The 57671-nt window shown below is 60.8% G+C and carries 49 protein-coding genes, 1 tRNA gene and 4 pseudogenes (1 of these 54 running past the window's edge); 19 read left to right on the forward strand and 35 right to left on the reverse strand.

Annotation, left to right across the window (positions count from 1 at the left end; translation table 11 throughout):
• Window positions 1-800: pseudogene (locus NKI08_RS20025) on the reverse strand (hypothetical protein); the annotation flags it as partial.
• Between the two features lie 283 nt (window positions 801-1083).
• On the opposite strand from NKI08_RS20025, the gene dnaG reads away from it, so the two are divergent.
• The 5 genes from dnaG to NKI08_RS20050 all read left to right on the forward strand — a co-directional run bounded on the left by dnaG (window position 1084) and on the right by NKI08_RS20050 (window position 7146).
• Window positions 1084-3045 (forward strand): DNA primase, encoded by a 1962-nt coding sequence (gene dnaG / locus NKI08_RS20030; protein WP_352771682.1) that lies wholly within the window; start codon window positions 1084-1086, stop codon window positions 3043-3045.
• A gap of 374 nt (window positions 3046-3419) precedes the next feature.
• Complete coding sequence (rpoD, locus tag NKI08_RS20035; RefSeq protein ID WP_023678297.1) at window positions 3420-5441, forward strand: RNA polymerase sigma factor RpoD; 2022 nt, start codon at window positions 3420-3422, stop codon at window positions 5439-5441.
• A 10-nt stretch (window positions 5442-5451) separates the two neighbouring features.
• Window positions 5452-6027 carry a hypothetical protein gene (locus NKI08_RS20040; protein WP_352491499.1) on the forward strand — a complete coding sequence of 192 codons (576 nt, stop codon included), beginning with the start codon at window positions 5452-5454 and terminating at the stop codon, window positions 6025-6027.
• A 234-nt stretch (window positions 6028-6261) separates the two neighbouring features.
• Window positions 6262-6555, forward strand: a complete 294-nt coding sequence (locus NKI08_RS20045) for a GYD domain-containing protein (protein WP_292658752.1) — start codon at window positions 6262-6264, stop codon at window positions 6553-6555.
• 210 nt (window positions 6556-6765) lie between these two features.
• Window positions 6766-7146 carry a thiol-disulfide oxidoreductase DCC family protein gene (locus NKI08_RS20050; RefSeq protein WP_352491498.1) on the forward strand — a complete coding sequence of 127 codons (381 nt, stop codon included), beginning with the start codon at window positions 6766-6768 and terminating at the stop codon, window positions 7144-7146.
• 159 nt (window positions 7147-7305) lie between these two features.
• Here the strand turns inward: NKI08_RS20050 and NKI08_RS20055 are convergent, their stop codons facing one another.
• Complete coding sequence (locus NKI08_RS20055; RefSeq protein WP_352591312.1) at window positions 7306-7458, reverse strand: DUF2798 domain-containing protein; 153 nt, start codon at window positions 7456-7458, stop codon at window positions 7306-7308.
• A gap of 270 nt (window positions 7459-7728) precedes the next feature.
• Between NKI08_RS20055 and NKI08_RS20060 the strand changes: the two genes are divergently transcribed.
• Together NKI08_RS20060 and NKI08_RS20065 are read left to right on the forward strand one after the other, a co-directional pair.
• Window positions 7729-8412: a PadR family transcriptional regulator gene (locus NKI08_RS20060; RefSeq protein WP_352491496.1), complete on the forward strand. Its 684-nt coding sequence runs from the start codon at window positions 7729-7731 to the stop codon at window positions 8410-8412.
• Between the two features lie 112 nt (window positions 8413-8524).
• Complete coding sequence (locus NKI08_RS20065; RefSeq protein ID WP_023719334.1) at window positions 8525-8815, forward strand: HlyU family transcriptional regulator; 291 nt, start codon at window positions 8525-8527, stop codon at window positions 8813-8815.
• An 8-nt stretch (window positions 8816-8823) separates the two neighbouring features.
• Here NKI08_RS20065 and NKI08_RS20070 read toward each other — a convergent pair whose 3' ends face one another.
• The 3 genes from NKI08_RS20070 to NKI08_RS20080 form a co-directional block, all read right to left on the reverse strand.
• Complete coding sequence (locus NKI08_RS20070) at window positions 8824-11400, reverse strand: polynucleotide kinase-phosphatase (protein WP_352771686.1); 2577 nt, start codon at window positions 11398-11400, stop codon at window positions 8824-8826.
• Window positions 11397-12779, reverse strand: coding sequence for a 3' terminal RNA ribose 2'-O-methyltransferase Hen1 (locus tag NKI08_RS20075; RefSeq protein WP_352771688.1), 1383 nt, complete (start codon window positions 12777-12779; stop codon window positions 11397-11399). Before NKI08_RS20075 ends, NKI08_RS20070 begins: the two co-directional genes overlap by 4 nt.
• Before the next feature lie 132 nt (window positions 12780-12911).
• Entirely contained in the window at window positions 12912-13556 is a 645-nt protein-coding gene (locus NKI08_RS20080) for an FMN-dependent NADH-azoreductase (protein ID WP_352491493.1), read from the reverse strand.
• 111 nt (window positions 13557-13667) lie between these two features.
• Between NKI08_RS20080 and NKI08_RS20085 the strand changes: the two genes are divergently transcribed.
• Window positions 13668-14624 carry a LysR family transcriptional regulator gene (locus NKI08_RS20085; protein ID WP_352771690.1) on the forward strand — a complete coding sequence of 319 codons (957 nt, stop codon included), beginning with the start codon at window positions 13668-13670 and terminating at the stop codon, window positions 14622-14624.
• Here the strand turns inward: NKI08_RS20085 and NKI08_RS20090 are convergent.
• The gene (locus tag NKI08_RS20090; protein ID WP_352771692.1) at window positions 14557-15183 is read right to left on the reverse strand and encodes a TetR/AcrR family transcriptional regulator; all 627 of its coding nucleotides are present in this window, start codon (window positions 15181-15183) and stop codon (window positions 14557-14559) included. The genes NKI08_RS20085 and NKI08_RS20090 overlap by 68 nt on opposite strands.
• A gap of 66 nt (window positions 15184-15249) precedes the next feature.
• Between NKI08_RS20090 and NKI08_RS20095 the strand changes: the two genes are divergently transcribed.
• Entirely contained in the window at window positions 15250-15675 is a 426-nt protein-coding gene (locus NKI08_RS20095) for a VOC family protein (RefSeq protein ID WP_352771694.1), read from the forward strand.
• Here the strand turns inward: NKI08_RS20095 and NKI08_RS20100 are convergent.
• Window positions 15672-16622, reverse strand: a complete 951-nt coding sequence (locus NKI08_RS20100) for a S1C family serine protease (RefSeq protein WP_023678284.1) — start codon at window positions 16620-16622, stop codon at window positions 15672-15674. The genes NKI08_RS20095 and NKI08_RS20100 overlap by 4 nt on opposite strands.
• 169 nt (window positions 16623-16791) lie before the next feature.
• On the opposite strand from NKI08_RS20100, the gene NKI08_RS20105 reads away from it, so the two are divergent.
• The 3 genes from NKI08_RS20105 to NKI08_RS20115 all read left to right on the forward strand — a co-directional run bounded on the left by NKI08_RS20105 (window position 16792) and on the right by NKI08_RS20115 (window position 19285).
• Window positions 16792-17661: a S1C family serine protease gene (locus NKI08_RS20105; protein WP_352771696.1), complete on the forward strand. Its 870-nt coding sequence runs from the start codon at window positions 16792-16794 to the stop codon at window positions 17659-17661.
• A gap of 7 nt (window positions 17662-17668) precedes the next feature.
• The gene (locus tag NKI08_RS20110; protein ID WP_352771698.1) at window positions 17669-18304 is read left to right on the forward strand and encodes a helix-turn-helix transcriptional regulator; all 636 of its coding nucleotides are present in this window, start codon (window positions 17669-17671) and stop codon (window positions 18302-18304) included.
• Window positions 18305-18418: 114 nt separating this feature from the next.
• Window positions 18419-19285, forward strand: coding sequence for an SDR family oxidoreductase (locus tag NKI08_RS20115; protein ID WP_352771700.1), 867 nt, complete (start codon window positions 18419-18421; stop codon window positions 19283-19285).
• A 54-nt stretch (window positions 19286-19339) separates the two neighbouring features.
• Here NKI08_RS20115 and NKI08_RS20120 read toward each other — a convergent pair whose 3' ends face one another.
• Window positions 19340-19855: a TIGR00645 family protein gene (locus NKI08_RS20120; protein WP_352450730.1), complete on the reverse strand. Its 516-nt coding sequence runs from the start codon at window positions 19853-19855 to the stop codon at window positions 19340-19342.
• 239 nt (window positions 19856-20094) lie between these two features.
• The gene (locus NKI08_RS34700; protein WP_502899651.1) at window positions 20095-22341 is read right to left on the reverse strand and encodes an OmpA family protein; all 2247 of its coding nucleotides are present in this window, start codon (window positions 22339-22341) and stop codon (window positions 20095-20097) included.
• Window positions 22342-22576: 235 nt separating this feature from the next.
• Between NKI08_RS34700 and NKI08_RS20135 the strand changes: the two genes are divergently transcribed.
• Entirely contained in the window at window positions 22577-23023 is a 447-nt protein-coding gene (locus NKI08_RS20135; RefSeq protein WP_023678278.1) for a YcgN family cysteine cluster protein, read from the forward strand.
• Window positions 23024-23248: 225 nt separating this feature from the next.
• Window positions 23249-23608 (forward strand): hypothetical protein, encoded by a 360-nt coding sequence (locus tag NKI08_RS20140; RefSeq protein WP_352637442.1) that lies wholly within the window; start codon window positions 23249-23251, stop codon window positions 23606-23608.
• Between the two features lie 132 nt (window positions 23609-23740).
• Here the strand turns inward: NKI08_RS20140 and NKI08_RS20145 are convergent, their stop codons facing one another.
• Window positions 23741-24451, reverse strand: coding sequence for an SIMPL domain-containing protein (locus tag NKI08_RS20145; RefSeq protein ID WP_352472400.1), 711 nt, complete (start codon window positions 24449-24451; stop codon window positions 23741-23743).
• Window positions 24452-24635: 184 nt separating this feature from the next.
• Between NKI08_RS20145 and NKI08_RS20150 the strand changes: the two genes are divergently transcribed.
• A tRNA-Ile gene (locus tag NKI08_RS20150) sits at window positions 24636-24711 on the forward strand.
• A 21-nt stretch (window positions 24712-24732) separates the two neighbouring features.
• Here the strand turns inward: NKI08_RS20150 and NKI08_RS20155 are convergent.
• The 13 genes and pseudogenes from NKI08_RS20155 to NKI08_RS20215 all read right to left on the reverse strand — a co-directional run bounded on the left by NKI08_RS20155 (window position 24733) and on the right by NKI08_RS20215 (window position 38349).
• Window positions 24733-25950 (reverse strand): tyrosine-type recombinase/integrase, encoded by a 1218-nt coding sequence (locus tag NKI08_RS20155; protein ID WP_352771707.1) that lies wholly within the window; start codon window positions 25948-25950, stop codon window positions 24733-24735.
• 670 nt (window positions 25951-26620) lie between these two features.
• Window positions 26621-27934 carry an HlyD family type I secretion periplasmic adaptor subunit gene (locus tag NKI08_RS20160; RefSeq protein ID WP_352566043.1) on the reverse strand — a complete coding sequence of 438 codons (1314 nt, stop codon included), beginning with the start codon at window positions 27932-27934 and terminating at the stop codon, window positions 26621-26623.
• Window positions 27912-29684, reverse strand: a complete 1773-nt coding sequence (locus NKI08_RS20165; RefSeq protein WP_352771818.1) for a type I secretion system permease/ATPase — start codon at window positions 29682-29684, stop codon at window positions 27912-27914. Before NKI08_RS20165 ends, NKI08_RS20160 begins: the two co-directional genes overlap by 23 nt.
• A gap of 386 nt (window positions 29685-30070) precedes the next feature.
• Window positions 30071-30862, reverse strand: coding sequence for a calcium-binding protein (locus NKI08_RS20170; protein WP_352483785.1), 792 nt, complete (start codon window positions 30860-30862; stop codon window positions 30071-30073).
• Between the two features lie 891 nt (window positions 30863-31753).
• Window positions 31754-32016: pseudogene (locus NKI08_RS20175) on the reverse strand (hypothetical protein); the annotation flags it as partial.
• An 8-nt stretch (window positions 32017-32024) separates the two neighbouring features.
• On the reverse strand, window positions 32025-32987 hold the full coding sequence (locus NKI08_RS20180; RefSeq protein ID WP_352516375.1) for a LysR family transcriptional regulator: 963 nt from the start codon (window positions 32985-32987) through the stop codon (window positions 32025-32027).
• Between the two features lie 67 nt (window positions 32988-33054).
• Window positions 33055-33843 (reverse strand): ABC transporter permease, encoded by a 789-nt coding sequence (locus NKI08_RS20185; protein WP_352483783.1) that lies wholly within the window; start codon window positions 33841-33843, stop codon window positions 33055-33057.
• 3 nt (window positions 33844-33846) lie between these two features.
• Window positions 33847-34758 carry a nodulation factor ABC transporter ATP-binding protein NodI gene (nodI, locus tag NKI08_RS20190; protein WP_023719311.1) on the reverse strand — a complete coding sequence of 304 codons (912 nt, stop codon included), beginning with the start codon at window positions 34756-34758 and terminating at the stop codon, window positions 33847-33849.
• A gap of 43 nt (window positions 34759-34801) precedes the next feature.
• Window positions 34802-35047, reverse strand: a pseudogene (locus tag NKI08_RS20195) (carbamoyltransferase N-terminal domain-containing protein); the annotation flags it as partial.
• A 35-nt stretch (window positions 35048-35082) separates the two neighbouring features.
• Entirely contained in the window at window positions 35083-35679 is a 597-nt protein-coding gene (nodS, locus tag NKI08_RS20200; RefSeq protein WP_031194123.1) for a nodulation methyltransferase NodS, read from the reverse strand.
• 80 nt (window positions 35680-35759) lie between these two features.
• A complete protein-coding gene (nodC, locus tag NKI08_RS20205; protein WP_352494955.1) occupies window positions 35760-37085 on the reverse strand; it encodes a chitooligosaccharide synthase NodC in 1326 nt (441 codons plus the stop codon).
• A gap of 14 nt (window positions 37086-37099) precedes the next feature.
• On the reverse strand, window positions 37100-37759 hold the full coding sequence (nodB, locus tag NKI08_RS20210; RefSeq protein WP_352466666.1) for a chitooligosaccharide deacetylase NodB: 660 nt from the start codon (window positions 37757-37759) through the stop codon (window positions 37100-37102).
• Window positions 37756-38349 (reverse strand): NodA family N-acyltransferase, encoded by a 594-nt coding sequence (locus NKI08_RS20215; protein WP_352483781.1) that lies wholly within the window; start codon window positions 38347-38349, stop codon window positions 37756-37758. The genes nodB and NKI08_RS20215 overlap by 4 nt, the downstream gene beginning before the upstream one ends.
• Before the next feature lie 269 nt (window positions 38350-38618).
• On the opposite strand from NKI08_RS20215, the gene NKI08_RS20220 reads away from it, so the two are divergent.
• Window positions 38619-39548 (forward strand): LysR family transcriptional regulator, encoded by a 930-nt coding sequence (locus NKI08_RS20220; protein WP_352494956.1) that lies wholly within the window; start codon window positions 38619-38621, stop codon window positions 39546-39548.
• Between the two features lie 116 nt (window positions 39549-39664).
• Here the strand turns inward: NKI08_RS20220 and NKI08_RS34705 are convergent.
• The 3 genes and pseudogenes from NKI08_RS34705 to NKI08_RS20230 all read right to left on the reverse strand — a co-directional run.
• A pseudogene (locus tag NKI08_RS34705) lies at window positions 39665-39902 on the reverse strand (IS1634 family transposase); the annotation flags it as partial.
• 445 nt (window positions 39903-40347) lie between these two features.
• Window positions 40348-41379 carry a LacI family DNA-binding transcriptional regulator gene (locus tag NKI08_RS20225; protein WP_352542066.1) on the reverse strand — a complete coding sequence of 344 codons (1032 nt, stop codon included), beginning with the start codon at window positions 41377-41379 and terminating at the stop codon, window positions 40348-40350.
• Between the two features lie 302 nt (window positions 41380-41681).
• Entirely contained in the window at window positions 41682-43010 is a 1329-nt protein-coding gene (locus tag NKI08_RS20230) for a dicarboxylate/amino acid:cation symporter (RefSeq protein WP_352494958.1), read from the reverse strand.
• A gap of 997 nt (window positions 43011-44007) precedes the next feature.
• Between NKI08_RS20230 and nifA (NKI08_RS20235) the strand changes: the two genes are divergently transcribed.
• The 3 genes from nifA (NKI08_RS20235) (at window position 44008) to NKI08_RS20245 (ending at window position 48287) form a co-directional block, all read left to right on the forward strand.
• Entirely contained in the window at window positions 44008-45780 is a 1773-nt protein-coding gene (gene nifA, locus NKI08_RS20235; protein WP_502899652.1) for a nif-specific transcriptional activator NifA, read from the forward strand.
• A gap of 235 nt (window positions 45781-46015) precedes the next feature.
• Entirely contained in the window at window positions 46016-47155 is a 1140-nt protein-coding gene (hisC, locus tag NKI08_RS20240) for a histidinol-phosphate transaminase (protein WP_023678255.1), read from the forward strand.
• Between the two features lie 91 nt (window positions 47156-47246).
• Entirely contained in the window at window positions 47247-48287 is a 1041-nt protein-coding gene (locus NKI08_RS20245; protein ID WP_352506792.1) for an LLM class flavin-dependent oxidoreductase, read from the forward strand.
• Between the two features lie 247 nt (window positions 48288-48534).
• Here the strand turns inward: NKI08_RS20245 and NKI08_RS20250 are convergent, their stop codons facing one another.
• The 9 genes from NKI08_RS20250 to nifA (NKI08_RS20290) form a co-directional block, all read right to left on the reverse strand.
• Window positions 48535-48723, reverse strand: a complete 189-nt coding sequence (locus NKI08_RS20250; RefSeq protein WP_352771713.1) for a hypothetical protein — start codon at window positions 48721-48723, stop codon at window positions 48535-48537.
• Window positions 48724-48896: 173 nt separating this feature from the next.
• Window positions 48897-50792, reverse strand: coding sequence for an ABC transporter ATP-binding protein (locus NKI08_RS20255; protein WP_352771715.1), 1896 nt, complete (start codon window positions 50790-50792; stop codon window positions 48897-48899).
• Window positions 50792-52660 carry an ABC transporter ATP-binding protein gene (locus NKI08_RS20260; RefSeq protein WP_352771717.1) on the reverse strand — a complete coding sequence of 623 codons (1869 nt, stop codon included), beginning with the start codon at window positions 52658-52660 and terminating at the stop codon, window positions 50792-50794. Before NKI08_RS20260 ends, NKI08_RS20255 begins: the two co-directional genes overlap by 1 nt.
• Before the next feature lie 73 nt (window positions 52661-52733).
• Window positions 52734-53639 (reverse strand): SIR2 family NAD-dependent protein deacylase, encoded by a 906-nt coding sequence (locus tag NKI08_RS20265; protein ID WP_352771719.1) that lies wholly within the window; start codon window positions 53637-53639, stop codon window positions 52734-52736.
• 37 nt (window positions 53640-53676) lie between these two features.
• A complete protein-coding gene (gene nifT / locus NKI08_RS20270) occupies window positions 53677-53889 on the reverse strand; it encodes a putative nitrogen fixation protein NifT (RefSeq protein WP_352542071.1) in 213 nt (70 codons plus the stop codon).
• Window positions 53886-54206, reverse strand: a complete 321-nt coding sequence (locus tag NKI08_RS20275; RefSeq protein ID WP_352542072.1) for a nitrogen fixation protein NifZ — start codon at window positions 54204-54206, stop codon at window positions 53886-53888. Before NKI08_RS20275 ends, nifT begins: the two co-directional genes overlap by 4 nt.
• 99 nt (window positions 54207-54305) lie before the next feature.
• The gene (locus tag NKI08_RS20280; RefSeq protein WP_023678248.1) at window positions 54306-54500 is read right to left on the reverse strand and encodes a 4Fe-4S dicluster domain-containing protein; all 195 of its coding nucleotides are present in this window, start codon (window positions 54498-54500) and stop codon (window positions 54306-54308) included.
• 32 nt (window positions 54501-54532) lie between these two features.
• Window positions 54533-56011, reverse strand: a complete 1479-nt coding sequence (gene nifB / locus NKI08_RS20285) for a nitrogenase cofactor biosynthesis protein NifB (RefSeq protein ID WP_352548217.1) — start codon at window positions 56009-56011, stop codon at window positions 54533-54535.
• Between the two features lie 238 nt (window positions 56012-56249).
• Window positions 56250-57671, reverse strand: partial view of a nif-specific transcriptional activator NifA gene (gene nifA, locus NKI08_RS20290; protein WP_352771722.1) — the 3' portion only. Its footprint extends 342 nt past the window's final position; only the last 1422 of its 1764 coding nucleotides appear in the window; its start codon lies off the right edge, out of view; it ends in the stop codon at window positions 56250-56252.

Genomic DNA, 57671 nt, shown 5'->3' on the forward strand with positions numbered 1-57671 from the left:
GGTGGCGGCAGATTGTAGGTGACGGTATTGTCGGTGCTGGTCGAGGGCTCGTTCGGATCGACGGCGGCGTTGGTCGCCACGCCGGCCGGTATTGTGGCCACGATGGACCCTGAACCCGTCATGCCGCTGACCGCGACGCTGAAAGTGCTGCCGGAGCCGGTGACGACAGCGATGGTGGCGCCGGCGGTGCCGGAAAGCACAACGTCGCTGCCGCTGAAGCCGGTCACCGGCTCGCTGAAGACCACGTCGAAGAGGATTGGCGACGAACCGGTCGGATCGCTCTGGCCGGCAGCCTGGTTGATGGTCACTGTCAGCGGCGGTGGCGGCAGATTGTAGGTGACGGTATTGTCGGTGCTGGTCGAGGGCTCGTTCGGATCGACGGCGGCGTTGGTCGCCACGCCGGCCGGTATTGTGGCCACGACGGACCCCGAACCCGTCATGCCGCTGACCAAAACGCTGTAGGAGCTGCCGGAGCCAGTAACGGACGCGGTGGTGGCGCCGGCGGTGCCGGAAAGATCGACGTCGCTGCCATTGAAGCCGGTCACCGGCTCGCTGAAGACCACGTCGAACCGAATTGGTGACGAACCCGCCGGATCGCTCTGGCCCGCTGCCTGGTTGATGGTCACCGTCGGCAGCGCGAACGCCGCGCTCGGCACGAGCACGAGCACGAGAATGGCGGCGAGGGCGCGCCTCAGCGTTGCGAACAAAAGCAGGAAAATCGACGACAACAGAAAGGAAAGTGCGGACAACGGCAAACGCCGCAGCCGCATGGTGACATGCGCATCCAGAGCTACGGTCACCCCGTCCCCCAAAATCCCCCGACCGGCGGGCCTGACTCTCTACGGGCGCTGAATTCCGGACGAGTCGCCTTTGCTTATGATCATCTAGATTGGCGAGTTCATGCAAAGTCAATCTTGAAGCCACGGGTCAGGTAAGCTTGAGACTATTCCCGCTGCGGTGTGGCAGCCACGCAACGTCAGGCGCCTGGACCCCTTGGCCCTGTGAAAACCGGGTATGGTTCCGCATTAGGAGTCGTCGGGCTTCGCCGGCGTGATTATATGGAGGCCAAACGAGCTGTCCCCCATGCGCTTTCCGCCTGCTTTCCTCGACGAGATCCGCGACCGCGTGCCGATTTCTTCGGTGATCGGCCAGCGCGTCGCGTGGGACAGGAAGAAGACCAACGCGCCGCGCGGCGACTATTGGGCGTGCTGTCCCTTCCATGGCGAGAAGAGCCCGTCCTTCCACTGCGAGGACAAGAAGGGCCGCTACCATTGCTTCGGCTGCTCGGTTTCGGGCGACCATTTCAAGTTCCTGACCGAACTTGACGGGATGAGCTTTCCTGAAGCGGTCGAGAAGATCGCCGACATGGCCGGCGTGCCGATGCCGGTTCGCGATGCCCAGGAGGAGCGGCGCGAAAAGGAACGCGCCAGCCTGACTGACGTCATGGAGATGGCGACGGCGTTCTTCCAGGAACGGCTGCAGGGACCGGAAGGGGCAAAGGCCCGCGCCTATCTGCGCGACCGGGGGCTGACACCGGCGACGCAGCAGTCTTTCCGCCTCGGCTATGCCCCCGACAGCCGCAATGCGCTGAAGGAGCATCTTGCCGCCAAGGGTGTCCCCAAGGCCGACATCGAGGCGTGCGGGCTGGTGCGCCATGGCGACGACGTCCCGGTTTCCTACGATTGGTTCCGCGACCGCATCATGTTCCCGATCCCGGATTCCAGGGGCAAGATCATCGCCTTCGGCGGGCGGGCACTGGCGCCGGATGCGCCGGCCAAATACATGAACTCGCCCGATACGGAGCTCTTCCACAAAGGCAACGTGCTCTACAATTTCGCCCGTGCGCGCCAAGCGCTCGGAAAGGGGGCGCTGGCCAAGGGCGGCACGGTCATTGCCGTAGAGGGCTACATGGATGTGATCGCGCTGGCGCAGGCCGGCTTCGAAAACGTGGTGGCGCCGCTCGGCACCGCGTTGACTGAAAACCAGCTCGAACTTCTATGGCGCATGGCTGGCGAGCCGGTGCTGTGCTTCGACGGCGACCAGGCCGGGCTGAAGGCAGCGTGGCGCGCCGCCGACATGGCGCTGCCGGCGGTCCAGGCAGGCCGCTCCGTGCGCTTCGCCCTGCTGCCGGAGGGCAAGGATCCCGACGATCTGGTCAAGGGTGACGGGCCGGATGCGTTCCGCGCCGTGCTTTCCGAGGCACGGCCGCTGGCCGACCTCTTGTGGATGCGCGAGACCGCCGGCGGCATCTTCGACACGCCGGAACGGCGGGCGGAGCTCGAAAAGACGCTCCGCGAACTGACCAGCCGCATCCGCGACGAGAGCCTTCGTTATCACTACCAACAGGAAATGCGCGAGCGCGTACAGAGCTTCTTCGGGACCCAGCGCGGACGCCAGGGACGTCAGGACGGACGGCCAGGTGAGCGCTTCCCGGGCAGGGTCTCAGCACCCGGCGGACAGTTTGCACGTGGCGGCAATGCCGGTGGGCGCACCGCGATCACCGAAAGCCTCGGCCGCTCGGCGCTGGTCAAACGCGGCGGCGAGGGCATGTCGGTGCGCGAGGCGACGATCATTGCGGCCCTCGTCAACCATCCCGTGCTGATCGACGAGAATTTCGCCCATGTCGAGTTCCTCGATCTCGCCAATTCCGATCTGAAGCGGCTGCATGCGGCCATCCTCGACGCTATGGCGCACGATATGGCCAACAACCGCGAGGCTGTAATCGCGACGATCGAGCGGGCCGGCTGCGGTGAGATCTGGCAGCGCGCGGTGGCGCTGATCAAACGTGCGCGGCAATGGCCGGCGCTGGAAACGGCAGCACTCGACGATGCTCGCGATGCGTTCAGCCAAGCTCTCCACTTGCAGCGCAGCGCGCGCACCTTACATAAGGAGCTGAAGCAGGCGGAAGCAGCGCTCGCCAGCGATCCCACGGACGAAAATTACCGGCACCTGGTCGAAATCCAGGCGCAATTTCGTGATGTGCAGGCAACGGAAGCGCTGATCGAAGGGTTTGGCGTATCGTCGGGCAGAGCTGGGCGCGTTTAGATCGAAGCCTCCAGAAGACTGAAATGTAAGGACGTGCTTGCGCGTTGAATCAAGCGTGCGGTGCTCTAAGTCGGGTAATTGATTCGCTTTTTTCATGCGAATCATGCGAGAGGCGCTTGACCTTCCGGCAGAATGGCGGAATCAGGTCGATTCGAAACGTTAACCCGCCCCGGCATCGACGGGAATGCAGCGATGTAAGGTACTGATCACTGGACAGGCAGTCAGCTTGCCACAGATATCAGGGTTAATCTGGACTTAACGAGAGATGCAGTTACTGGCCCGGTAAAGCGCGTTCTGGAAAGAGCGCATCCAATTTGACCGGACCGGCAGCTTACGCGGCTTTGATACTCAGCCGCTTGGAGAAAATAAAGACTATGGCGACAAAAGAAAAGGAAGAAGTCGAGACCGAACGCGAGGCCGCGACCGATGGCCCTCTGCTCGACCTTTCCGACGATGCTGTCAAGAAGATGATCAAGGCCGCCAAGAAACGCGGTTATGTCACCATGGACGAGCTGAATTCGGTGCTGCCCTCGGAGGAAGTGACCTCCGAGCAGATCGAGGACACGATGGCCATGCTTTCCGACATGGGCATCAACGTGGTCGAGGACGACGAGCAGGGCGAGGAGCCCGAAGCCGCCGATACCGCCGCTGACGCCGAGGAAGACGCCAACGAGCTGGCCGAGCAGACCGGCACCGCCGTCGCCGCCACCACGACCAAGAAAGAGCCGACCGACCGCACCGACGATCCGGTCCGCATGTATCTGCGCGAGATGGGCTCAGTCGAGCTTCTGTCGCGCGAGGGCGAAATCGCGATCGCCAAGCGCATCGAGGCCGGCCGCGAGACGATGATCGCGGGCCTCTGTGAAAGCCCGCTGACTTTCCAGGCCATCATCATCTGGCGTGACGAGCTCAACGAATCGAAGATCCTGCTGCGCGAGATCATCGACCTCGAGGCGACCTATGCCGGGCCGGAGGCCAAGCAGGCGCCGGTTGTCGAGCGTATCGAGGAAGCCAAGACCGAGGAAAAGTCGCGCCGTTCGCGCGAGGACGAGGACGACATTACCAATGTCGGCGGCGACACGCGTGGCCTGGTGGACGACGACGAGGAAGACGATGACGAGGCGAGCCTGTCGCTGGCGGCCATGGAAGCGGAACTGCGCCCGCAGGTGATGGAGACGCTCGACGTCATTGCCGACACCTACAAGAAACTGCGCAAGCTGCAGGACCAGCAGGTCGAGAACCGGCTGGCTGCCGCTGGCACGCTGTCGCCCAGCCAGGACCGCCGGCTGAAGGAATTGAAGGACCAGCTGATCAAGGCGGTGAAGTCGCTGTCCTTGAACACGGCGCGCATCGAGGCGCTGGTCGAACAGCTCTACGACATCAACAAGCGCCTGGTGCAGAACGAAGGCAAGCTGCTCAGGCTGGCCGAAAGCTATGGCGTGCGTCGCGAGGAGTTCCTCAAGGAATATCAGGGCTCGGAGCTCGATCCCAACTGGACGCGCTCGATCGGCAATCTGACCTCGCGCGGCTGGAAGGAATTCACCAAGAACGAGAAGGACGCCATCCGCGACCTGCGCGCCGAGATCCAGAACCTCGCCACCGAGACGGCGATTTCGATCCAGGAATTCCGCAAGATCGTCAACCAGGTGCAGAAGGGCGAGCGCGAAGCCGCGATCGCCAAGAAGGAAATGGTCGAGGCCAATCTGCGCCTCGTCATCTCCATCGCCAAGAAATATACCAATCGCGGCCTGCAGTTCCTCGACCTGATCCAGGAAGGCAATATCGGCCTGATGAAGGCGGTCGACAAATTCGAATACCGCCGCGGCTACAAGTTCTCGACCTACGCGACGTGGTGGATCCGGCAGGCGATCACCCGTTCGATCGCCGACCAGGCGCGCACCATCCGCATTCCGGTGCACATGATCGAAACGATCAACAAGATCGTGCGCACCTCGCGCCAGATGCTGCATGAGATCGGCCGTGAGCCGACGCCGGAAGAACTGGCGGAAAAGCTCGCCATGCCGCTGGAAAAAGTGCGCAAGGTGCTGAAGATCGCCAAGGAGCCGATCTCGCTCGAAACGCCGGTCGGCGACGAGGAGGATTCGCATCTTGGCGACTTCATCGAGGACAAGATGGCGATCCTGCCGATCGACGCGGCGATCCAGGCCAATCTGCGCGAGACGACGACGCGCGTGCTGGCCTCGCTGACGCCGCGCGAAGAGCGCGTGCTCAGAATGCGCTTCGGCATCGGCATGAACACCGACCACACGCTTGAAGAGGTCGGCCAGCAGTTCTCGGTCACCCGCGAGCGCATCCGCCAGATCGAAGCCAAGGCGCTGCGCAAGCTCAAGCACCCGAGCCGGTCGCGCAAGCTCAGAAGCTTCCTCGACAGCTGAGGATTTTTAGGTGGGCGCGACCTACGGAACCGTCAGCATAAAGGGGCCAACGCAAGAAGCGTTGGTCAACTGGCTGAGGACGAAGACCATCGACGCCTTCGTCACAACCGAACAGAATGGTTGGACCACTTTCTCCGACCGTTACACAGACCAGCTCGACCCGCGCTGGATTGAATCCTTGCTTCAGAGCCTGACCCTCGATCTGACATGCGTCGGCATCGCGATTACCGTCTATGATGAGGAACAGCTAAACCTCTGGGCGGCAAAGCACGGTGTTCTCCAATCGCGCTACAATTCCTGTCCGGGCATGGAGATGAGTGACCCTGACGATGAGGACATGCGTCCTCGGCTGGAAGACGCTCCCGCCTTGCTGGCTATGATCGGCAAGCAGGCCGCGCCTGACGATTTGCTTCAGATATTGGGAATGGATGGAGCGAAAGAGTACATGGCTCCGCTCGACCTCCATGAGGAACTCGCCGCCTATCTGGGACTTCCGGAAAATTCTGTTGGCCTTGGCCACAGATACATTCTGAAGGACAAAATCGATCTGTCAGAGCAGGGCTTGATCAGGACGGTCGATAGCTGACGTCGTGCTCGAGCATGCTCGGAACCGTCTTAGGAGCTGACACTCAAGAATGACTGAACGAGTCAGAGGGCGCCATCCGGCGCCTTTTTAATTTTATCGTCCGGCCGTTTGTTCTTGCGGTGCACCGGGTGTGGGAGGATAATTCCGCGACGGACGCATTCTCTGGGCGACAAACCCGGATGCCCGCCCCGGCGGTTGGACGCCGTGCTCCGTGGCACCGGAGGGAGGTGTGCCATGACAACTTACATCGTGCTGATCAACTGGACCGAGCAAGGCGCCAAAAATGTGCGCGAATCGCCGAAGCGGCTCGATGCCGCCAAGAAGCTGCTGGGAGACATGGGCGGGTCCTTCAAGGCATTTTATCTCACTATGGGGGATTGCGACATGGTGGCCGTGCTCGAAGCGCCCGACGATGCTGTCCTCGCTCGTTTCTCGCTGATGCTGGCGACGGGCGGAAACGTCAGGACGCGGACACTCAAGGCTTTCCCCGAGGATGCCTATCGCGAGATCATCACCTCGCTCGGCTGAGCCGCGGCGCCTGAAGCGCGTCGCGCTGAACGGCCCTTGCGACGCGCTTTAAGCTCTTCTTTTTATGCATGTCGTTATCGTAAAACCGCTGCGTACCCTTTGGGCGACCTGGATCAGCGAAGCCGGCCGTTCCGCCGGTATCGTGTCACGTTGCGGCGCAACGGCATTTCTCGGATAATCCGTGCGTGTCCTCTGGTGCCGTTTCGAAACATGGCCAAGCCTCTGCTGACAGTCTGGTACAATACGCGCTGTCCGGTCTGCGATGCCGGCATCAGCCGGCAGAAGCGGCGGCTGATCGAGGCGGTCAAGGCCGGGCGGATCGAATTTCGCGACATCAATGCCGAACCGGCGGCGCTGGCCGGGTACGGCATCGGCCTGGAGGACATCCGGCGCCGGCTGCATGCGATCGACGCCGACGGCAAATTGCTGGTCGGCGCCGATGTTGCCATTGCTGTATGGCGCACGACGCCCGGCGAAGGCTGGCTCGCAACGCTGTTCGGCAATCCCGGCGCACTGCCGTTGACGCGCTATGGCTATGATCGCTTTGCCGATCTGCTCTATGCCTGGAACCGGCGCAAAGGCCGCTGGTAACGGGTATTATTCGCTCCGCACCGAAACGTCCGGAGATTGTTTCCGGGCCTTTCGCGTGCCCTGCTATCGAGCCACGGGCTCGCAAAGCCAGCCAACGATGCGGCGCACCGCCGGCAGCACTGGCAGCAGCGTCGGCCAGCCAGGACAGGCCTCAAGCCGTCAGCCAAGTGGCCACATGTCGGGCTGGAAGCCAAGGCTTTTCAGTGTCGAGATGAACGACACGATGAACGTCGTCAACAACGACAGCACCAGCGGGTCGAGCACGGCGGCATAGCGCACAGGCAGCCTGCTGCGCGGGGTTTTCATGGTCATTTGGATTTCCCTGAAGCATCCGGTTCGTCGCCTTGCACCCATTCGCCGGTATTGTCGGCGTAACTGCCCGGAACGACCGGGGTGGATGCGTTGCTTCACGTCAGACGCTTACGGAGCGGCCTTCGGCCCTCATGCACCGTCTAGCTACCCTCGCTGGCGAACTCAATCCTGCTGGTGCCATTTTCAGATACATCGTAAGATATATCTTGACTCGGCCGTGGCGGGCACTTAGTTGAGATATATCGTAAGACATAACTCAAGGAGCAGACAATGCACAAAGACAATCATTTCAGCCATCATCGTTTCGGCGAACGCGCCGAGCGCGTCTTCATGCATATGGCCGGCAAGTTCGGCGGACGTGGCGGCGGCTTTGGCCCGTTCGGGCATGGCATGAGAGGCGGCGGACGCGGCGGGCCGGGCGACATGTTCCGCGCCGGCCGCATGCTGGCCGACGGCGATCTCAAGCTGATCACGCTGTCACTGCTGGCCGAGGCGCCGCGGCACGGCTACGACATCATCAAGGCGCTGGAGGAGCGCACCAGCGGCGTCTACAGCCCGAGCCCCGGCGTGGTCTATCCGACGCTGACCTTCCTGGAGGAGGCCGGCTACGCCGTTTCTGCGGCGGAAGGCAACAAGAAGGTGTTTTCAATCACCGAGGCTGGGCAGGCGCACCTCAACGAAAATCGCGAGATGATCGACCACGTGCTCGAACATCTCGAGCGCTTCGGCCGCAAGATGGCCAAGGCGCGCGACTGGTTCGGCTGGAACGATGACGGCGACGGTGGCCGGCGCGGCCGCGGCCGCTCGGAAAAGCGCGACGAGTTTCGCGCCGTGCGCCACCGGCTACGCGCCGCGCTCGGCGAGATCGTCGATGCGCCTGAAGCAAAGCAGGCCGAGGCAATCAGCATATTGGAAGCTGCCGCGGAAGCCCTGGAAGCACTGACGCGCGACTGACCTCTAACGGCAAGCCGCAGGCGGCCCTTGCCGGTCCAGCCAAGGACCGGTACTGAAAATCATCCTGCGTCGCGCTATGTGGTGCAGGATGATTGCCGTTGGAGGATACCCCATGTCTTTTCTGAAGCGTCTTTTCGGCGGAGGCAACGAAGCCGCCGAGCCAAAGACAGCGGCGCCTGTAAAGCAGATCGAGCACAAGGGATTTTTGATCAGCGCCACGCCCTACAAGGCGGAGGGCCAGTACCAGACCTGCGGCGTGGTTTCGAAAGAGATCGACGGCGTGATGAAGGAGCACAAATTCATCCGCGCCGACCGCTTTGCCGGGCTTGATGATGCCGTCGACATCTCGATCAAAAAGGGCATCCAGCTGGTCGACGAGCAAGGCGAAAAGATCTTCGGATAGATCGGCTACTACAGCCTTGGGTCGATTGGCTCGCTTTCCAACGCCAGCACGCCGAAGACACACTCGTGAACCCGGCGTAGCGGCTGCTTGGCGACAAATCGCGTTAGCGCTTCGTGGCCAAGCGCGAACTCCCGGAGCGCCAGGCTGCGCTTGCCGGCCAGGCCGCGTTCTCGGAGGCGGACGAGATTGTCGGGTGCATCATATTCGGGACCATAGATGATGCGCAAATATTCCGGGCCGCGGACCTTCAGCGCCGGCTGGATGAGCCCCTTCTTGCCACGGCTGACGAAGTCGCGTGGTTTGACCACCATGCCTTCGCCGCCTGAGCCGGTCAGTGCTTCCCACCAGGCGACGGCCTCGGCACACGCGCTGCCGTCGGCGAGATCAACCATACGCCATCGAGTCGGCGTGACCACGCCGCCACGGGCAGCCAGACGGTCCGCGAGCGACATGTGCCAGACATGGTCCTGGTCAAACCAAACACGTCCCTCGCTGGCCAGCAGGTGGAAAGGCGCGGCCTTAAGGTCCTCGACGCCCGAAACTGGCCATACGTAGGGCGCCCAGGCGGTGGCGTATTTGGCTGCGCGGACGGCCCGGTCTTCAAGGCGTGCGTTCAGGCCGGCTGCATCGACGCCGCGCGCCATCGCACGGGCCAGCGCCTCGTTGCTGGCCTTGAAACCGGCGGCAGAGGATATCGCCACAGGCGCATACTGGCTTTCGATCAGACTGCCGGCCTTGGCGGACCAAGGCATTATCTCGGCGTCCAGCAGCAGCCAGTCGCTGTTCAATTCCTTCCACAGATCCGCCGCGTCGACCTCGGTGCGAAGACGGGCGAGCAGGTCCTCCGTCATGGCACTGTCATTGAAAAAGGAGCGTCCGGTGCGGGTCCAGATTGCGCCGGTTTCGTCGCCAGGGACCCCGAAGCGGCTGCGTGCCGCCTGCGCGTTCCGGCAGAGCGCGATCACTGCCCGCGAACCCATGTGCTTCTCCTCGCACACGATCTGCGCAACGCCGCGCTCGCGGAAGTAAGCGAAGGCATCCTCCGGACGTTCCAGCCAGCCGTCCTGGCTGCTGGTCTCGGACGGCGACATGGTCGGCGGCAGATAGATCAGCCATTGCGGCGAGAGCGCGAAGCGGCTCATCACCTCCAGTGCTGCCGACGCGTTCTCCTCGGCCACGACAATCCGGCCCCTCAGTCCGGTCTCGATCCAACGGCGACCGGAGACATCCTGATAATCGAGCACGCCGTCGGCGTCGGCCTGTGCCGATTTACCGGGACCGGACCCGCCCAGCGGACGTATCGGCTCCGACCAGGTCTCGATTGCCGGCACCTCGACCAGTTCGCGTTCCGGCCAGCGCAAGGCCGTCAGCTTGCCGCCGAATACGCATCCGGTGTCGATGCACAGGGTGTTGTTGACCCATTCGGCCGATAGCGTGGGCGTATGTCCATAGATAATGCCCGTCTTGCCACGATAGGCCGCAGCCCAGTCGGCACGGACGGGCAGCCCGAACTCGTCGGTCTCGCCTGTGGTCTCGCCGTACAGAGCGAACTCGCGCACAGCGCCGGAACCGCGTCCGATCATCTCTTCCTTGAGGCCGGCATGGGCGACGGCGAGGCCTCCGCCATCGAGCCAGACATGGCTGCGCAGGCCGTCGAGAAAGGCCGGCAGCGCCTCGCGCAGGCCTCGGTCCTGTGCATTTAGCTGATCGACAGTCTGCTGGAGGCCGTGAGCGACAGTGACCTTGCGGCCTTCTAGCCAGCGGCTGAGTTTGCGTTCATGGTTGCCCTGGACACAGTAAGCCGTTCCAGCCGCGACCATGCCCATGGCAATGCGCAGCACGTCGGGCGAGTTGGGGCCGCGATCGACGAGGTCGCCGACAAAGACGATCTTGCGGCCCTCTGGTGGAACCACGGTGACCATTCGGTCGCCCTGATGCTCAGACCAGGCGACGCTGTAGCCCAGTCGAGCGAGCAGGATATGAAGCTCATCCGAACAGCCATGGATGTCGCCAATGATATCGAACGGGCCATGGTCGTCGCGCTTATCGGTCCACAGCGGCTGTCGCGACACCTCGGCCGCGTCGATGCTGGCCTCGCTGGTAAGCTTCCAGACTTGGCGGAAGCCCTCGCGTTGGAGGCCGCCAAGACCCTTGCGGACCTCGGTTGTCATGCGCCGGGCGACCCCGGCGCCGAACTGCCGGTCGGCTCGCACCGCATTGCGTGCGACGCACACCTCGACGCCTGGATCGAGGACCACGGCGACGGGCAAAGCGTGCCACTTGCGCGCCAGCTCAATCCAGGGCTTGCGGTCGGCGGCTCGCACATTGGTGGCATCGATGACGGCCAGCCTGCGGTGTTTGAGCCGCTTGCCGGCTATTTCGCGAACCAGATCGAAGGCATCCGCAGAGACGTCCTGGTCGGTTTCGTCGTCGGAGATCAGCGCCCGGCACTGGTCCGAGGAGATAATCTCAGTCGTCAGGAAATGCTTGGTGGCGAAAGTCGACTTGCCCGATCCGGTCGAGCCGATCAGCACGACGAGGGCGAAGTCAGGAATGGTGAGGTTGGTCTTATCAGGTTCTCTCATCGGGTGAACACTGCCATCTGGGTGGGGGCGCCGAGGGTCGGGTCCTCGGCTCCGATACCGCTGAAGGTGGCTGCATAGCCATAGATCTCGCCGATTTTGGCCGCCCAGGCTTGGAACTGAGCCCGGCTCCATTCGAAACGGTGATCGGGATGGCGAAATGCGCCAGGGACCAGTCTTGGAAACAGAGCGTTGTAGTCCGCATTCGGAGTGGTCACAATGACGGATTTGGGCGCCGTCTCACCGAAAACGATGCGTTCGACCAGGGGCAGCCTGTCCTCGTCGAGATGCTCGATGACCTCGACCAGAACGGCGACGTCGGCTGCGGCCCAACGGCTGTCGCGGTAGGTCAGCGATCCATGCAGCAGCGTGACCCGGCCCTCGGGCGGCCCGCCTAATTCGTTCAGCTTGAGACGCTTTGCGGCCCATTCCAGTTCGCGCGCCGCCGGATCCAGACCGAACAGCTTGTGAATCCATCGCTCGCGCACCAGCCTGTCGAGCAGCTTGCCTTCACCGCATCCCAGGTCCGCAACAGTGGTTCCTCCCGTCGCCCGAATGGCGTGGACAACTGCGTCCATGCGCAGATCGTTGAGCCGGATAGGCGTCTCCAGCGCTTCCTCGGGCGTAACGCGCGGCTCGGCAGGTTGTGCCTCGCCAGCCGTCTCGGGAGCCAGCCGCTCCAGGGCGATGCGGGCCAAAGCCCGGCGATTGCCCAGATAGCGGCGCACGATCAGGTCTTTGGCCGGATGGTTTTCCAGCCAGCCTTCGCCTTTGGACAGCAGCTTGTCGATCTCTGCTTCGCCGACCCAGTAATGCTTGGCATCGTCCATCACTGGGATCAGCACATAGAGGTGGTTCAACAAGGCGCTGAGCCGGCCCGTGCCGGTCAGCTTCAGATGGCCGTATCGGGGCTCGCCCGCAGCACCCCCGATTCCTTCGATTGGCGTCAGATCGACTGTCCAGCCCAAGGGTTCGAACAAACTTCGAACCAGAACCTCACCGCCGCGCGTTGGCAGTGGCGTAACCACGGCTTCCAGCGGCAGTTCGCTGTCGGCCAGTTCCTGGCGCTCCTTCGATGTACCGGTCATCGCCGTCCGCAGCATTTTGTTCAGCGCTACCGACAGGAAGGATGATGCTGCGTAAGGCCGGTCGTTCACATATTGGTCGAGCAGGCCTTCTGCCTGGCCCTTGCCCCGCACCAGTCCCACAGGATCGACATCGAGCAGGAGTGCAGCCTCGCAACGCTCTTCGGTTGCCTCGGGATAGAACAGCCACGCCTTGCCGAAAGACAGGTCGGTCTCGTGCAGGCGATCCGGATGCTTGTGCAGCAAGAAACCGAGATCGGTGGCCGGACGGTGCGTTGTGGCAACGGAAAGGAACATCCGCGACCGATAGCGCAGACAAGCGGAATAACCAATGGCGGTTGTGTGGCCCACCACAATAGGTTGTCGCCAACGACAACAAGGGCAGGCGCCGGGCGCCTGCCCTTGTACAATTCAGACGATGCTGACGCTTTACGCCGCGGTGGCGACGCGCTCGGCATTGCCGGTCGCGGCTACAATGGCGTCGACCTTGGTCGAGGCCTTGGCCAGCGCTGCTGCCACCGCATCGGCGCCCATGCCGACTCCTTCGATGCGGATGACCTCGAGATCGGTCATGCCGAGGAAGCCAAGCACGCTGCGCAGGTAGGGAATGGCGTGATCGAACTGCACGGCCGCACCTTCGGAATAGATGCCGCCCGAAGCCAGCACGATGTAGACCTTCTTGCCGGTGACGAGGCCCTTGGGGCCGTTCTCGCCATAGGCAAAGCTCTTGCCGGAACGGGCAATGTGATCGACCCAGGACTTCAGCGTCGAGGAGATGTTGAAGTTGATGAAGCCGGTGGCGAGAATCACCGAATCGGCGGCGAACAGTTCATCCAGCACGACATCGGAGACGCCAACGACTTCAGCCTGGCGCGAGGTGCGCGCTTCGGCCGGCGTGTAGATGCCGGTCGCATAATCGGCATCGATGTGCGGCAACGGATTGGCGACGAGGTCGCGCACGACAAGCGTGTTCGACGGATCGGCGGCAACAAGCTTTTCAGCGAATTCAGTAGCAATTCGGGTCGAGTGGGAGGCAGCGCCGCGCGGGCTCGATGTGACAAGAAGGATGGACATTAATGGGGTCTCCAGGGTTGGATTAAAATCTCCCGGCAGATATGTGTGCGCAGACCCATTTGAAAAACTGGTATATTTTGTATATTATCCATCTAAAATGTGGATTGAACGATGCAACCGAACCCGACGCTTGACCAACTGCAGATCCTGGTTGCGGTGGCCGAGACCGGCAGCTTCTCGGCCGCCGGGCGCAAATTGAATCGCGCGCAATCGGTGATCAGCTACGCCATCGCCAACCTCGAAGCGCAGCTTGGGCTGAAGCTGTTCGAGCGCGAGGGCACGCGTGAACCGCAACTGACCGATGTCGGCAAGGCGACGCTGGAAGATGCGCGGCGAATGGTCGGCGTGCTGCAACGCATCCGCTCGCGTGTCGACGGATACCGGCAGGGATTGGAGGCGGAAGTTACGCTGTCGGTCGACGTGACGCTACCGTCGCCGGTGCTGGTTCGGGTGCTAAAGGCATTCGAGGCGCAGTTCCCGGCCGTGACGCTGCGTCTGCATATCGGCTCGCTTGGCCTTATCCTCGATCATGTTGTCGGCGGACAGGCCGATCTCGGCATCGGGGGGCTTCTGGGTGAGACGGACGTGAATCTGCTTCGCATCGGCTTCTTCTCCCTGGTGCCAGCCGCAGCGCCTGATCACCCTCTGGCGCTGCTGCCGAGACCAGTGGCGCTAGAGGATGTCCGCGAACACATCCAACTGGTCGTCTCGGACCAGTCCGAGCGTACGCGCGGGCGTGACTATGGCGTCTTCGCCTACCGCACCTGGCGGCTGACGGATGTGCGCACCAAGCACGTGCTGATGCGCGAGGGGCTGGGCTGGGGCGGGCTGCCGCGATGGCTGATCGCCGATGATCTGGCGACCGGCCGGCTCGTCGAACTCGATCTCGATCCTTACAGCGAAGTCCGCTCGCCGCTCTATGCCATGCACCGCGCCGATCGCAGCCCGAAACCGGCGGCCGCCTGGCTGATCGACCAGTTCAAGCGCCAGCTAGGCTGTTTCAACGAGTTCGAACCGGGTGAGATACCTGAGGAGGAGCCGGAGACAGGCCGTCGATCAGCGCCATGAGAACGGCGCGATAGTCCTCGATCGATGCTCCAGTTTCGATTGCGAGCGCTGCGCGGTCGAAGGCGGCTGCGAGCAACGCGGTCAGTGCTTCCACAGGCAGTCTCGTCATGGAGTGCGAGCGCATCGCAGCAACAAGGCCTTCGCGCAGCGAACGGTTGCCATGGCGATTGTCGATCGCATCCATGGCGGCGCGGCCGAGCACGGCCGGGCCGTCAAGCAGCAAGAGCCGCGTGCGGCCGGGGGCACGCATGGCAGCCAGATAGGCATCCGAGCCGGCAATCAGCGCATCGCGGGCAAATAGCGAAGGCGGCGACGCGCGTTCGATCTCTTCCGAGACGGCTTGCGCCTCCTGTTCGACCACAGCGGCAAACAACGCCTGCTTGTCGGCAAAGTGATGATAGAGCGCGCCGCGCGTGACGCCGGCAGCGGCGACGATCTCGGGTGTACCGGTGTCGGCATAGGACTTTTCGGTGAACAGTTTGCGAGCCGCGGCGACGAGCTCGGCGCGTGTCGCCGCGGTGCGATCACGGTTGGAGCGACGAGCGGATCCTTGTTGCATACATGCAGCCTGTATGTTATTGCCATTTACATGCAGACTGTATGTTATTCGCCGGGAGAAGGAAAGATGAGGACGACGAGCTATTATCCGGTGCTGATGACGAGCGACGTTGCCGGCACGGCAGCCTTTTATGTTGCGCATTTCGGCTTCAAGCCGCTGTTTGAGGCCGACTGGTACGTGCATCTGCGCTCAGCCGAAGACCGTCGCGTCAACCTCGGCATCGTCCAGGGCGATCATGAGACGATCCCGGAGGAAGGGCGGGGCCGCACATCTGGTCTGCTGATCAATTTCGAGGTCAGGGATCCGGATGCCATCTATAAGCGGATCACCGCCGCTGGCCTGCCGATCCTGCGGACGCTGCGCGACGAACCCTTCGGCCAGCGCCATTTCATCACCAGGGATCCCAACGGCGTGCTGATCGACGTGATCAGGCAAATCCCGCCGAGCCCAGAATTTATGGCGCAATATGCGCAGGGTGCTGCGGCGCGCTAGCTTGCCCTCGCCAACGGCATCACGGTGACCTGAGTAATGCCGGAGCGGCGCACCACCGTGCATAGTGTCTCGCGGCCGATTCGCTCGGCGTCGAGCATGCGCACCAGATCGTCGACGCCGGTGACCGGACGGCCGTCGATGGCGGCAATAATGTCGCCTTCCCTGAGGCCGGCTTTGGCCGCCGGGCTGTTCTTTTCGACGGTGCGCAGGCGCACCGCCGTGCTGCTCGATACTTGCGACAAAAGGGCTGCGCGGCGCGGCAGGTTGGTGGTATCGGCGGAAACGCCGATGAAGGCACGGCGCACACGGCCGAAGCGGATGATTTCCGAGATGACGAAATTGGCGGTGTTGGAAGCAACCGCGAAGGCGATGCCTTGCGCACCGTGGATCATCGCGGTGTTAACGCCGATCACCTCGCCAGCCGAGGACACCAGCGGTCCGCCAGAATTGCCGGGGTTGAGCGCGGCGTCGGTCTGGATGACGTCGTCGATCAGCCGGCCGGTGGAGGCACGCATCGAGCGGCCGAGTGCCGAGACGACGCCAGTGGTGACGGTCCATTCGAAGCCGAGCGGATTGCCGATGGCAATTGCAATCTGGCCGCGCCTCAAACGCTTGGAATCGCCAAGCGGCGCGACGTCGGCAAAGTTGCCGTCGGCGCGCACCAGCGCAATGTCGGTGTCGGGATCGCGGCCGAGCACGCGGCCTTCCCTGGAGGCGCCGTCCGGCATTGACACGCGTACGCTGCGCGCATCGCCGACGACGTGGAAGTTGGTGACGACCAGCCCGTCCTGCGCGATGACGAAGCCGGAGCCATGGCCACCCGGGCCACCGATGCGCTCGATGCGGCAGACGGCGGGCCCGATGCGGTCGACGGCATCGGCGACCGTCGCCGAATAGGCATCGAGAAGGGCATCGTCATATTGCAATTGCTGGGCGGGCAGGGCCATCCGAGGGCTCCGTTTGGAACAAGATGAACAATGCCTATATGTGCGGAGCGGCCGGACCGGCCGCGACCTGACCAGATGGCCAGTCACATGCCCAACTAGCCGTCAGGCGAGTATCCGCCAACGCCCTGCCGGGCGATATCTGGGTCACGAAGAACCCAGGAGATAAATCATGAGCGATTTCAATCTGAGCACGTTTTCCGACGCCATTGCCGACATCGCGGCAGCCGCGGCACCAGCGACGGCCAGCTTCGCGACGCACCACCGGACGTCAACTGCTTTCCACTGGCGGGACGGCTATTTCGTCACTGCCGAGGAGGCGGTCGAGGCCGGCGAGGAGATCGAGCTGACGTTTTCTTCGGGCGAAGCCGTCAAGGCGGAACTGGTCGGCCGCGACCCGTCCACCGGCACGGCCGTTTTGAAACCGGCCGGCGCGCCGGCCGCCCCGTCACTGGTAAAGGCGGATGCGGTGCGGCCGGGCAACCTGGTGGTCGTGGCGGGCAATAGCGACGGCACCTCGCTCGCTACCTTGGGCACGGTCGGCGAGGTCGGCCCGGCCTGGCGTTCAATGCGCGGCGGCACGATCGACCGGCGCATCAACCTTGCCGTCAATGCCGGCGGCCGTTTCGAAGGTGGCCCTGTGCTCGATGCCAAGGGCGGACTGATCGGCATGCTGCTGTTCGGGCCACGCCGGCGGGCGCTGGTCATGCCTTACGAAACGATCGAGCGGGCAGTCACGACGCTGCGCGAGAAGGGTCATGTGGCGCGCGGCTATCTTGGCGCCGGCCTGCATCCGGTCCGCAATGGTGATACACAGGGTGCCATGGTGATGAGCCTCGACGATAACGGGCCGGCGAAATCAGCCGGTCTCAGTCTCGGCGACATCATCGTGTCGTGGAACGCAGAGACGGTGCATGGCCCGCGCGAGCTGATCCGCAAGCTCGGGCCGGACAGCGCCGGTGCCTTGGTGACACTCGGCGTGGTGCGCGGCGGCGAGAATCGTGAGGTTTCCCTGACCATCGGTGAAAAGCCACTGAGCTGAGGGATAGATGGTAAGCGGTGAGGTCGCTGGCAGACGGCTGACGGTGCTGATCGCGCTCGGTGACGCCGAGCGCACGCGAAGTCTGTCCGCCATTCTCGCCGCGACCGATGATCTGCGGCCGGTTCTGGCCGGCGAAGTCGACGGGCGTGAGGCGGCGGATGTCGCCATCGTCGATGATCATGGGCTACAAGGCGGGCTCGTCGACGCGACTATGCCTCGCGTGCTGCTATCGTCGCGAGCGGCCCGTGAACGGCCGGCCGATACAGTATTTGCCGTGCTGCCGGTGCAAGCGGACGAGTTGCTGATCGCCGCCGCCGCGCGGCTCGCGGCTGCGGGCTACCGGATTTCGCGTGACAGTCATGCTCTATCCGATCTGCATCACGATTTGCCCTTCCATGGCAGCGACCGGTTCGAAGAGGAACTGACCGACGAGCAGATCGTCCGGCCGACGCTTTCGCCGCGGGAAGGCGAGGTGCTGGCGCTACTGGCCGAGGGCGCCCCCAACAAGGTCATCGCGCGGCGGCTGAACATCTCCGTGCATACGGCGAAGTTCCATGTCGCAGCGATCCTGACGAAGCTCGGTGCCGCCAACCGCACCGATGCGATTGCCATCGCCATGCGGCAGGGCCTGGTGCTGGTCTAGTTCAGATTGTCTCAAGGCCGACGCAGCGTAACCCGCATGCGGTATGTTGGGCCTTGCGCGGCGGTTCTCAGCCGCGCAAGGATCGTGTCTTTCATGTTGCAGGAAGGCGCAAGGATGTCGCTCAAGGGAAAGACGCTTTTCATCTCCGGCGGGTCGCGCGGCATCGGGCTGGCGATTGCGCTGCGCGCCGCGCGCGATGGCGCCAATGTGACGATCGCGGCCAAGACCGCCGAGCCGCATCCGAAGCTGCCCGGGACGATCTACACGGCGGCGCACGAGATCGAGCAGGCCGGCGGCAAGGCGCTGCCGGTGCTGTGCGACATTCGGGATGAAGAACAGGTCGCCGAGGCGGTCGCCAAGACCGTGGAGAGGTTCGGCGGCGTCGATATCTGCGTCAACAACGCCAGTGCCATCCAGCTCACCGGCACGTTGGAGACCGATATGAAGCGCTACGATCTGATGCACCAGATCAACACGCGCGGCACTTTTCTCGTCTCCAAAATGTGCATTCCGCACTTGAGGTTGGCGGAAAATCCTCACATCTTGAATCTGGCGCCGCCGCTCGACATGAAGGCCAAGTGGTTCAAGAACCATGTCGCCTACACGATGGCAAAGTTCGGCATGTCGATGTGCACGCTGGGCATGAGCGCCGAGTTCGCCAGGGACGGCATCGCGGTCAATTCGCTATGGCCGATCTCGACCATCGACACGGCGGCGGTGCGTAACCTCCTGGGCGGGGCGACGGTGGCGGCGATGAGCCGTTCGCCCGACATCATGGCCGATGCGGCATACGCCATCCTGGTCAGGCCGTCGCGTGAGGCGACCGGCAATTTCTACATTGACGAAGAAGTGCTGCGCGCTGAGGGCGTCAGCGATTTCTCGGCCTATGCGCCGGGTGCGACAGGCCCGCTCGCCGGCGACTTTTTTGTGCCGGACGAGGTGTTCGGCCGGACGGATACCAAAATCAAAGGTATCTACTGACGGAAAGTATCTAGCTGACAGGCATATCTCTTAAAGACCGGCACAGACGTGTGCTCAGTCTTCGGCTTTCTTGGCTTTGCCAAGACCCATCAGCCGGTCGATATAGGCAAGCATCAGTGCCGACAGAACGAAGGCCAGATGAATGATGGTCAGCCACATCAGCTGGTCGGTCGTGTAGGAGACCGAGTTCAGGAACACCTGCAAGAGGTGGATCGAGGAGATCGCTACGATTGTCGAGGCGACCTTGACCTTCAGCGAGCCGACATCGATCGTGCCCAGCCAATGCACCTTGCCGTCATTTTCATCGAAGCGGCTGACGAAGTTTTCGTAACCCGAGATGATCACCATCACCACCAGTGAGGCGACCAGCGCGGCATCGATGAGGCCGAGTATTTTCAGGATGGTGTCGGTGTCATCGAGCGTGAAGGCAACGGAGACGAACTCGAACAGCTTGTTGCCGAAGGACACGGCATAGATGGCAAGTGCCGCACCCAGTCCGAGATAGAAGGCGACCAGCAGCCAGCGCGAGGCGAGAATGATCGATTCGATGGCGAGTTCGAGGCGCTTCATGCGGCGATTCGGGCTCCGTTGTCGGAGTGCCGTATTTCGGGCAGGCTGCGGCGGTTTGCAAGGTTTCAAAAAAACGAAACCCCGCCGGGGAGGGGAACCGGCGGGGCTCGTGTGTCCCGCTGGAGTCGGGACAGGGCAGGGAACGCCCTTTCCAGAATCTGGGATGGGTAACCGCGCGTTTCAAGATTGATGACCGCGCGATTCAATGGTTGATCAAATCGCGCGGTTCACATTGCGGTTTATTGGGCGCTGGCCACAGGCGCTACCAGGGGGGTAATCCGGCGGATGGCGACGCGGCGGTTCTCGCGGTTGGGTCCCGACGTGTTGACCTTGAGATACTCCTCGCCATAGCCCTGCGTCGTCAGGTTCTCCGGCGGGATGCCAAAGGCGTTGGTCAAGGCTTCGGCGACCGCCTCGGCGCGGCGGTCGGACAGAGCAAGGTTCGCTTCCGGTGTGCCGACAGCGTCGGTATGGCCCTCGATCAGGAAGCTCTCGGCCGGGTTTTTCTTCAGCAGCTTGTCCATGGCGTTGGCAACACCCTCCAGCTTCTGGACCTCGGTGTCGGAAATCGAGGCCGAACCGAATTCGAAGTTGAGCGTGTCGAGGTCGATGCGGCGGGCGATGTCGCGCACGCGGGCCGAGCGCTTGACCTCGTCGATCGAATAGAGGCGCTGGACCCTCTCGACCGGCGGCCGTTCGAGGAAGGTGTAGTAGTCGTCCGGATCCTCGACCTCTTCGGAATCCAGAATGTATTCCTCTTGCGGGATGGTAAGGCGCATCGGCGGCAGGTCGTCGCCCGGGTCGCGCCAGTCTGCATCATCGTCATAGTTCCGCTCGTCGACATAGCTCAGCACATATTCGCGGCCGTCGGGCGCGATGCGTGAACGCTGGATGACGTCGCCGTAGCGATTGCGGATGGTGACGATCCGGACACCATTGTCACGCTCGACTATTTCCCGGGTGCGATCGCCCGACAGGTCCTCATAATAGACATTCCTGGCGCCGCGGTGCATGCGCGGTGCATCGCTGCTTTCGACGAACGTCTGGTTGTTGAACTGGAGGATAACGCGGTCGCCGAATTCCCTGACGACGTTGGCACCCTGGGGGCGCGGACGACGACGAACATCCTCGATGTCCGGCGCACGCTCGACGCGCTTGCCTTTTTCCTCGGTCACCGGAACGATTTTTTCAGGCTTGATCTCCCGCTGGGCTGCCCGGTCGTCGGTGGGTGGCGGCCCCTGATCGACCGGAGCCGGCTTCGGGGCTTCCACCTGGTTCTCGCCCTGCTGGGCGGGCTGGTTGCCCTGCCGCTTACCGGCATTTTGGCCGCGCTCCTTGCCACCCTTGCGCTTGCGCAAGACATCCTTCTGGCTGTCCAGAACAGGTGCCTCGTTCGGATTGGCCTGGGCTTCACCCTGGACCGGATTTTCCCCCTGGACCGGCGCGGCCTGGCCAGTCGAAGGCTGTTCGCCGGTCGAGGGCTGTTGCTCTCCTGTCACCGGCTGTTCGCCGACAGGCCTCTTGCCACGTTTCTTGATCTTGTCCTGGGGCTGTTCGCCCGGGACGGGAGCGGCCTGCTGCTCGGTCGGAGCCGGTTGGGCCTGTGGGGTCGCTTCCTTATTGGTCGGCGCCGGCTGGCCTTCCGCCTCCGTGGCGGGTCCGGTCAATTCAGCAGGCTTCTTGCGCTTGCCCGGCTTTTGTCCGGGCTCGACAGTCGGAGCCTGTTCTGCCGGGGCAGCCTCGATCTGCTGGTTCTGTTTTTGCTTCTTCTTGCGCGGATTGACGTTGGGCTGGTTGTCGTTTGCCGGCGCTGCCTGCTCGGCCGGTTGTTCCGATGGGGCCGCTTCGATCTGCTGCTGATTGCGCCGCTTCTTGCGGGGCTGCTCGGTCTCGGCCGGAGCGATCTGCTCGGCCGGAGCGGATTCTGTTTGCTGCTGCTGATTGCGCCGCTTCTTGCGGGGTTGCTCGGTCTCGGCCGGAGCGATCTGCTCGGCCGGAGCGGATTCTGTTTGCTGCTGCTGATTGCGCCGCTTCTTGCGGGGTTGCTCGGACTCGGCTGGAGCGATCTGCTCGGCCGGAGCGGATTCTGTTTGCTGCTGCTGATTGCGCCGCTTCTTGCGGGGTTGCTCGGACTCGGCTGGAGCGATCTGCTCGGCCGGAGCGGATTCTGTTTGCTGCTGCTGATTGCGCCGCTTCTTGCGGGGTTGCTCGGACTCGGCCGGAGCCGCCTGCTCGGCCGGAGCGGATTCCGTTTGCTGCTGCTGGTCGCGCTTCTTCTTTCTGGGCTGCTCTGCCTGCTGGCTCTGCGCGCAGGCCTCCGCCGACTCGCCCTCGGCGCAACTCGATTGCACTGGGATGAGCGGCGCTGCGGTGCGTTGCACGGGGCCGAGTGCGGCATTGCCTTGCAGCGGGAACGCGCCTAGCGGCGCGGACGCCATCAACAGGCCAAGCGCCGTGCCTGCCAGAATCCGTGGTTGGCGTTTCATCATAAACACTCCTTGTGGCGTCCCATCCCTGCCCAAACTTTCAGCAACCATGTTTGGTTCCTGTTTGTAGGTTCTAGCTGTGGCACAGGGCGATTGACCGGCGTTTTGAAGGCGACTTCATGTCATTCGTATGGTCCTGGCGTATGTTCCGGCGTATGGTCCCGGCGTATCGTTCGGACGAGGGTGCACGGTTGCCGTGCTTGACCTTGAAGCGTCCGGGGGCCACATGCCGACGATGGAAAAGCCGTTCTGGAAGACCAAGACGCTCGAGGCGATGACCCCGGCCGAGTGGGAATCACTCTGCGACGGTTGTGGCAAGTGCTGCCTGTCGAAACTCGAAGACGAGGACACCGGAGAGATCTACTGGACCAGCGTCGGCTGCCGGCTGTTCGACGCTGGAAGCTGCCGCTGCTCCGACTATGCCAACCGGCTGGCGCGTGTTCCGGATTGCGTCGGGCTGACGCCGCAGAACGTGCGCACCATCAGCTGGCTGCCCAAGACCTGCGCTTACCGGCTGGTGGCCGAGGGCCGCGATCTCTATTGGTGGCACAGGCTGGTGTCGGGAAGCGACGAGACCGTGCACGAGGCCGGCATCTCGATGCGCGGCCGGGTCAGCGCCAGCGAGACCGACCTTGCCGAGCCGGACGACTATTTCGACCATATGCTCGCGGACGAGCCTTAGGATTTCCTGCGGTAACGAAGACCGGGAACCATGGCAAAAGGGTACGTTCCCCATCTGCCCTGCATAGAACGGTTCCAGAAACGGACAGACTAACGGCTGGCCCATTCTTGCCGCATGAACGGGGGATGAATGGCCGGTTCGCAAAAAATTCAGACAGGCGGGTGCATTCTCCTCGCATAGGTTTGACGAAAACGGGTGGAAACCCTCAAACAAGGAGAGAAGACAATGTTCAATACCATCAAGACGGTTGCTCTTTCGGCACTTGTCGGCCTTGGCACGCTTGCTGCCATCCCCGCTCATGCTGACAGCATCTATCTCGGCTTCGGCAACAACCAGGATCCGCGCGTCGGCGTCTATACCGGCGACGAAGATGATGGTTACTATCGCGAACACCGCCGTCATGGCGGCTGGCGCCGGTCCTGTTCGCCGGAGCGTGCCATTGACAAGGCCGAACGCATGGGCCTGCACCGCGCCCGCATCATCGACATCAACCGCCGCACGGTCAAGGTCGCCGGCCGCCAGTATGGCGACCGCGTCGTAATCGTATTCGCCAACGAGCGCGGCTGTCCGATCATCTATCGCTAAGGTCTTCGGGCTTGCGGCCGGCTGACTTGCAGCCGGTAGAGTAGCGGAGCCCTTTCCGCCAGGACGGAAAGCGCGGCTCAAAAAACCCCGGAGGATCGATCCTCCGGGGTTTTTTCATGCTGCAAGCGATGATCATTTCAATTCGAAAGTCACCGTCACCTGTGCGGTATAGGAATTCTCGCCGGCTTGCACCGGGACCGACGCGCCGGCGGCATCGAATGCCTTGGCGTTGATCGGCATCGGCGGTGGTGCGAAATTCTGGTCGGTGATTTCCAGGACCCGGCCGATGCCGACGCCGGCCGCTTCGGCCAGCGTCTTGGCCTTGGCCATGGCATTGGCGACGGCCTTCTTGCGCGCCTCGGTGACGGCTGCCGCCGGATCGTCGTTGGAGAAGGAGATGCCGCCGCCCTGGTTGACGCCGAGCGACACCGCCTTGTCGAGAATGTCGCCGGTCTTGTCGATGTCGCGGACGCGCACCGAAAGCGTGTTGGTCACCTGATAGGCGACAAGCTCGGCCTCCTGGCTGCCGTCGGGCTTGTTGGTGTAGTTATAACGCGGATTGATCTGGATGCCCGCTGTCTGCAGGTCGCGCTCCTTGATGCCGGACGATTTCATGGCAGCGATCACCGCGGCCATGGCGTCGTTATTGGCATCGAGCGCTGCACGTGCCGTCTTGGCTTCGCGCATGACGCTGAGCGTCAGCAGAGCCAGATCGGGTGCTATCGCCGCCTCGCCTTCACCGGTGACGACGATACGCGGCGGCGGTGGCGAATCGGCGGCGGCCGCGATCGCCGGAAATGCGATTGCGGCGGCAATCGCCAGGGGCAAAATACGTCTGGTCATGAAATCTCCTCGATCTGGGATCCCAAGACAGCCGAGTGTTGGCCGGCGTCCAATGGGCGACGTGCAATAGGTTATCAATATGGGCTGATTTGGGCGATCCCTGCCAGCCCCCTTGGAACGCCTGCTCGGAAAGCCCTCGGAAAGCCTTGTGCGGTTCAGGGAAAAACACTAATCCAGCGCCGTGGGGCCTGTAGCTCAATGGTTAGAGCCGGCGGCTCATAACCGCTTGGTTGGGGGTTCGAGTCCCTCCGGGCCCACCATTGGCTTTTGTGGCCGTTGATTTAATTGGATTTTTTGGCCATTTTTGTCCCACCTCTTTCAACCCCCTCAGAAAGTGGGACAATTTTGTTCTCTTTTCGATCGATAACCAGCAGGTATTTCGCCGCTCTCGCTACCTTCCGGCGACGCGCTTTCTTGATGTAGTGGTCGGGCTGCTGGTACGTAGTCCACCCATATATCGCCTTCAGCTGCTCGTGCGTCGCGCCGTTCTCAGCGGCGATCGTCGCGCCGGCCTTCCGAATTCCATGAGCACTGCAGTGCGGCAGCTCAGCTTGGTCACACCACTGGCGCATCTTGTTGCCCAGACCGTTCTCCGAGAACGGGCGACCATATTCATTGACCAGGAATGTCATCTGGTCTGACGGCGTGTGCTCAAGTTCCGCCTCTAGTTCGGGCAGAAGCGGGAGCTCCACCAACACCGCATCCTTGTTACGACTGGTCTTCCCAGGCTTAATTCTGATCCACTTCTCCCACTGCTCGGTCTCCTCGTTGTAGACGAGCGTGATGTGCTGTCGACCGAAGATCGCGACGTCCGACAACCGCAGGCCAGTAAACATGAAGATCGAGAGCGCACGTCTGGCTGCGGTACCCAGCGGATGCCGCTTCTCATATTGAACGATCTCCGACAAGTCCCATGTGTGCCAGCCGTCGCCGCTCTTCAGCCGTCTGATGCCGCGGGCGGGATTGAAGTCGACGCCCGGAATCTCTGTGTCCTTTGCCCACTCAAACATCGCGCTGATGGCTTTTACGATATTGTTTGCGGCGCCAAGGGCGTCGAGCCTGGTGTCCCTGATCTCCTTAACATGAGACCTTTTCATACCGGCGAATGGCAGAGATCCCTTGGTGGGATACTGAGGATCCGGCTCACCTTCGAGGGGATGAGGTAATTCGCATACGCGCTCCAGAATTGCTCGTCGGCGCGCCATAGTGTCTTGGGTGATTTCCGTGCCGCCCCGACGGTAATACTCCTGGCAAAGCCACAGTAACGTGCCTTTCTTCGCTGGCTCGGAAGGCTTGGGGAGGCGCCGGCAAATCTCGGGAAGAGTGCCGGGCCGAACATAAGAGACCTCGGCGCGTGCGCAGCGCAGTTCCTCGAGGAACTCGTCGCTGCCGGTCGGTTCACGGAGCCGGACCTTCTTCCGACCCGGTGCGCGAAAATAGTACCGATCATTGCCGTGGCGATCAGTGTCCTTCACTACGCCCTTAAGATCGATTTTCACGGGCTCATCCGTCATGTTCGTGGTTTTCGATCCCAAGGATTGTCTAGTGGCGGCGAATCTTCGTCAAGCTTTGGTGCTCCTCCGATTTGGCGGTGAGGGAGCTTTCGAAAGGCCAATACAAGTTCCTCGACGTCCCAAACAATGCGCCCCTTGCTCGGCATTCGTGGCTGCGGCATCCGGCCGTCCTGGACCATTTCATCAAAGGTCGTTGAGCTTACGCCGATGAACGTCGCAGCCTGCTCGCGATTGATTCCTACCGGCGGGAGCGAGGGCGGCAAGACGCTCGGGGTGCGTAGCATCGGTTTAGCGCGTTGAAAGCGCGTTTTTGACGCCTGCCTGTCTTCCTATGTACCTGTCCGAATATTGCAGACGCTCAATCATTTCCTGGCCCTGTGCTTGCAGGCTCACCCTAGGTCTCCAGACCTAGGATCGCTCAAGACACCGGACTCTTTTCCAGCCTTTGTGTACGATGATGGGTATCTTAATGCGCTCGAGGCCAAGAACTGAATGGTCGGCGACTTGGAAGGGCAAAATGACCGCGGAACCACGAATCTGAGTCAGAGGCGGAATCCAACTGAGGAAAGCATGGCTGTGTTTTCAGACGGTTATGACTCTCATGCATGCGTAACAACCAACAAGAATACAAACAAAATATTTCTGTGGATTACTTTCATTCCTCATGGAATGCGCGACTGATTTGGTCCGACAGCGGCTTCACAAAATAAGAAAGCGCCGTACGCTCGCCCGTCTGGATCATCGCTTCGGCCGGCATGCCGGGCACGAGCGTCAGGTCCTTGAGCTTCGTCAGTTCCGCATGCGGAACCGACAGACGCACCAGGTAATACGAAACGCCGTTTTTTTCGTCCGTCGCCAGATCGGCTGCGATCCGGCTGACATATCCGTTCAATACCGGCGTGGTCCTCAGATTGAAGGCTGACATCCGCAGCACGGCCTTGTGACCAAGCTGGATTTGGTCGATGTCCTTCGGGGTGATTCGTGCTTCAAGCGCAAGATCGTCGCCTTCCGGCACGATTAGCATAATCGGATCGGCGGGCGTGATCACTCCTCCGACCGTATGAACTGCGAGTTGTTGAATGGCGCCTGACTGCGGCGCGACAATATCGATCCGTCGCAGTTCCTGTTCAGCCGCCACCTTGCGCTCAACATACTCCCCAACCTGCGCCTGAACCTCTCTGAGCTCCTGGCCGACTTCCGTCTTGAAATCCGGATCGATCTGCAGGATCTGGAGGCGCGTTTCGGCTATGCGGGCTGCCGTCTGTGCCTGATGTGCAATCTTCTCACCGCGTTCGCCGCCGAAAGTGGCAACCTGCGTCTTCAGGCTGTTCAAGCGTTGGTCCGAGACAATGCCTTGGTCGCGCAGCCCACTCAGGGCAGCAATTTCCTTTTGGAGAATCTCGGTGCTTTTCTCAGAAGCGATTTCCTGCGCCTTGAGCCCCTCGATCTCGTGCTCATATTGAGTGATGCGTTCCGCTAGCTGCGCCTGCCTTCCGTCGCGGGATTGTCTGCGGAATTCGAACAGCCGCGTCTCGCCATGTACTGCCGAAGCTACGTCCGGAACATCTCTGCGGGCGAGCAGCCAGTCCGGGAAGGCGATCTCCGCCAGATCGTCACGCTCAGCTTCGAGTCGTGCCAGGTTGGCGGCCAGCTCATCGAGCCGCTTGGTGACTACAGCGAGAGTGGCGCGCGTCTGGGTGGCGTCGAGCCGCATGAGGATGTCGCCGGCTTTTACTTTATCACCTTCGCTCACCAGGATTTCTCCCACCACCCCGCCGGTCGGGTGCTGCACCTTCTTCACATAGGAATCGACGACAAAGTGTCCGGACGCGACAACCGCACCGGAGAGATTCGTGAAGGCCGCCCAGGCTCCGGCTCCTCCAACAAAGATCACGCTCGCCAGAAGGCCCGCCACCAGGTGCCGGCGAATGGAGCTGGAAACGTCATTATTCTGATGAATGCCGGCCACCGGGATTCTCCATGTCAGCGCGCTCTCCCACGTTATCCTGTGTAGACTCGATGGCCTTGACGCCAGCGCCTGGTGCCATCGCTGCCCTCTTCAAGACTTTGGAAAGCGCTTCATCACGCGCACCGAATGCTCGCTGCCGTCCACCTTCCATGACCAACACAAAATCCACGGCGCGGATGGCGCTCGGCCGATGGGCGACGACAACCGCAATGCCCTTGCGCCCGCGCACGGAGGCGATCGCCTTGACGACCGCAGCCTCGCCTTCCGCATCGAGATTGGCATTGGGTTCATCCAGCACAACAAGGAAAGGGTCTCGATAAAGAGCACGGGCAAGACCGATACGCTGGCGCTGCCCGGCGGAAAGTGCCGATCCGGCCTCACCAATCGGAGTTTCGTAGCCGTGCTCAAATCGGAGGATCAGTTCGTGCGTGCCCGCTGCTTTCGCCGCGGTGACAATAGCCTCAGGGTCAGGATTATCTTCAAAACGAGCGATGTTTTCGGCAATGGTGCCGTCGAACAGTTCAACACCTTGCGGCAAATAGCCGATATGACGGCCTAGCGCTTCCCGGTCCCATTGATCGAGGCTTGCGCTGTCGATGCGAACCTTTCCGGCGACCGGCGTCCATGCGCCGACGATGGCGCGCGAGAGTGTCGACTTGCCCGAACCCGATGCACCGATGATCCCGAGTGCGCTTCCCGCCTGAACGGCAAACGCAAGGCCGGTCACGGTCGGCTTCCTTTCGCCGGGCGGAACGATTGTCACGCCTTCGAGGCGGAGTTCGCGTTCAGGTGCAGGCATTGGCATAACAGGAGCGGTTTCAGGAACCTTTCCCAGGAGGTCCTCCAGCCGCGCCCAACCCTGGCGCGCCATGAGGAAGGGTTTCCAGCTTGAAATGGCCAGATCGACCGGAGCCAGCGCACGCCCCATCATGATCGAACTGGCAATCATGACCCCGGCCGTAGCCTCCTGCCTGATGACAAGGTACGCGCCGACGGCAAGAATGGCCGATTGCAGCAGCACGCGCAACGACTTTGCAATGCCACCCAGCCCACCTGCCACGTCCCCAGCTTTCCGGTTGGCGGCCAGATACTCGGCATTGGCCTTGTGCCATCGGGCAGCGATCCGCTTTCCGAGACCGAGAGCTTGCACGACCTCGGCATTGCAACGCGCTGCTTGCAGTAGGCCATTGCGCACCATGTCGTGGGCAATGGTCTCGCGTATCGGCCGTTGCGAGAGAGTGTTGGTAAGAAGTGTCAGAGATGTGAGACCGATCGCCCCGATAAGTGCCGTCATGCCGATCCAGAAATGAAGGAGGAAGCAAATGGCAAGATAAAGCAGCATCCATGGCAGATCGAAGAACGCTGTCGGACCGTTTCCACCTAAGAATCCGCGAATATTGTCGAGGTCGCGAAGCGGCTGCAAGCCGTCGCCCGGCATGCGCGTTAAAAGCGGAAGGCGAACGATCGCATCGTGAACGCGTCCGGAAAACTGTTCATCGAAACGCTCGCCAATCCGCAGCAGCACGCGGGCGCGCAAAACGTCGAGCAGGCATTGGAACGCATAAAGCCCTGCAGCAAGCACGACGAGCCCCACTAGCGTCGATACGCTGCCACTTGCCAGAACGCGGTCGTAGACCTGAAGCATGAACAGCGGCGAGATCAGCGCAAGCACGTTGACCACGCCGCTGATCAACAGAATTCCCCAAATAGCGGAAGTCAGAGGGAAAGGTCTCAAAGCTGAATCCTTCAAGGAATGGTTACTCACGTAGGTCTCCGTGAGGATCTGGCGACCCAGCTCCCTATATTGCTCCCCGAGCGGCAACCGACTCGCTGATTCAGGATCAGTGCTCCCGCCGAATATGTTTGGTTTGGCATCTAATGGAGCGGGTCAACAACAACACCGTCCGGCTGAAGGTTTGGAAGGGCAACGTCATCGTGGCCGGCCGCAAGGGCCCGAACAGGCTTCCGCCTCCACGCGTTCAGGGAGATTTCGGTGTACGACCAGCGCGACGTGCAGGGCTTCGTCAAGCTGTACACGCTGCGACTGCTCCCGGGCGCCCCGGCCCATCGCAAGTAGCGGAGACGGAAAGCGCCCGCCCAGGGGGGCGGGGCGCTGTTCCGCATGGGTTTTCTGGATCAAACGAAGGTGAAGTCCGACGCGGTCAGGCCTAGGTCGGCCACGGTGACCACACCGCCCAGGTGGACGAATTCATGCGCGTTGTTGTCGGCGGTGACATAGGCCAGAGTTGCGACTCTGTCGGTGTAGCTGCTTTGGTAGACAATGATGTCGCCGGCGTGCTCGCCGGAGATCGCACTCGCGGCTTCAGAAGCAGAGTTGAAAGATTCGCCAGTGATTACCACGACGTGTTCGCCGTTCGCACCTGAGGCCGCACCACTGTAGAAGCTGCTCACCGGGTAGCCGGACTGTATGCTGGCGTTGTTGACGAAGTTCGCGCCAAAACCGTCATTGTAGAGGCCCACCGCATCGAAGGCGAACTTGTCCTCCGCCGGGTTGAAATCGGTGATAGTGGTAATGTCCGACTTCGACCCGACAACCCCAGGCACCGGATTGTGGAACTGGAACACGAACGTGTCACTGTCGGTGCCCCCGGTCAACGTGTCCTGGCCGTCACCCACGTAGAGGACATCCTGGCCGGGACCGCCGCTGAGCCTGTCATTGTCCTCACCGGAGACGCGCGGGTTGAAGCGGCCGTTGTCGCCGGAGAGATCGTCCCAGCCATCTCCGCCGAAGATGCGGTCGTTACCCTTGCCGCCGATGAGTCGGTCACTGTCCGGGCCACCCGAGATCTCGTCGTTGCCGCCACGACCGTCAATCCAGTCACCGCCCTGGAAACCCTCCATCCAATCGTCAAGCTCGGTGCCGATGAGTGTTTCGGCACCCGGGCCACCCTCGATAATCTTTGCCATCGAAAATACTCCTAATGATGCACCCTGCCTGACGCGTTCATATTGCTCATCGGATAATTAGAGAAATCGATTGCTTGGATAGACACACATTTACGAAATGGATGCATTCACGTTCACTTCGCCCTTCTGCTGAGCAGTTGCGGGCTCGCTGGCGGCGGGGACGCTGGTCGCCCAAGCAATCGATGAAGATTCGACACTCAAACCGGGACTAGGACGAACTTCGTAACGGGGCCGTCCTGGTTGGGCCCCAAACTTCTCTCTGTTTGCTCGACGCCGGCATACCCGCACCGTGAGCGCTGGACGAGGACAAGTTCCGCTGGCGGAGAACGGCGTGATCGGCTTGCCGCGCCGAAACTGATGGCGCTCGTCGAAGGCATGGACTGGACACGCGTTCGAGCCGAACGGCGACGGCGTCCGGCCGGAAGGCGGTGGCGAAGTGACTCAGGCGCAAAAGGCGGGCTTCAGGCCGTGCACAATAAGCTTCTGTCGGCGTCATGATGAGAAGCGCTTCGGCCCGTCCCCACGAAATCGATACGCTCAAGGCGATGTTCGTCGCCATGGCGGCGGAGAAGGCCGAACTGCAACAACTCCGGAGCGAAACACTCAAGGCCGAGATCGTCCGGATGGCGACACTCAACGAGCGTGCCCAGGAGAGGATCGCCGACCTTCATGGGATCGTCAAGCAGCTGGAGCGCGCCGCTTCGGTCGCAGCTCCGAGAAGCTCGAACGTGCCTAGCAGGCCTTCGCCTTCGAAATCCAGACCGGGCTCGGCGCGATTGAGTCCGAGCTCGAGGCCGCAAGACCGACAGGCGAGCCGCGACGTGCTGCGCGACCGCGCAAGGCGTTCCCGGCGCATCTGGAGCGGGTCGAGATCGTCATCCAGCCCGAGCCATGGGGGAAGAAGCGCTCCCGCAGCCAATCGTCCAGTCCGTCAAACGCGGTCGGCCGCACAGGCTTGCGAAACGGAACAGTCCCGCCCTCGCTTAGATACCGAGGCACCGTGTTGCGAGCGCACCCGAATTCGTTCGCCCGTCGGTTCCCCAGCCAAGCTCATGCAGCGGCAGCATCGCTGCCACCTCTTCAGGCTGAAGGATCTGCTCTCCCTGCATCGTTCTCGACAATGCAGGAATCGCCCAATCCCAATCGCCATCCATGCCTCCTCTCATAACCGAGGGGTCGTCGGCCGACAACTGAGACGTCCGGTGCTCTTAGGCGGGGTAATCATACGAGATGCCTCCTGCAACATCATTTCCCGCATCCATAGGCTTGCCGGATCATTATTGTGAAGCGCAGGCCATTGGACGGCCTCCGTGAATGCGGCAGGAAGTGGCGGCGGAAGTTCGACAATCCGCAGGGGTGTTAATTTTGCGAAATGCTGCGCCAGCCGTAAGGGCATTGTCCCGATGCGGTTGGTGCCTGATAGAAGGGGCGGGATCATGCTAAAGCCCTGTACGACGACCTCGATACGTCTCTCGAAACCGTTCTCGAGCAAATACCATTCCTCGATGGAGGGCTGCCGGGTGTCCCCGAATTTAAGCACAACCTGCCCCATCGACAAGTATCGGTCGAATGTAAGTGGCTCTGACAGCTGCTTGTTCGTGCCGCAGCCTACGCATACGAGCATATCTTCGAACAGGGCTGCGCGAGGATGTTTCGACATGAACACTTCCGGCATAATCAGAAAATCAACGTCGCCGCGCCGGAGAAGCTCCTCGGGGTCGTCGGAAATAAGCAGACATTCGAAGCGGACGGCGGGAGCTTCCCGCGCAGCACGCTTTACGATCTTCTTAAAAAATACGAGTGTGAGGTAATCGGAAAGGATGATGCGGAAGCGACGATCCGATCGGGCCGGGTTAAAGGCGTCCCAGGAAATAATCGACAGCTGGATGTGCAGCAATGCCTCCCGGACTGCTGTGGCGAGCCCCTCCGCGCGCGGTGTCAAAATGAGTTCGCGGCCGTTCATCGTAAATAGCTCATCGCTGAAATAGGCGCGTAACCGACCGACGGCGGCGCTCATGGCCGGCTGACTCAGGTTAATACTGCGGGCCGCGGCGGTGACTTTACGCTCCCTGATCAAAGCGTCCAGCACAACCAGGAGATTTAGATCGAGTCCCTTAAAACGCATGTATTGACCTATCCGACGCGTGGATGGGTATCGCCCAAAGAATCAATTTTACGAATGGTAAGTAGCGTCAACGCATCAGCCGACGACGAAATAGAGCAACCGATAGGAAGAACGGCAAAACCGTGTATATGCAAAGGGCGCCGATATGCAGGCCCATGCTGCCGGCCGGACGGCCAAGCATCGCCGGACGAATGAGGTCAATTGCATGTGCGAGCGGCAACAAGGAGGCGACGTCCTGAAAAGCGCCGGGCAATTGGTTGACCGGAAACATCGCGCCGCAAAGGAACAGCATGGGTGTTACAACAAGCGTATTATAAAATATGAAATATTCATAACTGGGCGCAAGCGCCGTGACGACCATCGCTAGACTCGCGAAGGCGAGGCCACTGAGAGCGATGACTGGCAGCAAGCAGAGGATGGATGGCCACGATGTGTAGCCGAGCGTGGTGGCAACAATAGTGATTGCTGTGCCCGCCATCAGGGCCTTGGTGGCTGCCCACGCCAATTCGCCGAGTAAGATATCGCCGAGCGTCAGCTGAGTGCATAGCATTCCTTCCCAGGTGCGCTGGTTGTCCATGCGGCCGAAACTCCCGTAAACCGTTTCAGCAGTCGCCGATGCCATCGCGCTTGTGGCAACCATGCCAGCCGCGAGAAACGCAATGTACGAAGTGCCCTCAACAGGACCTATCATTGTTCCGATGCCAAAGCCGAGACCGAACAGATAGATCATCGGATCGGCGAGGTTGCCGAGAACCGATGCAAGCCCGATTTTCTTCCATCCAAGATAGTTGCGGCGCCAAACCGCGACCCAATTCCACGCATTGGCGGGCATGGCCGCCGCATAACGTTCGCCCATTGTTCAGTCCTCCATCTCGCGCCCGGTTAGCCGCAAGAACACATCCTCGAGATTGGGGGGACGCTGCAGAAGGCGCAGACCGGCGCGCCCGCGTAGCTGCACCAGCACCTGCTCCGGATCGGGTGCATAGCAAAAAAGCGTCTCACCGCTCACCTCGATGCGCTGTGCGTACGGCCGGATCAGCGCACCCAGTTCATGCGGATTGCCGCCGTAGACCTCGACCACGTCACAGCCGATCTGCTCGTCAATGAGTGCGGACGGGCGGCCTTCGGCGATCTTGCGCCCCTCCTCCATAACGCACAGCCGATCGCACAGCCGCTCGGCCTCTTCCATGAAATGGGTAGTCAAAAGAATAGTCTTGCCCCGCGCCAGCAGCGATCGCAGCCGTTCCCAGATCAGGTGGCGGGCCTGCGGATCGAGGCCGGTGGTCGGCTCGTCCATCACCAGCAAGTGCGGGTCATTGATCAGCGCACGCGCGAGCGTCAGGCGCCGCTTCATGCCGCCGGACAGTTCGGCGACGCGCGCATCCGCTTTGTTCTCGAGGCGGGCGAACTCAAGCAGCGACGGTATGACCGCTTCGATCTGGCGTCTGCTCATCCGGAAGTAGCGCCCGAACACCAACAGGTTCTCGCGTACAGTGAACGCGGTATCAAGATTGTCGAACTGCGGGACCACGCCGATGCGCATACGTGCCAAACGCGCGCGCGCCGGCACTGGAGCGCCGAGCACAGTAATCTTCCCCGCATCAGGCGATGTCATGCCGAGGACCATACGCGCAATCGTGCTTTTGCCCGCACCGTTCGGTCCCAAGAGCCCGAAGCATTCCCCCGCCGCAACGCGGAACGACAGTCTGTCGACAACGAGCTTGTCATAAGTTTTGCTTACGTCAGTAAGATCGATCGCTACCATGGACATGGGTTCATTTTACCGAGAGGGACGCCAAGACTGGCGGTTGCTTGGTTGCCTGCCGGACCTGAAACTGTGACTCGTCTTCGCCATCCCAGCCGTCGATAACGAACTGATCGACATCACAAGGATTTAGCCCCTGTTCCGCCAAAGCGGCGACAATTACGTCGAGATTATCGATGGTTTGATAACGCGGATTGTTGTGCCGCTTTTCCTGCTCAACGCAGAAGACGAGCCGTCCATCCTCGACAAGGGCGATCGCCCCATCATGGGTCAGCTTGGTACCACAGATGCGCATAGTGTCTCCACGTTAACGGCGATAGATTCGATTCATCAGGAAGCGGAAAGCGGGTTCCGGAAACGGACGAGCAAGCAGTCTTCGTTGACCGACTCGCCCCGACACTCAAGACGCTCTACCTCGATCAACGTTTCGTTCAGCATGGCGATGACCGGCTCAGCACCAGCGGCGTGACCCCAGCGACGGCAATTAGCATCCCTTGCCGATCCGAAGATCAGATGCCCGCCTGGCGCAAGCACCCGCACCAGGTTTTTGACGGCCGCGCGCATCTCGGCTATGTCTTCGAGGTAGTATAGGACCTCCGCCACAACGATCAGGTCAAACAACTCGTCGGTCGAAAACTGTTGAACATCGGAGACTATCCAGTTGATGCGCGACGGCTCCTTTATCCGTTGACGTGCTCGAGCAATCGCTTGCGCCACGACATCGATGACGGTGAGCCCTTGGCAGTTGGGGGCTAGTTTTTCCGTGAATGCGCCGGCAGCGCACCCGACTTCGAGGGCATTTGTAATGGAGCCTTGGGCAAGCGCCAGCTGGAGCATTTGCGTGTGGCGCTCCCGCTCGAACGGATTGCCGTCGAGGCGCCACGGATCGTCTGCGGCCAATTCCCGATCGAGCAACTGATGATTCATGTTCTGGGTCAAACTCGTCCACCTCTCGTCCACCTAGGTAATTAGCGATCACTCGTCGCCGCAGATGTTGCTCGACAGCGCTAATCCCGAAGAATCCGCGCAAGATTGAGCCTGCGAAGCGGAGCCGCATGCGGTGAGAATTCTGCCCTGCTTGATCCAGTGATCGGAGTTTGGGTGGGGGCCTGTTTTCCCCCAGTGTTCGATGTAGGGACAGCAGAGCTTCGCGACAGCCAATCGCTATTGCTCAATGTACACAGCGCGTAGGCCTTCAAGGGAAGTAAGAGAAAGATGTTGATGAACGTGTGCAGGGAAAAGCCCAGAAATCGAAACTGTCGAGCACGAAATGCTACCACGCTGCATCGGAGCATGGTCATGGACACAATCATCAGTCCTGTCCACCAAGGCACAGTGCCTGTCAGTGCGAAATGTGCGAGGCCCGTTAGTACCGATAGGGCGAGGAGTAGCGGCCCGAGATTCTGTCCGACCACGTCCAACGTGAGATAGCTATTGAGGCCGGGCAGCAAGCGCAGCCCAAGCAGCGTGTCCCGGAATGTGCTTCGTGCCCAACGGAGTTGTTGGCGCAGATACGGTCCGAGTCTGTTCGGAACGACTGTGGCCGCGATGGCGCCCGGAACGTACTCGGTTCGAAAGCCTGCTTTCAGCATGAGGATAGTGAGATGGCGATCCTCCCCGAAGTCGCTTGGCTTGCCCCGAAAAAATTGCGACTCGTACTGGTCCAGTAACAAAAGGAGCGCAGACCGGCGGTACATGGCACATGGGCCGCAACAGCACATAACGGCACCGAAGCGAGCCTGTGCCGCGCGCTCCTCGTTGCAAGCCAGCCAGTACTCCATGTCTATCAGCCTTGTCAGCCAGCTCTCGCTCCGGTTACTGGCAATCAACTGACCCATGACTGCGCCGACCGCTGGATCTCGCATCTTCGGTACAAGCTTGGTGATGACGTCGGGCGCGAGTATCGTGTCTGAATCAACGTTAAGCACCAAATCCCCGGATGAGCGGCGTATCGCGGCGATCTGCGCCTTGCGCTTTCCAACATTCTCGGGAAGCAAAATGATGTCGAACCTAGGGTCGCGCGCGTAGGTTTCGTGGACAGTTCCTACGGCTTCGCGATTTCCAGAACCGTCATCAACCACATAGACCCGAAGTCTTCCGGCGTATTCTTGGTCTGCAATGGACGCCAGGCACTCTGAAAGCGTGCGCGGATCCTCGTTGAAGCAGGGGACGATGACATCCACGCTGGGCAGTTGATCGGAGCCGACGAGATCCTCCAACGCCGATGAGTCGTTTGTCGGCAGAGCATAAATCCCCTGCATGCTCTTATAAGCAGTCGAGAGCAGTGCATAAAGCGAAATGGCCACAGTGCTGGTTGTACCAAGAAGAGTCATGGGATCTCGTTTGTTCAGTGATGTTGAGGAAGTGAGCGGATTACAAATCCGCGCTCATGAAGTGCTGGAATCAGACGGGACAGCGCCGTGACCGTCTGGTCGCGCAGACCGGCGTGAGCGCCCTGGCTCAACTCGCCGGGAGGGCATCCGTCGTGCAAGAGTACGATTGCGCCCGGCCGGACAGAGGCGAGCACGGTATCGATAATCGCGTCGACCCCAGGGCGAGACCAATCTCGAGGGTCGACGGACCAATGGAGGGCCGTCAGCCCGGCGATCTGTGACGCTGTGAAGATTTCTTCGCTCCAGGCGCCGTAGGGCGCGCGAATATAGCGCACCGAGGCCTGAGGGCACGCCCTCATGATGGCGCCGTTCGCTTCAAAAATCTCACGTTGCACTTCGCCGAAGCCGCATTTGTACAGATCCGGATGAGTCATCGTGTGGTTGCCTAGCTCGTGCCCTTCTGCAAACATTCGTTGGATTAGATCCGGGTGCTCTAAGGCGTAGGCGCCGATGACGAAGAAAGTCGCCGGCACCCGCTGCTCTGCCAACACATCGAGAATCTCCGGTGTGAAAAGTGGATTGGGACCGTCGTCAAACGTCAGATAAACGCTGCGACGGCCGGTGCCGTCAGAGCACTCACGGCGCACTTCGTACAAGCAATCGGGACGGCTCATAGCTCTGGTCCGTTCCGATCGATCATCGTGCCCGTGGGCCATTCGCTGATCGGCCGTCCAACTGGCAGAACAATGGTGAGTGCGTCATCGATGCGTGTGGGCGGCAGGTCGAGGCGCGCCTCTGGTCGGGTGGAGCGCACGCGAATTCCCGACAAGACGGCCAAAGGGCTGTATCGCCGCCCGAACCTCTCAACATGATTCCGCAGCGCGTGCCGGACGGTTCCGAAAGCGAATGGAACGCCAAGCTCCTGCAGTATTGGAAGCACGACATGGATTGAATGGGCGATTCCGAGACTCTCAAGATCCGGACGTACCCCGTACAGGCCCAGCTCAGCCACCAACAGATCGACCGCGTCAACCTTGATGAAACGGCGCAGTATGCCCATGTGAGCCGCTACACCGTTCGAATCATAGGCGATTGCGCGGAGTTCAGGCCTGGCGCCGGCCCAGCTTCGACTACCTTCGAACGGTTCTGCGTTGGACGCCCCAGTCGGCCCGTAGGTATTACGAAAGAACTGGGCGAGCTCGACGTGGTCCGAGAGCTGCAACTCGTTTTCCCAGCACAATTTCCACTGCACCTGAGGGCGCATTCAGGACCTCTCTTCAAAATAGTTTCTTGCGGGCCGCATTACCCGGCCAAAGCGGCGGCGTTGTTGGCTGCACTCAACCGTTGTCGTTAGCGACGGTGAGCCAGCCGGTGGGGGCTCGCCAATGAGCTCTCTCGATGTTCCCCCCCGTGTGGCGGCGCCGTCGATTTGAGCTTGACGTCGGTCATTTACGTTCCTCTAATGCATGGTTCGTAAATTCGTAAAATTGATTGTTTAGATGATGCCCATCCACACGCTGGATAGATCAGGATATGCGGTTTAAGGGGCTGGATCTGAATCTCCTCGTTGTGCTGGACGCTCTGATCAGGGAGCGTAAAGTCACTGCCGCGGCCAACAGTATTAATCTGAGCCAGCCGGCCATGAGCGCCGCCGTCGCTCGGTTACGCGCCTACTTCAGCAATGAGCTATTTACGATGAACGGCCGCGAGCTCATTTTGACACCGCGCGCGGAGGGGCTTGCCCCAGCAGTCCGGGACGCATTGCTGCACATCCAGCTATCGATTATTTCCTCCGACGCCTTTAACCCAGCCCAATCGGATCGTCTCTTCCGAATCATGCTTTCCGATTACCTCACGCTCGTGCTTTTTAAGAGGATCGTAGAGCGTACTGCGCGGGAAGCTCCCGCCGTCCGCTTCGAATGTCTGCCTATTTGCGACGACCCCGAGGAGCTTCTCCGGCGCGGCGACGTTGATTTTCTGATTATGCCGGAAGTGTTCATGTCGAAACATCCTCGCGCAGCCCTGTTCGAAGATATGCTCGTATGCGTAGGCTGCGGCACGAACAAGCAGCTGTCAGAGCCACTTACATTCGAGCGATACTTGTCGATGGGGCATGTCGTGCTCAAATTCAGGCACACCCGGCAGCCCACCATGGAGGAATGGTATTTGCTCGAGCACGGGTTCGAGAGACGTATCGAGGTCGTCGTACAGGGCTTTAGCCTGATCGCGCCGGTCCTATCAGGCACCAACCGCATCGGGACCATGCCCTTACGGCTGGCGCAGCATTTCGCAAAAACAACACCCCTGCGGATTGTCGGACTTCCGCCGCCACTTCCTCATCCCGCATTCACGGAGGCCGTCCAATGGCCTGCGCTTCACAACACTGATCCGGCAAGCCTGTGGATGCGGGAAATGATGTTGCAGGAGGCATCTCGCCTGGCGCCTTTGCCTGAAAGCTATTGAGCGTCTCGGGCACGACCATCCGACCTGGCAGTTAAACACCGCCCGCAAGAATATGTCATTAATCAGCATGTTAGGCGCGCTCCGGCGCGTGTTACCACTACGTTTTGGGGGTGATCTCAGGCGAGTTGTTCGTCCAGGTTGTGTGGCAGAGCGATGCCAGCTGCCTTCAAAACGTTGCCCACTTTGGCCGTGACGTGGTGGTGACGACGCGAGCATCCTTTTCGATGGTGGCTTCCTGGAGGCGGTCGCGATCGCGTAGGAGCGGTTGCCATTCGGGCGTCAGGCCTTTGGCCCGGTAGAGCGGCGCAGTTCCTTGCTGAGTACGAGGGCCAGGAACGAGCAGAACACATGTCCGGGTTGGTACTGAATTGACTGCCGCCTCCGATTTCGCGTGCGAAGTCCCAGAAGGTGTTTAGCCCCACTCAAATGCCAACTTTGCCGGCCATGCCGCGGCTTTTCACGCGGCCAGGCGAGGAGATGGCGGTCGACGAGGTCGATACCAATGGACTGTGCCGGCCTCGCTCGGCTACTGGCGTGAGGCATCCTTGACGACACCGCCCTGCACCGACAACGTCGAGATGTTGGCAATGAAGCCGGTCGAGGTCGACGCTGCGGATGTAGGCAATTTACCTCGCGCTTCGGGCTGAACGCGCGGCCGATCCGTTCACCCAATCGGCGCTTCATGCTGGGCCGCGGCTGAGGCCTGTGGGGTGCGGCTACCCCGCGTGGATGGGATAATCAATCAACTTTCTCTCATTCATGAAAGGAAACTCCCCGCTTACGATAGAAGCCATCAGTTTCATATATTTTCCGGCAGATGGATGTCGAACGGCAGAAATGTCTGTCCTGGTGTTTCAGCAGTGCCGGTCTCGATAGCCCGCGTCATCAGCGTTATCAGCTCCTGGGAAAGCCGGCGCATTGGCGTGGCGACCGCCATCGTGATGATGTTATCAGCGAGTGCCGCCCGAGATTCCGGCGTGATTTCATTCACGATCGCGACGAGATCGCGACTTTTACCCTCTTCCCGGACCGCGGAGATGGCGCCCTCCATGCCGCCCCCGGCGACATAGAAGCCGACGAGCTCGGGTTCCCGCTGCATGAGATCAAGCGTTGCCTCGTAGGTGACCTGCCGTTTCTCCAGGTTCACAAGCGGATCGAGCACCTCGAACGTCGGCGCGTTCTCACGGCAATAGGAGCGAAAGCCGACGTCACGGAGCTCGTGCCCCTGGAAACGATGGCTACCGACAAACACCGCCACCTTGCCGGGCCGTTTTGCGACCTTGGACACCATCCAAGCGGCCGTGCGCCCCACCTTGCGGTTGTTGAGGCCGATATAGCCCTGTCGCACGCCGGCGGCGAAGTCGGAAAGCAGCGAGAAAACCGGAATGCCTTTGGCCTTGAGGTCCTCAACCGCTGCTGTAATTTTTGGGTGGTCCGGTGCCACCATCGCGATCGCATGGCAGCGTGCGCCCAAATCCTTGAGCGGTGCGATTAGGTCGTTCGGCATATGTGACGGGGCGAATTGGATGAGCGGAATGCCGTGGAAGGACTGGGCCAAATTGACCGACGCTTCGACCTCGCGCGCAAAGTCTTGGTAGAAATGCTGGGCCGGTTTTCTCAAGATGAAGCCCAGACGGTAGCACGGTAGGTCTCGCCGCAAGCGCTGCTTGATGAGCCCGGCAGCATGATAGCCGATCGCGTGGGCGGCGTCGTGGACCCGCCGCGCGGTCTCCTCGCGCACCGGATGGCGGGCGTTCAGAACCCGATCGACCGTTGCTACGCTGACTCGGGCTTCGCGGGCGAGATCGGTAATTGTGGGGCGCTTGGTCATGGGTCCTATTCTGATTGGTTTTTGACGCAGGCTGGCTCTCTGTCACCTAGCGCGATTCGACAATGCTTTCGGGTGGGCAAAGTGAAGACGCCCGCATACTGAATGATCGACAGCGTATTGGGCTACTCCAGACGTAGACCGGCCGGGTATAACGGAAGGTTCATTCGCTTAGGGCGGCGATGATTTGCACTCACACATTTAGCGCTTCTGATACATGGTCCGTGAGGCGCCGTTTAGAGCCTGCGAGTCGATCGTTCAGGTCATGTGACCAGCTTGGCGAAACCGGTCGCGGTGCGTCGCCCTTACTGGGCGGGGGGTAGCCGGTTTGGTGCCTCGGCAAGCTGATGACCGCAGAAGGCGGCTTTCATCTGGGCTTGGTCCAATTCTCCTTCCCAGCGGGCGACGACGAGGGATGCCACTGCGTTACCAACGCAATTCGTCAGCGCCCGGCATTCGGACATGAAGCGGTCGATGCCGAGTATCAGTGCCATCCCAGCAACGGGAACACTCGGAATTACGGCGAGCGTAGCAGCCAGGGTGATGAAGCCCGCACCTGTTACACCTGCAGCGCCCTTAGAGGAAAGCATCGCAACGAGCAGCAGCAGCACCTGATCGCCGATTGACAGATCCGTGTTCGTCGCCTGCGCGATGAAGAGGGCCGCCAGGGTCATGTAGATATTCGTGCCGTCCAGATTGAACGAATATCCGGCCGGGATGACGAGACCCACAACCGAACGCCTGGCGCCCGCCTTCTCCATCTTCTGCATGAGCGAGGGGAGCGCGGCCTCCGAGGAGGACGTTGCGAGGACAAGCAGCAGCTCTTCCTTGATGTAGCGAATGAGAGAACAGATCGAAAAGCCGTTGTAGCGGCAGACCGCGCCGAGAACCCCGAACACGAAGAGGAAGGCGGTGAAATAAAACGTCGCGACCAGCATCGCGAGGTTGACGACCGAACCGATGCCATATCTACCGATGGTGAAGGCCATTGCGCCGAAGGCGCCGATCGGCGCGGCTTTCATGAGAATGCCGACGAGCTTGAAGACAGGCGCGATGAGCGCCTGTAGGAAGGAAACGACAGGCTTGCCCGTCTCTCCGGCCATCGCGAGCGCCATGCCGAACAGAACCGAGAAGAACAGCACCTGCAGGATGTCGCCTTCCGCGAAGGCACCGACAATCGTTGGCGGGATGATGTTCATCAGGAAGCCGGTGACCGACTGCTCGTGGGCCTTTGCGGCATAGGTATTCACGGCCTGGACATCGAGCGAGGCCGGATCGATGTTGAGGCCGGCGCCAGGCTGGACGACATTGGCGACGATCAGGCCGACGATCAGCGCGAGCGTCGAGAAGGTGAGGAAATAGACCATTGCCTTGCCGGCGACCCGGCCGACCTTGTGAAGATCGTTCATGCCGGCAATGCCGGTCGCAATTGTCAGGAAGATGACAGGCGCGATGATCATCTTGACCAGCTTGATGAAGGCATCACCCAGCGGCTTCAGGCTCTCGCCGGTCCCCGGATAGAAATAGCCAATTGCGACGCCGAGGGCGATGGCGGCAAGCACCTGCGCGTAAAGCTTGGCATAGAAGGGTTTGCGGGGCGCGGGACTCGCGCCGCGGACTTGTGCAGCTGACACTGTTTCTCTCTCCCTGACCGGATCGAGGTGGCGTGACTTCTCCCGGGCTTCTCCCTATCGCGGCGCTCCGGTCGAACGCTGCACCAACGCCGCCGCAATACCCATGCCAAATGGATCCGCATGACCTGAACTGACGTTGGCTCGCCAATGATGGGATGAATGCGGTGGCACAAGACGGGAATGACAAGGCCGCCGTCCAGCACGCGCTTGATGTTCTCCGGCAGATTGCCGGTCGATCTCTCTGGCTTGCGGTTTTGCTGCACATCGTGGTGGGCTCCTCGGTTTGCCGACTTTGGGAAGGGCCGCATCGCTGGCACCAGAGCGGAGAATTGCCGTGTTCTTTGCCGCGCTGCCGCTGCAGCGACAGCTTGAAAGCGACGTCGAGACGTAGGGATTGACGCCGCTGGTGCTGACCGCGACGATGCGGTTCAGAAGTTCCGAGCACCGCCGAAAAAGCCGCGCTCGACCGCCAGCTTCGCGCCTTCACACGCGATGCCGCCGCCTTATCTCCGTCATCAATATCGAGGAAATGGCGGTTGCCGCGACCGACCAGTGTCGTCGGCAGTGATTATCGCTCCCGCCCCTGGTTCGCAGGCGCTGGTGACTGGCACGGCCCGGCAACTCGGCGCGGTCAGCCGCTCGGGCACCGCATCGCCGGCGCCGTATTTCTGTCGTTCAACATCGCCGACAAAAATTAGAACTGATGAATTCTATCATAGGCCGCGAGGTTTCCTTCACGAATGAAAGAAAGCTCGATTGACTATCCCGCCTCGCTCCAGTCTTTTGAAAATCAACGTGTGGTTGCCCCCGTGCAAGCCGAGAACGTGGCCAAGCTTCGTGGAGGGAGAGCCAAGCGATGCGTCAGGGGTCGACCCGCTTTGCACTCGACCACACGGCGGTGGCACGAGTTCACGTCAGAGCATTTTCGCGCTTGCCCGCGACGTCGCGGGCGCACATGCCGCCGGCATGCATTTCATGGCGCGAGATCGAGGATCATATGCACCACAACATTCCCAAATCAGAACAAAATGCCAGCGAGTGCCGCATTTCGCTTCCGGATGCGAAAAGGGCTTACCCAAAGTCCGAGATGAACACCGCGGTCCCTTGTGTGCCATCGCACGAGCACGCGCTTACCGGCATCTTCGAAATATCGAAAGTACTCACCGACCCCGCCCCGCTCGAAGTCACGTTGGCCAAGGTCGTCGATCTCCTGCCCTCGTTTGTGCAGATGCGGCACGGCATCATCGCTCTCTTCGACGCTGAGGGCGTACTGGACATTACCGTAGTCACCGGCTGCGACGAGAACAGCGATGAGCGCTCCCGGATGCGCCTGCCGCGCAAGGCAATCGATCTGATTGTGACGACGGACACGCCGCTCGTCGCCGAGAACATAGCGGTGCATTCGGCCTTCACTGCCGCTGACATAGAGGTGCTTGGGGCCTCCGACACCGTGTCCTTCATCGGCGTTCCCATTCGTGTTGATGGGAACGCCGTAGGCACGCTGACTATCGACCGCGCCTTGGACAGCAGGTCAACGTATCGGCTCGATTATGATGTCCGGCTGCTCACCATGATAGGCAACATGGTGGGACAGACAGTCAAGTTGCACCGCTTCTCTGCGGGCGACCGCGAACGACCGACGGAGGTGGAAGATCGGCTGCAAACGCAATTCTCTGATGTCAAGCACCCTGCACCGCAGCGCAAGAAGGTTCACGTCAAGGGAATGATTGGCGATAGTCCGGCGCTAAGCGCGCTGCTCGAGAAGATCGCAGTGGTAGCTAAGGCAAAGACTACGGTTCTGTTGCGAGGCGAATCCGGTACCGGGAAGGAGCTGGTCGCCAAGGCAATTCACGAGTTGTCGCCGCGCGCCAAGCGGCCCTTCATCAAACTCAATTGTGCAGCGCTGCCAGAGACAGTCCTGGAATCCGAATTGTTCGGTCATGAGAAGGGTGCCTTCACAAGCGCGTTCAATTCCCGCAAGGGTCGCTTTGAGCTCGCCGACAAGGGGACGTTGTTTCTGGATGAGATCGGCGAGATCTCGGGCTCCTTCCAGGCAAAGCTACTGCGCGTGCTGCAGGAGCAGGAGTTTGAGCGCGTCGGCAGCAACCAGACCATCAAGGTCGACGTTCGCGTGATTGCCGCCACGAACAGGAACCTTGAAGAGGCGGTTGCAAGGAATGAGTTCCGCGCCGACCTATATTATCGCATCAACGTGGTTCCCTTGCTGGTGCCGGCGTTACGCCAAAGGCGCAGCGATATTCCGCTCCTCGCAGCTGAGTTTCTCAAGAATTTCAACGATGAGAACGGCCGTACGCTAACCTTCGATCCGCGTGCGATTGAAGTACTGATGAAATGTGAATTTCCCGGCAACATTCGCGAGCTTGAAAATTGCGTGCACCGGACAGCGATCCTGGCGGAGGGACTATCAATCGGGAGAAACGACTTTGCGTGCTCCCACGACCAATGCTTTGCTGAGGCGCTGCGGAAGAGCAGATCGGGCAAGGCCGCGCTGCAACCAGCGCCAATCCTGCCAGAGGCAGTGAATCCGGCCACGCCGCCGGATGCGGCCGCTCGTTCGGCCGCCACCACAGTCCCGCCTGCCGGAGCAACCCACTCATTGGGCGCGAGGACCACCGACGCCGAGCGCGTCATTGCTGCCATGGAAAGATGTGGCTGGGTGCAAGCAAAGGCGGCGCGCCTGCTTGGACTGACCCCGCGCCAGATTGGCTACGTGCTGAGGAAATACGGCATCGAGGTCAAGCGTCTGTGAAAGCATGACTCAGGCGGATTAGCTGAGACCGCTTAGCGGCTTGGCCCGCGCAGGGATGCAGATCCGCGTCCGCGTCAAGTCGATCCGACCGAGGACAGCCTGGCCGAATTCCCGTGGCAGCCGGCGTTGCGACCATCTTGTGAAAGGCGACGCTGCCATCGTCAATCCGTCCGCCATGTTGCTCTCGTTGCGAGCTCATACGGATGCCCCTGTGCGACTGAAACGGAGAAAAAATATGTCCGATGCAAAACTGCAAGCAGTGCTTTCGTCTCTTCCGCAAGGGACGCGACAGTTAGATGCTCTGCCGTCCAACGGACCAGCGCCGGACAAAAGTTTTGTCAAGCTGAATACGAATGAGAACCCGTTTCCGTTGCCGCCAATCATAATGCAAAGTGCAGTGGCGGCCCTCAATCGCCAGTATCTGTATCCGGACGACGATAACATCAGCTTGAGGGAAGCAGCGTCCAATACCTATGGCGTATCCACGGATCAGGTCATAGCAGGCAACGGGTCGTCTGAACTGCTCGGACTCATCTACAGAGCTTTCCTCGCCCCTGGCGACAAGGTGGCGATGATATCGCCAGGGTTTTCGTTCAACCGCAAACTTGCCATGTTGCATGGTGCTGAGTTTCTCGAGATCGGATGTCAAACTCATTCGCTGCCAATGGAGCAATTGCTTTCCGGTCCGGCAAAAGACGCCAAGTTCATTCTGGTGGCCAATCCAAACAATCCGACCGGAACATTCCTCTCGATAAGCAATATCGAACGCCTCGTGGCACAATCGGATCGCCTGGTCGTCCTTGATGAGGCCTACGTCGACTTTGCACCCGATCACGGGCTGCGCCTCATCAACCGTTATTCGAACCTTCTGATCTTGAGAACATTTTCGAAGAGCTATGCCGCCGCCGGCATTCGCGTCGGTTTCGGTTTCGGTCACCCTGAGATTATTGGCAGGCTGCGCAACATCCAGAACGTCTTCAACATGAACGTGATCGGGCATGCGGTTGGTATCAGCGTGCTTGCGCATCGCGGCGCCTACGCAGAGAACCACAAGCACATCAGACATGAACGACAGCGAGTGACAGCCGCACTGTCGCAACTTGGATTTTCCGTAACGCCCTCCCACGCAAATTTCCTGCTAGCCCGTGTGCCAGCGGGACAGGACGGCTCATGGTGGCAAGCAGCCTTGGAAAGGCAAAAGATACTCGTTGCCTACTTTCCGGACAATGGTTTGGAACATTGCATCCGCGTCAGCATCGGCACAAAAGAGCAATTGGATGCATTTCTTGCTGCCGCTCGCGATATAGTTGGAAGCTTAAACATACCAAGCACCACGGGCAGGGGAGCGTCAGGCTCTGCTCGTTCGGTACGCTGACGCTAATCCGATATCACACATTGCTATCTTTAGACTTGCTTGGTCACCCAAGCACGACAACATTTTTCTTTAAAATCAGGGACAATATCGAGTGACAAACGTCTTTCCTTCAAACCTAGCCTTCGGCATCTTCGATCATCTGGACGAGGACGGCCTCGATATCGCCCGGCAGTACGAAGATCGCCTGATATTAGCAGAGGCGTGCGATCAGCTAGGGTTCTATGCCTATCATCTCGCAGAGCACCACTGTACCCCCCATGGGAGAGGTCCATCGCCGAATCTGTTCTTATCGAGCGTCGCCCAGCGCACCCGGCGCCTGCGTCTCGGACCCTTGGTGATGCTGCTTGCGCTTTATCATCCGCTGCGTGCGTTCGAAGAGATCTGTATGCTGGACCAGTTGAGCGGTGGCAGGCTCGAACTGGGCATAGGGCGCGGTGCTCTCCCGATCGAATTGGGTTACTTCGGGATTGGTGCGGACGCGGTGCCGGGCCGCTATGCGGAAGCCAGCGAAATTCTTGTTGAAATACTTGTTAATGCCATGAAGGTTGGCACGCTGTGCTATCAGGGCCGCCATTTTGAGCTCAATGACGTTCCTTTGACGCTAAGACCTCATCAGCGTCCACATCCGCCGACATGGGTCGCCGCCAATCGACCCGAGTCCGCAGCCTGGGCCGCTGCGAATGGAGCAAATATCGCGTGTGTAGGACCTTCCTCTTCTGTTCGCAAAACTACTGATGCGTTCCGCGCCTATCAAGAGGACAACACTGGCGCGGGCAATCGAGCGCCATTTATTGGATTGCTCCGCATGGTCGTGGTTGGGCGTTGTGACACACATGCCTATTCGCTCGCGGCACCTGCTTACGAACGATGGCTCAAGAGCTTCCAATTCCTTTACGAGCTTAACGCTATCCCCACTCCACCCAACCTGCCGCTGACCTTCGATGCGGCAGTCGAGAGTGAATTGTGCGTGGTAGGATCAGCAGCGTCTGTGCGAGAAGCTCTGCTCAGTCAGTTGGAAGAGGCAGGTGCTAACTACCTTCTTTGTCAACTGGCATTTGGGAATCTGCCGCTAGATGCTTCCCTATACACCGCGACGACCATTCAATCCGAAATCATGGCTCGACTTGGCTGACCATGAAATTCGCGGTCTGATCCGAAGGTAAATCGTTGTAACAGCGCTCCCTCACATTGCTCGAGCGTGCACGTGGTGGGGATTGGGGAAATCGTGAGGGAGGCCAAACTGACGACGAGCCGGCGGCACAGATTACCAGGTTTGTACGTTGGCCGGCATCTGGGCACGGTGTGAGACTGCACGATCCTAAGGAGATGATGGCCGAGCGCGTCACGATGCCGGCACGCATCTGCTCGCCGCGCTCGCGCTAGTCGTTGCCCATAGCCCGCCGCAAGAGGTTCTTCTCGACCGGGGCGGCGCCGGTGGCGGCTCCCGCATCCAGCTTCATCAGCGGCTCGGCGGTAGCAAAGCCGTCACTCGCTACGGCGCTGTTGAGGGCGCGCTCGCGAGCGGCTTTGCTACGCCGAGCGACACCACCTGGAGCGAGTTCGCCCATGTCGCGGGGTGCACCGCGGTCGGATAACGACGCTGGAGGAAATCGTTCGCAGCCGGTCTTCACGATCCGCGCGAGTGCTTTGCATGAATGCTGCCTGCTTCCTCGTCTGCGGCGGCCTGAGTGTCCGCCGGCACGCCCGAAGTCAATGTCAGTACCACAAGGCCGCCAAGACGTCAGGTCTGGGAGCCGGCTTGTACGGTCGTATCGTGTTCTGGAATATCGTCAAAGGAGGCGTAGTTGAGATTGTAGAGTTTGGAATACAGGCCCCCCATGGCTATTAGCTGATCGTGGTTGCCAGTCGCAATAACTTGGCCATTCTGAAGCACGATGATGCGGTCGGCACCCCGGATCGTGGCAAGACGGTGGGCGATGACGAGGCCAGTGCGCCCTTCAAGCAGCTTTATCAGAGCCTTCTGAATCTGCATTTCCGTGTAGCTGTCGATGTTGGCGGTAGCTTCGTCGAGCACGAGGATCTTGGCGTCGGCGACGAGGGCGCGGGCGAAACTGATAAGCTGGCGCTGGCCGAGAGATAAGTTGTCGCCGCGTTCGCCAAGTTGGGTCTCATACCCGTCGGCGAGGCTCATTATGAAGTCGTGGGCGCCCACCGCCTTGGCGGCCTCGATCACCTTGTCGCGCGTGGCTTCCGTCTTGTGGTATCGAATGTTCTCGAAGACCGTCCCGGTGAACAGGAACGGCTCCTGCAGCACCATGGCGACCTGGCGGCCGAGCGATTCCTGGGTGAGATCGCGCACATCATGTCCGCCGACCAGCACTTGGCCCTGCTGAACATCATAGAAGCGGTGGACCAGGGCCATCGCGCTCGATTTGCCAGAACCGCTCGGCCCGACCAGTGCGACCGTCTCGCCGGGATTGACCCGGAAGGAGACATTTTTCAGCACCGAACGGTTCGGATTGTAGCCGAAGGTGACGTCCCTGAACTCGACCGAGCCGTCCATTTCGGGCGAAAGCACCTCGGCATTGGGTTTGTCCTGAACATCGATCTTGACGTCGAGCACATCGGTCAGGCGCTTGCCTGAGGCCATGGCGCGCTGCATGACCGAATATTGCAGGGTGAGTGAGCGGATCGGGTCAAAGAAGCGCTGGATGTAAAATAGGTAGGCAACCAATACGCCCACATCTATGCGGCCATTCATGACCATCGAGCCGCCGACCACAATAACGGCGGCCATGGCGAGGCCGGTGAGGCCATCGACGATAGGCACCATGACCAGTGCATATTTGGCAGCGATCAGGTGGGTCCTGAGGTTGGCATGGGCCTTGTCGTCAAAAAGGATGAAATTCACCTGCTGGCGGTCCATTGACTGGACGGTGCGCACGCCGTGAATGGCTTCGGCCAGCGCGCCGTTGACGACGGAATTAGTCTCGTGTGCGGCCATGAAGGCGTCGCGGGCACGCGGCAGCCAGACAATGCGGACGATCACCAGGACCGGCAGAACCGAGAGCGTCAGGAGGCCGAGGCGGAAGTCGAGCCACAGCATTACGAAAACGATGCCGAAGAGAAGCGCAACATCGCCTACGGAATATACCGAGGTTTCGAGGAATTCCTGTATGGAGTTGACGTCGCCTTGCAGGCGCGACATGAGGCGTCCGACCTCGGTCTTGTCCATGAAGGAGAGCGAAACCTTCTGCAGATGGCCAAACATGGCGCGGCGGATGTCGAACAGGACAGTTTCGGCCACTTTCCCAACCACGGTTTCCTGCATGTAGCCGGCAGCGAAATTGACCAAAATCGCCAAAACGAACGCGCCGACGGCCGCAAGCTGGGCTGAGCGATCGGTCCTTGCCGGGTTCATGCCCTGGTCGAGCGCGTAGCGGATGATCAACGGGATGAGAAGCTGCGTCCCGGTGAAGATCAGCATTGCTGCAATCGTGATGACTACCCTGGCCCGATAGGGACGGACGAAGGCCCAGATGCGCCGGAGGATGCTCTTGTCGAAAGCCCGGCCGAACATCTCCTCCTCGATGCGGTGCGAGCCGACAACCGCGCGCGGAGGGCGTCTGCCGTCGTCACGTTCGGCTTCGAGTTCGCCGGCGCAGCCCTGCGCCATCAGCGGGCGCCCCCATACTGGGTCATAATGTCATCACCCGGGCGCGTCTGGAGATCGTAAAGGGCACTGTAGCGTCCCCGCTTCGCCAAAAGCTCTTGATGCGTGCCGCGTTCTACGATTTCGCCGTTATCGACAAAAAGGATCTGATCGGCATGCATAAGCGCACTCAGCCGGTGCGCGATGATGATCGTCACCCGATCCTTGGCGAAGCGCCGCATCGCCGCGCGGATGCGCTGCTCGGTGCCGGCATCGATCGCGGCCGTTGAGTCGTCGAAAACGACGACGGAGGGGCGCAGCATCATGGTGCGAGCAATCGTGAGACGCTGGCGCTGGCCGCCAGAGAGAGAGACGCCGCGTTCGCCCACGACCGTCTCGTAGCCTGCTGGGAGCCCGAGGATGTAGTTGTGGAGCTGGGCGAATTCGCCAGCGCGTTCTATTCGCTGTCTCTTCGCCCAGGGATCGCCATAAGCGATGTTGTTCTCGATCGTAGTGGTGAATAGGAATGCATCCTGCTGTACGACGGCGACCGCCTTGCGAAGCGTCGCGAGGGTGACATTGCGTACGTCCTGGCCGTCCAGCGTGATGGCGCCACCGGTCACGTCGTAAAAGCGGGGGACCAGATGAGCCATCGTCGATTTGCCCGAACCTGGCGGACCGACGATCGCGATCGTCTCGCCTCTACGGGCCTCAAAGCTGAGGTTCTTCAGAATGGCGCGGTTTTCGGCGCTGGGGTACGCAAACGAGACATTGTGGAAGCGCAGAGTGCCGTCGCTTATCTCGAGCGGTCTGGCCTCGAGAGCATCCCTGATTGTGATCTCCTGGTCGAGGAGACCGAAAAGCCGCGAACCGCAGCTAGAAGCGCGGGCAAAGGCATTGACCATGAGGCCGATCTGGCGGACTGGCATTTGCAGGATTGTCATGAAGGTCAGGAAGGTCGCCACCGTTCCGACGCTGATCTCGCCAGCGACGAGCTTGCTGCCACCGATCCAGAGCACCAATCCCATTGCGAAAAAGAAGGACAAGGTCATCGCCGACGTGCTGGGCACGTAGATGTCAACGCGGTCGTGGGCGAGGTCGAGCGCGTTCCTGGAAGCGCCGTCGAACTTCAGCATCTCGTAGGCTTGAGCCGCAAAAGCGCGGACCACGCGGATGCCTGCGAGATTTTCCTCCATCACGCGGCTCAGTACCGAAAGCCGCTCATGCAGGTCGAGCCAGGTGGCGCGCAGCCTAAGCTGTGTGGCCGATGAGCGCCAGGCGACAAAAGGCACGAAGCTCAGCGCGACCAGGCCGAGCATGGGATCGGTCGAGATCATCATGTAGGCGCCGATCCCGATCAGCACGGTGAGCAGGAGCACGCGAACGAGCGCGGTGGAAAAATACATCCGCACGCCTTGGAGATCGAGCATTCCGATGGTGATCAGATCGCCTGAATGGACCCGGTCGTGAAAGGAAAAGCTGAGACGCTGGATCTTGTCGTAGTAGGCGAGCCGCAGTTCGTACGCGACATGATGCCCGACGGCTTCGGCAAAATAGTTCTGCGCCATCGTGAAAAGGCCGCGTAGCGCGCTGACGGCGAGCAGCAGGAGAGCCGGGGTCCAGAGCGCTTGTCCTGCCGCGGTCCCCGCGACACCGCCCCCGATGGCTGTCTGGGTCAGGTCGACGGCCCGGCCGAGAAGCTGGGGAATGAGCAACTGGAGGATTGCCGCCAGGACCGTCGAGCCCATGGCGAAGGCGACCTGCCAGGGATGCCGCAAATTCATACGCGTGATGCGCAACAGCGTACTCAAATCCCGGCCCCAGCGCGCCGCTTCCACATGGGTCAACGAATTCAGAGCGTTCGTTGCGCTGCCGATAGCATCACTGCTCACGGGTGTATTCCCGACTGCATTTTGCGCCTTGGAGGCAAGCCGAAGGACCAATCATCAAAGGGGCCCGCCATTGTTAATCCTGTCCACCACCTGCAGCAGGGCGCGTTCCTGTAAGCCGAGCCGCGGCTTCACTTACTGGCATGTCGATCACCGTGATTCCGCTTGCCGCAAGGAAACGCGCTTCGTTTCTGGTCAGCGTTTCCGCGTCCATTACCGCGCAATATGGACCTCGGGAGCGCTTCATGATCTGCCTGGTGTAGGTGCGCAGCATCTGATCGTTGAAGCGGCAGCCAACGAAGAAAAATCCACGGGTGATGCGCCGTTCCTTCACCACGTCTGGGATCGGTGTCTGGATATCGATTTCGGTCAGAACTTCGACATAGTCGGAATCTGCGACGAGAAAGTTTTGCGCCGGCCTAATACTCCCGTGAGGCGTATAGAGAACCGTCTTGGCCCCCGATCGGGGGTCGAGTTCCCTCCCGGACAAATCGTAGGTTTTCGTCCAAATGTTACCGATTTCGTTCGCCCGCGTGACGCCCTGTATCTCAACGACGTCCGTTCGGCCGGTCTCTACGAGAGCCGTGCGCATCGCGCCGTCGTACCAGCTGTCGACGATGAGGGAGAGCGGCAGCCTTGCGAGCCAGGCGTGGAGGAGGGTCGGCGACACCGGCGCTGCGAATATGTCGGTCATCCAAGCTTGCAGCGTCCGGCGATGCCGGCGCTGTTCGATGAACTGCGCAACCGACCACATATTGGTGCGGATCCTGGAAGGGGCTGGCGCCCGCGCATTGAGTGCCGCGGCAACGACCTCCGGCGTATGCGGCACAGGCGGTTCCGCACAGTTGAACCCAAGAAGACCCGGACCGAGATAGGGGATCACCTCATCGGCGGCCAGCGCTTCCTTCGCCAGGTCAAGCAGCTTTTCGGCAAAACTGTCCCGCACGATGACGAGGTGGCCCGATGTCAGGATCGTGTTCATGCTCGTTTCCTCGCGACGCACCTATCAAGGGGCAGCATCAGTCCTGTTCGGAAACCTTCCTTGCCTCGACGGTGATCGGCAGACGCGTATCCCGTGGAAGATCGGGTAGGAGGAGCCGCCACCCGTTCCTGAGCGTCACCGTTCCGCCCCACAACTCTTCCTTCTCGAGCTTGATGATCGGCTCTTCGAGGTCCTTCTTCGGGACATACGCCGACAAGCCAGCCTCGGTCCTGCGGATCATGACTTTCATCTGGCCGTCCCTTCATTGGTATTGCTTTCAGCACTGCAGGGCGCCTCGGCCTTGTCGAGGCTCATCAGTTCACGCGCTCGCATGCCGACGACGGTGCCACGGTCGACCCATTCGACCGCATAGATGAAGAACTGCTGGAGAAAGGTGCCAATGTCGCGCACATATCCCTCGTCGCCCTTCCGCACGAGATTTTCGCCGATCTCCCTGCCAGGATAGGTGCCGTCATTCTTTATGTGGCGAGTGGCACGTACCCGCTCTCCCGGCATGAATCGTGGAGGCCTGCGGATTTCGACCTCCTCTTCGCGTCCGAGCGACATGTCCGTTCCCTGATTTCTCTTGAGGCTGCAGATTGTGAACAAAGGCGTTCCAGGCGTCCTGCGAAGGCATCCCCGACCATGTCGGCAGCCCAATGTCCGTCACGCAGGAACGCAGGTCTTCGGCACCGGGCATACCGAGGCACATTGCTGCGCATCGAAGACCCCCTCGCACTCGGTGCACTTTTGCGGCTCGATCACATAGCTCTCGCCTTTGAACTTGATCGCGCCGGAGGGACACTCGAATTCGCAGGCGCCGCATTGGGTGCATTGGGATGCGATGATCTTGAAAGCCATTTTAACTCCTGGTCCGAATGGATGAGACGCGCTCAGGCCGTCGCCGCGAGTGCGGGGGTCCCAGACGCGGCCGCGTAAATCGCGCTGATTGCGGTCTCGATATAGTCGTGGGCATATGCGTCGGTGGCTTGGATTCCAGCGTCGGCGAGCTGATCCTGCGGGCAGTTTCCGATGTTGGCGCACAGCACGACATCTATGCCCTCAAGCGCAGCGATGACGCCATCCAGGGCGGCTTCTCCGCCCCAGCCGCCGAGACAATACTGCTCGACCTTGCGATGCCCGACAAAGCTGATCCCTCTCGGCGATGCTTCGTAAACCTGGAATTCCTTCGCATGGCCGAAATGTTCATTGACGCGGCCGCCGCCCTTGGTCGCCACTGCGAAGAGAAGGGACTTGCCGGGGCTCGCTGCCTTGACCAATCCGATCGCTTCTCTCCTAGCCGCCACGTGATCACGGCGCTCCTCCGCGACCAGCTCCCGATAGGCCTTGCGATTGCTGGCATCATAGGTGACCTCGCCGGGAATTCGGTCGACTGTGAATTCCTGGCCACGATCCTCACCGAGCAGGCCGACGGCATCTGCCCGGCACTGCCGGCAGTGGCGCATCAACTGGGCGCCGCCTTCGACACGATCCTGAAGAGCCTTCATCTCCATTGCGTTTGGGCCGCGTTGCCCGCTCAGTCCGTAGTGCGTGCCGTGCGCCGGGTCCGAAATCAGCGGCATGAGGTTGTGCAGGAACGCGCCTCGCTCCTTGACCCATCTATTCACCTCGATCAGATGCTCATCGTTCACGCCGGGGATCATCACCGAATTGATTTTGGTGAGGATGCCGCGCGCGGTCAGCATCTCCAGACCCAACATCTGCCGCTCGTGCAGGATCCGGGCGGCTTCGATGCCGACGTAGCGGCGATGGTCGTAAAAGATCCAAGGATAGATCTTTGCACCGACCTCAGGGTCGACCATGTTGATGGTGATCGTCACGTGATCGACATTCATGTCGGCAAGCTCATCGACATGGTCCGGCAGCGCGAGCCCATTCGTGGAGATGCAAAACTTGATGTCTGGGATTTCCCTGGCGACTCGTTCGAACGTTGCCTTCGTCTTCTTCCAGTCGTAACAGGCATCGCCAGGTCCGGCGATGCCGAGCACGGAAAGCTGCGGCACCTCGTTGGCGACCGCGATCACCTTGCGTAGCGCCTGGTCGGGCGTCAGCTTTTCGGAGACCACCCCAGGCCGGCTTTCGTTGGCGCAGTTATATTTGCGATTGCAGTAGTTGCACTGGATATTGCAGCCGGGCGCCACCGCGACGTGCATGCGCGCGAAATAGTGATGCGCCTCTTCTGAAAAGCAGGGGTGATCCTTGATCTTGTCCCAGACAGCCGGATCCGTGTCGTCCGGCTTTATCGACGAGCCGCAGGACGAAGACGCGCAGCCACCGGCTTTCACGGTGGCAAGCAACTGGTCATCGAATGTCGTGCTGAGGCTCTCAAGCGAAATTGCCGGTGCGGACATCGAACGGCTCCGTTGCTGGGTGAATGTCGCAGTTCAAACCGCAAGAGCTATGCCAGCTCAAAGAGCGGTTTTGGTTCACGAATTGGCTTTCGTGTCGGATTCCGTCGGATTGCTCCGACACACCTTTGTCGGGCTTCCGACAGTGGACAAGCAAATCGGGTCGCGAAGGCTACCAGCCTTGGGCGCGAAGGGTGTGAGGGAGACTACTTCGGGCTTACGTTTGACGTCATCACGACGTCTAGAATTTCTTCACCTCGATGCCATATCGGCGCAGCGCGTAGCCGATTTGCCGCGGCGTGAGGCCGAGGATACGAGCCGCCCTGGCCTGAACCCAACCGGCCTTGTCCATCGCGTCGATCAGCCGATCGCGTTCCGTCAGACGCGGGGGACAAGCGGGATCGTTTGGCTCGCCGGCCGCAAGGGGAGAAACGTTGCCTGCGGAGGCACCGATGCGACTGGCCGGCAGCCGCAATCCGACCGGCACTGCGTTGACCCGTGCGAGATCGTCGATGGTATTGCCGCCATTCGAGCGGTCGGCTCGCTTCCAGAGGAGCCAGGAAAGGCACTGGCTCTTCTTACAGGCGAAATCGGATGGCGTGATCGTCCTTGAACGCGCAAGTGTGGCCGTCCTTTGGACGCAGTTCTCCAGCTCGCGGACGTTACCAGGGAAGTAGCATTGCGAGATCAGGTCAAGCGCCGACGGCGCGAAGGCGAGTGCGCGATCGTTCTCCTTGTTGAATCGATTGAGGAAGGCGTTCGCAAGGCGTGGAATATCGCCGGGTCGCTCTCTGAGCGGAGGCAGGATAATTGGCACCACATTGATGCGGTAATAAAGGTCGGCCCTGAACTCCCCTTTTATGACGGCCGTCTCGAGGTCCTTGTTGGTGGCGCATATGAGGCGCACGTCGACCTGTAGCGTTTTGGTGCCGCCGACTCGCTCCAACTCGCCTTCCTGCAAGACACGCAACAGCTTGGCTTGAAAGGCCGGCGAAATCTCGCCGATTTCATCAAGTAGCAGCGTTCCCTCATTTGCCAATTCAAAACGACCGGCGCGCTGGGAGATAGCACCCGTGAAAGCGCCCTTTTCATGCCCAAACAGTTCTGACTCCAGAACGCTTTCAGACAGTGCGGCGCAGTTCAATTTGACGAAAGACTTCTTCCTCCGACGTGAGAGCTTATGGATGGCTTGCGCAAAGAATTCCTTGCCGGTGCCGCTTTCACCCCGCAGTAGCACGGTGGAATTGGTCCCTGCTACGACCGAGACGGTTTCGAGCACCTGCTTGAGTGCGGGGCTTTCCCCGATGATCCCGTCGATTTTGACATCCGCATGCCGGGCAGGGTCGTAGGTCCTCCCCTCGTTGGGCGATTTCTCCGGTCTGCATTGCTCATGGACAGACCGCTGACGATCTGTACTCAGGATGCGATGGAGACGGATCGTCCGGCCGACAAGGTTGGCGACCATCGTCAGGAAGTATGTGTCCTCGTCGTCGCGAAAGTCGGTGGCGCCGTCTCCGGCGCGGTCGATCGACAATGTCCCAAGGATTTTATGATCAGCCTTTAGCGGGATACCGATAAAGGCAATTGGGATGGTGCCGCTGCTCGAAGATGTTTGAAGGTCAGCCTGAAATAGTTGGGACTTGCGGACGTCCGGTATGAAGAG

Source organism: Mesorhizobium sp. M0768, assembly GCF_040320195.1.
Classification (GTDB): Bacteria; Pseudomonadota; Alphaproteobacteria; order Rhizobiales; family Rhizobiaceae; genus Mesorhizobium.

Bases quoted from the DNA above. Each gene is read 5' to 3' on its own strand.
- dnaG (WP_352771682.1), top strand. From the start codon at position 1,084: ATGCGCTTTCCGCCTGCTTTCCTCGACGAGATCCGCGACCGCGTGCCG.
- rpoD (WP_023678297.1), top strand. From the start codon at position 3,420: ATGGCGACAAAAGAAAAGGAAGAAGTCGAGACCGAACGCGAGGCCGCG.
- NKI08_RS20045 (WP_292658752.1), top strand. From the start codon at position 6,262: ATGACAACTTACATCGTGCTGATCAACTGGACCGAGCAAGGCGCCAAA.
- NKI08_RS20050 (WP_352491498.1), top strand. From the start codon at position 6,766: ATGGCCAAGCCTCTGCTGACAGTCTGGTACAATACGCGCTGTCCGGTC.
- NKI08_RS20055 (WP_352591312.1), bottom strand. From the start codon at position 7,458: ATGACCATGAAAACCCCGCGCAGCAGGCTGCCTGTGCGCTATGCCGCC.
- NKI08_RS20060 (WP_352491496.1), top strand. From the start codon at position 7,729: ATGCACAAAGACAATCATTTCAGCCATCATCGTTTCGGCGAACGCGCC.
- NKI08_RS20065 (WP_023719334.1), top strand. From the start codon at position 8,525: ATGTCTTTTCTGAAGCGTCTTTTCGGCGGAGGCAACGAAGCCGCCGAG.
- NKI08_RS20070 (WP_352771686.1), bottom strand. From the start codon at position 11,400: ATGAGAGAACCTGATAAGACCAACCTCACCATTCCTGACTTCGCCCTC.
- NKI08_RS20075 (WP_352771688.1), bottom strand. From the start codon at position 12,779: ATGTTCCTTTCCGTTGCCACAACGCACCGTCCGGCCACCGATCTCGGT.
- NKI08_RS20080 (WP_352491493.1), bottom strand. From the start codon at position 13,556: ATGTCCATCCTTCTTGTCACATCGAGCCCGCGCGGCGCTGCCTCCCAC.
- NKI08_RS20085 (WP_352771690.1), top strand. From the start codon at position 13,668: ATGCAACCGAACCCGACGCTTGACCAACTGCAGATCCTGGTTGCGGTG.
- NKI08_RS20090 (WP_352771692.1), bottom strand. From the start codon at position 15,183: ATGCAACAAGGATCCGCTCGTCGCTCCAACCGTGATCGCACCGCGGCG.
- NKI08_RS20095 (WP_352771694.1), top strand. From the start codon at position 15,250: ATGAGGACGACGAGCTATTATCCGGTGCTGATGACGAGCGACGTTGCC.
- NKI08_RS20100 (WP_023678284.1), bottom strand. From the start codon at position 16,622: ATGGCCCTGCCCGCCCAGCAATTGCAATATGACGATGCCCTTCTCGAT.
- NKI08_RS20105 (WP_352771696.1), top strand. From the start codon at position 16,792: ATGAGCGATTTCAATCTGAGCACGTTTTCCGACGCCATTGCCGACATC.
- NKI08_RS20110 (WP_352771698.1), top strand. From the start codon at position 17,669: ATGGTAAGCGGTGAGGTCGCTGGCAGACGGCTGACGGTGCTGATCGCG.
- NKI08_RS20115 (WP_352771700.1), top strand. From the start codon at position 18,419: ATGTCGCTCAAGGGAAAGACGCTTTTCATCTCCGGCGGGTCGCGCGGC.
- NKI08_RS20120 (WP_352450730.1), bottom strand. From the start codon at position 19,855: ATGAAGCGCCTCGAACTCGCCATCGAATCGATCATTCTCGCCTCGCGC.
- NKI08_RS34700 (WP_502899651.1), bottom strand. From the start codon at position 22,341: ATGAAACGCCAACCACGGATTCTGGCAGGCACGGCGCTTGGCCTGTTG.
- NKI08_RS20135 (WP_023678278.1), top strand. From the start codon at position 22,577: ATGGAAAAGCCGTTCTGGAAGACCAAGACGCTCGAGGCGATGACCCCG.
- NKI08_RS20140 (WP_352637442.1), top strand. From the start codon at position 23,249: ATGTTCAATACCATCAAGACGGTTGCTCTTTCGGCACTTGTCGGCCTT.
- NKI08_RS20145 (WP_352472400.1), bottom strand. From the start codon at position 24,451: ATGACCAGACGTATTTTGCCCCTGGCGATTGCCGCCGCAATCGCATTT.
- NKI08_RS20170 (WP_352483785.1), bottom strand. From the start codon at position 30,862: ATGGCAAAGATTATCGAGGGTGGCCCGGGTGCCGAAACACTCATCGGC.
- NKI08_RS20180 (WP_352516375.1), bottom strand. From the start codon at position 32,987: ATGCGTTTTAAGGGACTCGATCTAAATCTCCTGGTTGTGCTGGACGCT.
- NKI08_RS20185 (WP_352483783.1), bottom strand. From the start codon at position 33,843: ATGGGCGAACGTTATGCGGCGGCCATGCCCGCCAATGCGTGGAATTGG.
- nodI (WP_023719311.1), bottom strand. From the start codon at position 34,758: ATGTCCATGGTAGCGATCGATCTTACTGACGTAAGCAAAACTTATGAC.
- nodS (WP_031194123.1), bottom strand. From the start codon at position 35,679: ATGAATCATCAGTTGCTCGATCGGGAATTGGCCGCAGACGATCCGTGG.
- nodC (WP_352494955.1), bottom strand. From the start codon at position 37,085: ATGACTCTTCTTGGTACAACCAGCACTGTGGCCATTTCGCTTTATGCA.
- nodB (WP_352466666.1), bottom strand. From the start codon at position 37,759: ATGAGCCGTCCCGATTGCTTGTACGAAGTGCGCCGTGAGTGCTCTGAC.
- NKI08_RS20215 (WP_352483781.1), bottom strand. From the start codon at position 38,349: ATGCGCCCTCAGGTGCAGTGGAAATTGTGCTGGGAAAACGAGTTGCAG.
- NKI08_RS20220 (WP_352494956.1), top strand. From the start codon at position 38,619: ATGCGGTTTAAGGGGCTGGATCTGAATCTCCTCGTTGTGCTGGACGCT.
- NKI08_RS20225 (WP_352542066.1), bottom strand. From the start codon at position 41,379: ATGACCAAGCGCCCCACAATTACCGATCTCGCCCGCGAAGCCCGAGTC.
- nifA (WP_502899652.1), top strand. From the start codon at position 44,008: ATGCACCACAACATTCCCAAATCAGAACAAAATGCCAGCGAGTGCCGC.
- hisC (WP_023678255.1), top strand. From the start codon at position 46,016: ATGTCCGATGCAAAACTGCAAGCAGTGCTTTCGTCTCTTCCGCAAGGG.
- NKI08_RS20250 (WP_352771713.1), bottom strand. From the start codon at position 48,723: ATGGGCGAACTCGCTCCAGGTGGTGTCGCTCGGCGTAGCAAAGCCGCT.
- NKI08_RS20255 (WP_352771715.1), bottom strand. From the start codon at position 50,792: ATGGCGCAGGGCTGCGCCGGCGAACTCGAAGCCGAACGTGACGACGGC.
- NKI08_RS20265 (WP_352771719.1), bottom strand. From the start codon at position 53,639: ATGAACACGATCCTGACATCGGGCCACCTCGTCATCGTGCGGGACAGT.
- nifT (WP_352542071.1), bottom strand. From the start codon at position 53,889: ATGAAAGTCATGATCCGCAGGACCGAGGCTGGCTTGTCGGCGTATGTC.
- NKI08_RS20275 (WP_352542072.1), bottom strand. From the start codon at position 54,206: ATGTCGCTCGGACGCGAAGAGGAGGTCGAAATCCGCAGGCCTCCACGA.
- NKI08_RS20280 (WP_023678248.1), bottom strand. From the start codon at position 54,500: ATGGCTTTCAAGATCATCGCATCCCAATGCACCCAATGCGGCGCCTGC.
- nifB (WP_352548217.1), bottom strand. From the start codon at position 56,011: ATGTCCGCACCGGCAATTTCGCTTGAGAGCCTCAGCACGACATTCGAT.